This window comes from Mycobacterium sp. NPDC049093, assembly GCF_040704635.1.
GTDB lineage: Bacteria > Actinomycetota > Actinomycetes > Mycobacteriales > Mycobacteriaceae > Mycobacterium.
On the sequence record NZ_JBEZJS010000010.1, the window covers coordinates 113,080 to 169,790 of the forward strand.

Consider the following 56,711-nt stretch of genomic DNA (forward strand, 5'->3'; position numbering starts at 1 on the left):
TGTGGTATGCGTGGATGGCCCGGCCATTGATGGCCGCCAAAGTGTCCTCCACGAAACCCATTTCGTTGAGGGTGTCCGAGTGCAGAGCCACCTGCACGTCCGCCTCCTCGGCCACCCGCAAACACGCGTCGATGGCGGCCGGGGTGGTGCCCCAGTCCTCATGCAACTTGAATCCAGCTGCACCACCGCGCAATTGCTCCCACATGGAGGCCGGGTTGATGGTGTTTCCCTTGCCCAGCAACAGGATGTTCATCGGCCAGCCGTCGAGTGCCTGCAGCATGCGCCCCAGGTGCCAGGCGCCGGGCGTCACGGTGGTGGCTTTACTACCCTCCGCCGGCCCGGTGCCACCGCCGATCAGGGTGGTGATACCGCCGCCGATCGCCTCCTCCATCAGCTGTGGACAGATGAAGTGGACGTGACAGTCGATGCCACCGGCCGTCACGATCCGGCCGTTGCCAGCGATGATCTCGGTGGAAGGCCCGACCACCAGATCGGGATGTACACCGGACATGATGTCGGGGTTGCCGGCCTTACCGATCCCCACGATGCGTCCGTCGCGGATGCCGATGTCGGCCTTGATGATTCCCCAGTGGTCGATGATCACCGCACCGGTGATGACGGTGTCGGGTGCGCCGTCGGCGCGGGTCGCCCTCGACTGTCCCATCGACTCGCGCAGCACCTTGCCGCCGCCAAACACCGCCTCGTCGCCGGCGCGTTCGGGTCCGCCACTGCGGTCCTCGGTGATCTCGACGAACAGGTCGGTGTCGGCCAGCCGGATCCGGTCACCGGCGGTGGGGCCGAACAGAGCGGCGTACCGCGTCCGGGACAACGACGTCACGATGCATCCAACTTTCCGGGTGGGGTCAGTGACAGTCCGTACACCTCGCGGGTGCCGCCCAGCGGCACCAATGAAACCCGCTGGGCCACACCGGGTTCGAAGCGAACCGCAGTCCCGGCCGGGATGTCGAGACGGTGCCCGCGGGCGGCGGACCGGTCGAAGTCCAACGCGCCGTTGGCCTGCGGCAGGTGGACATGGCTGCCGACCTGCACCGGACGGTCACCGGTGTTGACCACGTCGAGGATCAGCCGCGGCGCACCGGCATTGAGCGCGATGTCGCCGTCGCCGAACACGATCTCCCCTGGCACGATCGATGCACGATCCGCCTTCGGCTTCTCGCTGGCCATCGATCAGGCGATCGGATGATGGACGGTGACCAGCTTGGTGCCGTCGGGGAAAGTGGCCTCCACCTGGACGTCGTCCAGCATCTCGGGCACACCCTCCATGACCTCCCCGCGGGTGAGTACTTCGCGTCCGCTCACCATCAACTCGGCGACCGTGCGGCCGTCACGCGCGCCTTCCAGCAGATGATCGGTGATCACCGCGACGGCCTCGGGATGGTTGAGCAGCAGGCCGCGAGCCTGTCTGCGCCGCGCCAGATCTGCGGCATACGAGATGAGCAGGCGGTCCTGCTCATGCGGGGTCAAACGCATAGTGCGCGATATTGCCATGGCGAGCGGGTTTCGGCAGCGCTCGCTCGGCCTGCACGACCGGCGCCGGAAGCGCTACTCCGCGATGTTCTGCAGTCGCACCTGCCCGCGCGCCACGAGCTTGTCGTTGTCGTCGGTGATCGTGATCAGCCAGAGCTGCTGTCGGCGGCCTCGGTGGATCGGGGTGGAAACCGCTGTGACGGTGCCGGATCCGATGGCGCGCAGGAAATCGGTGTTGTTGTTGACCCCGACCACGGTGCCGCCGCCGTTCTCCGACAGCCAGATGTGGCCCGAGACGCTGGCCAGACTTTCGACGATCGAGCAGTACACGCCGCCGTGGACGATGCCCCAGGGCTGCAGCAGCTTGTCGTGAATCGTGAGCTGCGCGCGGCCGCCGTCGGGGGTGAGCTCGAGGTAGGTCAGGCCCAGTTCGGTGTCGAAGCCTTTGCCCAGACCTTCGGGGATTTCAGTGGTCACAGTCCTCGTGTCTACACGGGGTATTGAGATAAAGATGCGGGCGGGTCCCGCGTGTAAAACGCGGGACCCGCCCTCGAGCGGACCGGGGGTCTCTGCAGCCCTCAGGACTCCGGCGCGGTCCGTTAGTCTCGTATCTACATACTAGGCAAGGCTATCCTAATTAAGCAAGACCTTCCCCGCCCGGCCACTACCGCGGACCGGCAGACCGAAGCCGACCAGGGCATCGAGGACCGCCTGCCCGCGCCGCATGCTGACAACCTCACTCGTGCCGGCGAGCAGCGGGACCTGCGTGGCCGCGCCCACCACCGCCGCGCCCACCATGTGCCACATGGCCGCGACGGACATCGCGCCGTCACTGATGTCCACCAGTCGGATGAACAAGGGTTCGAGCGCGCGATGACTGCGATGAGCCACCCAGGTGGTCAGCGCCGCCTCACTGGGCAGCGCGACGATCCCGTCACGGCAGGCACTGGCGAACCGGGCCCGGCCGCAGCAATGGGGATCCTCCGGCAGACCGCGCAGGATCGGATCGACGACGCCGACCCAGTCGATCGCCCCTTCAGAGTCGACATGGACCCACAGGTTCTCCAAGCCGGTGTCCCAGGCGCGTCCCTCCAGAACCAGCAGCGGCACGACCCGGCCGATCACCACATGAATGAACGTGGCGGCCAACTGCTGGGCGACCGCGGCCCGGTTACCGGTCTCGGCCATCGCGGCATCGAACATGCCCTGCAACCGGTCGGCGGACAACGCCTCGGTCAGTGGCCACCACCGCCGCCGCGAGAGGTCACCCACCACGGCCACGCCGTAGACCCGCGGACACTCCGGATACAGCTCACGTAAACGCCGACTCGACTCGTGCAGCGGCAGCGTCCGCTCGATGGCCATACCCGCGATCAGCGGATCTTCGATCAAGACCGTCATGTCACCTCCGAAGGCTCCAGTTTGACTTAGGTTAGCCTTACTATAGTCACGTGAAGGATGAGAGCTACCCCCTGTGACTCGATTCACAACAGACCCCGGATATGGCGCTGACCTTGCGCTAACCCGACGTAGAACGCAGTCCGGGGTCCGACCTCGGATGCATACGACGCGCGGTAGTAAATGCGTAGTACGCTGGCTTTACTGCTCAGGAGAGTGAACGGAACATGGCCAAATTGACGCGTCTCGGGGAGCTTGAGCGCGAGGTGATGGATCACTTGTGGTCCGCACCCGAACCCCAAACAGTGCGCCAAGTCCATGAGGCGCTGGCCGCCCGCCGCGACTTGGCCTACACCACGATCATGACCGTGCTGCAACGACTGGCGAAGAAGAACCTCGTCGTGCAGCACCGTGATGACCGGGCGCACCGCTATGCGCCCACGCACGGCCGCGACGAGCTGGTCGCCGGCCTGATGGTCGACGCCCTCGACCAGGCCGCGGACTCCGGCAGCCGGCAGGCCGCGCTGGTTCATTTCGTGGAGCGAGTCGGCGTCGACGAGGCCCGGGCATTGCGTCGGGCACTCGCTGAACTGGAGAGCAAGCACCAGCTGCCCCCACCGGCTGGCAATTCGGGCCCCGCCTGAGAGAGACTTACGGCGTGTCCGCGCTGGCCTTCACTCTCGTCGCGCTGGCCCTCGTCGGGCCGGTACCGGCGGTGCTGGCGCGTGCGGCCTGGCCACTGCGCGCCCCGCGCGCGGCCATCGTGCTGTGGCAGTCGGTCGCACTGGCCGCTGTGCTGTCCGCTTTCTCGGCCGGTATCGCCATCGCGAGCCGGCTTTTCGTTCCGGGGCCGGACGGTCGGCCGACCGCCACGATCACCAGTGAGATCAAAGCCCTCGGCCTGCCGTTGTGGCTGCTCTACGTCGTGGTGTTCACCCTGACCCTGCTGATCGGTGGCCGGTTGTGTCTGGCCGTGATCCAGGTGGCGGTGGCTACCCGGCGCAGGCGCGCGCATCACCGCATGATGGTCGACCTGCTCAGCAAGTCCCGCGACGCGGTGCCGGCCCACCTGTGTACGGCGCACCGCCCGCTCGCCGGTGACGGTCTGCGCATCCTCGACGTCGCACAGCCACTCGCCTACTGCCTGCCCGGCGTCCGCAGCCGTGTCGTGGTGAGCGAGGGAACGCTCACCACGTTGTCCGACAACGAGGTTGCCGCGATCCTCACCCATGAACGGGCCCACCTGCGCGCCCGCCATGATCTGGTCCTGGAGATGTTCACCGCCGTGCACGCCGCATTCCCGCGGTTCGTCCGCAGTGCCAACGCGCTGGACGCGGTCCGGTTGCTGATCGAGCTGCTGGCCGACGACGCCGCGGTCCGGACGGCAGGCCCTACTCCCCTGGCCCGGGCGCTGGTCGCCTGCGCGAGTGGCCGCACCCCCTCGGGCGCACTGGCCGCCGGCGGACCGACCACCGTGATCCGGGTGCGACGCCTCGGCGGCAAGCCCAACAGCGTGGCCATGGCGGCCACGGCCTATCTGGCCGCGGCCGCCGTTCTGGTGGTGCCTACCGTCGCCGTCGCCGTTCCCTGGCTCACCGAGCTTCACCGCCTGTTCGCCGGGCTGGGATAAACCCCTGTCCAACAGGCGTTCTGACACAACAAAACAACGAAAGGCTGCGGCATGACGTCGTCGAGCACACCGTCCAGCACCACCGCTACCGCGCAGATCGGAGTCACCGGCCTGGCCGTGATGGGCTCCAATCTCGCCCGCAACTTCGCCCACCACGGCTATACCGTCGCGCTGCACAACCGGTCGATCGCCAAAACTGATGCACTGCTGGCCGAGCACGGCTCCGAGGGCAAGTTCGTGCGCAGCGAGACGATCGCGGAATTCCTTGACGCCCTGGAGAAGCCGCGCCGGGTGATCATCATGGTCAAGGCGGGCGACCCGACCGATGCGGTGATCAACGAGCTGGCCGACGCCATGGAGCCCGGCGACATCATCATCGACGGCGGCAACGCCCTCTACACCGACACCATCCGCCGGGAGAAGGCGATCCGCGAGCGCGGCCTGCACTTCGTCGGCGCGGGCATCTCGGGCGGCGAGGAAGGCGCGCTCAACGGCCCGTCGATCATGCCCGGCGGACCCGCCGAGTCCTACAAGTCGCTCGGCCCCCTGCTGGAGGAGATCTCCGCGCACGTCGACGGTGTGCCGTGCTGCACCCACATCGGCCCGGACGGTGCCGGACACTTCGTCAAGATGGTGCACAACGGCATCGAGTACTCCGACATGCAGCTGATCGGCGAGGCCTACCAACTGTTGCGCGACGGGCTCGGCCTGGAGGCGGCACAGATCGCCGACGTGTTCACCGAGTGGAACAAGGGCGACCTGGACAGCTACCTGGTGGAGATCACCGCCGAGGTGCTGCGTCAGGTGGATGCCAAGACCGGCAAGCCGCTGGTCGATGTGATCGTCGACGAGGCCGAACAGAAGGGCACCGGGCGCTGGACCGTGAAGTCCGCCCTCGATCTCGGCGTTCCCGTCACCGGCATCGCCGAGGCCGTGTTCGCCCGGGCACTGTCGGGTTCGGTGCCCCAGCGCAAGGCCACCACCGGTCTGGCCTCCGGCGACCTCGGCGCGAAGCCAAGCGACGCAGCGCAATTCATCGAGGATGTCCGAAAGGCGCTGTACGCCTCGAAGATCATCGCCTACGCCCAGGGCTTCAATCAGATCCAGGCCGGTTCGGCCGAGTACGGGTGGGGCATCACCCTGGGCGATATGGCCACCATCTGGCGCGGCGGCTGCATCATCCGGGCGAAGTTCCTCAACCGGATCAAGGAGGCGTACGACGACGATGCCGACCTGGCCACTCTGATCGCGGCGCCGTACTTCCGTGACGCGGTCGAGGCGGGCATCGACAGTTGGCGCCGGGTCGTGATCAAGGCCACCGAGTTGGGAATTCCCGTCCCGGGCTTCGCCTCGTCGCTGTCCTACTACGACGCGCTGCGCACCGAACGGTTGCCCGCGGCACTGACCCAGGGGCTGCGCGATTTCTTCGGCGCGCACACCTACGGGCGTACCGACGCCGAGCCCGGCCAGAAGTTCCACACGTTGTGGAGCGGCGACCGCAGCGAGGTTCAGGCCTAGATTCAGCGGCCCTGGCGGGAAAGCCCGCGCCACTAGACTCAAGGGCGTGAGGTTTCTGAACGGACACATCCCGCCGTACGACCTGACCTACAACGACGTCTTCGTCATCCCCGGCCGGTCCGAGGTGGCATCGCGGTTCGACGTCGACCTGTCCACCAACGACGGATCCGGCACCACCATCCCGGTGGTGGTGGCGAACATGACGGCGGTGGCGGGTCGGCGCATGGCCGAGACCATCGCGCGGCGCGGCGGCATCGTGGTGCTGCCGCAGGACCTGCCGAGCACCGTGGTGGCCGACACCGTGCAGTTCGTCAAGAGCCGCGATCTCGTGGTGGACACCCCCGTGACGCTGGGCCCCGACGACTCGGTGTCCGACGCCGCGGCGCTGCTGCACAAGCGTGCCCACGGGGCGGCGGTGGTGGTGTTCGAGGGGCGTCCGATCGGGCTGGTCACCGAGGCCGGCTGTGCCGGTGTGGACCGCTTCGCCCGCATCCGTGATGTCGCGGTGCCGGACTTCGTCAGCGCTCCGGTGGGCACCGATCCGCGAAAGGTGTTCGACCTCCTCGAGCACGCACCCATCGACCTGGCGGTGCTGACCGAGGCGGACGGCTCCCTGGCCGGCGTGCTGACCCGGACCGCCGCGGTGCGGGCCGGTATCTACACACCCGCCGTCGACACGGCCGGAAAGCTGCGCATCGCGGCAGCCGTCGGCATCAACGGCGACGTCGGGGCGAAAGCGCGCGCGCTGGCCGAGGCCGGCGCCGACCTGCTCGTCATCGACACGGCACACGGGCATCAACTCAAGATGCTCGACGCCATCAAGTCGGTGGCGTCGTTGAACCTCGGCCTACCGCTGGCGGCGGGCAACGTGGTGTCCGCAGAGGGCACCCGCGACCTCATCGAGGCCGGCGCCTCGATCGTCAAGGTAGGGGTGGGCCCGGGCGCCATGTGCACCACCCGGATGATGACCGGCGTGGGACGCCCGCAGTTCTCTGCGGTCGTCGAATGTGCAGCCGCAGCAAAGGAACTCGGCGCCCACGTGTGGGCTGACGGCGGGGTCCGGCATCCGCGCGACGTGGCGCTGGCACTGGCCGCGGGCGCCGCCAACGTGATGATCGGCTCCTGGTTCGCCGGCACCTATGAATCCCCCGGCGACCTGCTGCACGATCGGGAGGAACGGCCGTACAAGGAGAGTTACGGCATGGCCTCCAAACGTGCGGTGGCCGCCCGCACCGCCGGGGACAGCCCGTTCGACCGCGCCCGCAAGGCCCTGTTCGAAGAGGGCATCTCGTCCTCGCGGATGAGCCTCGACCCGGGGCGCGGCGGAGTCGAGGACCTGCTCGACCACATCACCTCAGGGGTGCGCAGCACCTGCACCTATGTCGGCGCAGGCAATCTCACCGAACTGCACGAGAAAGTCGTGCTGGGCGTCCAGTCGGCCGCCGGTTTCGCCGAGGGACATCCGCTGCCGACCGGATGGTGACCGCGATACTATTGAGGTTCGGAGTATGGCGTCGACGGCCGCGTATCGCCCGGTCGTCCGCCGTATCAGATCGAACGAAAGGGTTCACGTGCCGCAGGCACCCACCGAGGCCTCCGGTTCTGAACCGGCCTTCGGGGTGGAACACCAGTCACTTCTGAGCGCCGAAGCCGACGACCCCTCTCCTAGTCGGCCGGGCCCCCGGCCCGGCGTTCCTCTGGAGAGCTGATGGGCAGCTCAACGGACATAGTTTTCTCGTTGCTGTCGATCCTGGCGATCGTCCTCCTCACTCTCGGCACCGCGGTGTTCGTGGCCGCCGAGTTCTCCCTGACCGCACTGGAGCGCAGCACGGTCGAGGCCAACGCCCGCACCGGCGACCGCCGCGACCAACTGGTCCGCCGGGCGCACCGCACCCTGTCGTTCCAGCTCTCCGGAGCCCAGGTGGGCATCTCGATCACGACGCTGGCGACCGGTTACCTCGCCGAACCCGTGGTCGGCGAGCTCATCCGCCCCGGCCTGGACGCCCTCGGCGTACCACCCAACGTGGCGTCCGGTCTGGCCCTGTTCCTGGCCATCCTCATCGCGACGTCGCTGTCGATGGTGTTCGGCGAGCTCGTGCCCAAGAACCTGGCCGTGGCCCGCCCGGTCCCGACGGCACGCGCGGCTGCGCCGTTCCAGCTGCTGTTCTCGATGCTGTTCACGCCGGTCATCCGGCTGACCAACGGCACCGCCAACTGGATCGTGCGCCGCCTCGGCGTCGAGCCGGCCGAGGAACTGCGCTCGGCACGTTCGGCCCAGGAGCTGGCGTCGCTGGTCCGGAACTCGGCCCGCAGCGGATCTCTCGATCCCACCACCGCGCTGCTGGTGCACCGCTCGCTGCAGTTCGGTGAGCGCACCGCCGAGGAACTGATGACCCCACGCTCCAAGATCGAGGTGCTCGACGCAGGCGATTCGGTGTCCGACCTGATGGCCGTCGCGATCCGCACCGGCTATTCACGGTTCCCGATCGTCGAGGGTGATCTCGACGAGACGATCGGCGTCGTCCACGTCAAGCAGGTGTTCTCGGTTCCGCGCGAAGACCGGGACCGGACCCGGCTGGCCGCGCTGGCGCTGCCCGTGGCCACGGTGCCGTCCACCCTCGACGGCGATGCCGTGATGACCCAGATCCGGGCCAACGGTTTGCAGACCGCACTGGTGGTCGACGAATACGGCGGCACCGCGGGCATGGTGACGGTCGAGGACCTGATCGAGGAGATCGTCGGCGACGTGCGTGACGAGCACGACGACGCCACGCCCGACGTGGTGCCGGCCGGCGCCGGGTGGCAGGTGTCCGGGCTGCTGCGGATCGACGAGGTGGCGGCCGCCACCGGGTTCCGCGCCGCCGAGGGCGAATACGAAACCATCGGCGGTCTGGTGCTGCAGGAACTCGGTCACATACCGGAGACCGGCGAAGCCGTGGAGCTCACCGCGTTCGACCCGGACGGCGACCCGGACAAGCCGACTCGATGGCTGGCCACGGTGGTGCGGATGGACGGCCGCCGGATCGACCTGCTCGAACTGACCAGTCTCGGAGCCCGGGAGAACGAGCATGGGTGACATCCTCGGTGTGCTGCTGACGGTGCTGCTGCTGGCCGCCAACGCGTTCTTCGTGGCCGCGGAGTTCGCGCTGATCTCGGCCCGCCGCGACCGGCTGCAGGCGCTCGCCGAGCAGGGCAAGCGCAGTGCGGTGACCGTCATCAGGGCGGGCGAGCACCTGTCGCTGATGCTGGCCGGCTCCCAACTGGGCATCACGATCTGCTCGATCCTGCTGGGGCGGGTCGGCGAACCCGCCGTCGCTCATCTGCTGGAGAAACCCTTCGCGCTGATCGGCGTGCCCGACGCGGTTCTGCACACGGTCTCGTTCTTCATCGCGCTGGCTGTCGTGGTGACCCTGCACGTACTGCTCGGCGAGATGGTGCCGAAGAACATCGCCATCGCGGGGCCCGAGACTGCCGCGATGCTGCTGGTCCCGCCGTACCTGGTGTACATCCGGGCGGCCCGGCCGTTCATCGCCTTCTACAACTGGTGCGCCAACGCCACGCTGCGCGCGTTCCGGGTCGAACCGGTCGACGAGCTGGAATCGGCCGTCTCGACCGTCGAACTGTCGGAGATGATCGCCGAATCGGTGTCCGAAGGCCTGCTCGACACCGAGGAGCACGGTCGCCTGACGCGGGCCCTGCAAACGCGCACCCGTACGGTCAGCGATGTCGCGATGCCGCTGAACGAGATTCACGCCATCCGGGTCGCGGCCCCTGGGTCCGGGCCCACCGTGGGGGATGTGGAGCGGGCGCTGACCGACACCGGTTACTCGCGCTTCCCCGTCGCCGATTCGTTCGGGGAATTCATCGGGTACCTGCACATCAAGGATGTGTTGCCCCACATCAACGACCCCGATGCGGTGCTGGATCTGTCCATGGTGCGTCCGCTGCCGCGTGTTCCGGCCTCGTTGCCGTTGCCCGAAGCGCTGTCCCGGATGCGACGCAGCAACAGTCACCTCGGGCTGGTCGTCAACGAGGAGCACGGCGAGGACCAGGACGGCCCTGACGGTGCGAGCGACGCGCCTGCCCGCCCGGACGGGACCGTCACCGCGATGGTCGCGCTCGAGGACCTCGTCGAGGATCTGGTCGGCACGGTGCGCGACGGCACCCACCGCATCTGACCCGTCGGATCCTCCCTCGGGTGCATCGGTAGGCTCGAGCCGCATGGCGGCAGCGGGCCACCCAGTGGAGGAGACATGGAAGGACGCGTTGGATCTGACGCGGCCGGACTGACCCTGCCGGATGCCGCCGCGGTCGACGAGGTCCTGGCGGGCCCGGATTGGGCGGCCCGCGCAGAATCACACCGGCGCCGCGCCGACGACTTCCTCACACCACACGTGCGCCGCCGACACGCCGGTGAGCCGCACCCGGTATGGGATTTCCTGTTCACCTACTACAGCCTGCGACCCCGTCAGCTACGCCTGTGGCATCCCGGTTTCGGGGTGGTCCTCGCCGGCGGAGGGTCGGAGTCGTATCTGCGGCGCACGGGTTACGGCCCACATCCGCACGGTGTCACGGTGCGGGCCGACTACCTGCATTCCCGCATCGAGACGGTCCGCTTCGTCGCCCGGTTGATGCGTGCCACCGCGACGCGGGCGCCCCGGATGAACTGCTTCGGACTGCACGAGTGGGCCATGGTCTACCGGACTCCCCAGCTACGTCATGACCGGGTTCCGTTGCGCCTCGGCACCGCCGGAACCGATGCGGTCGTCGAGTCGATGCCCTTGCGGTGCAGCCACTTCGACGCCTTCCGTTTCTTCACCGAGGCTGCCGTCCCCCGCAACGACCGGCAACTGAGCCGGGAGCAACAGCTCGACACCGAGCAGCCCGGCTGCATCCACGCCGCCATGGACACCTACAAATGGGCGTACAAGCTGGGCCCTCTGGTGCCGTCGGAACTCGTGATGGACGCACTCGAACTGGCCGCCGACGCGCGGGCAGTCGATATGTGTGCCAGCCCATACGACTTGAGACGCTATGGTTTCGAGCCGATCGCCATCGAAACACCGGCCGGGCGTGCCGAATACGTCAGGGCCCAACAGCGCATCGCCGAACGGGCGGCGCCGTTGCGGATCACTCTGGCAAACCGGTGTGAGCTGTTGCTCACCAGGCTGGACGGCTGAAAGGCCGACGTTACCAATGGGTAAGCTGGATAAACGGCAGGCACCGCACGGTGCCTGGAGCCGAGGGAGGAAACGCGCATGACCAATCGCGTGACTGTCGGAAACCTGCGCGTGGCACAGGTGCTGCACGACTTCATCACCAACGAGGCACTGCCGGGCACCGGCGTCGACCCGGACAGCTTCTGGTCCGGTGTGGACAAGGTCGTCGCTGACCTCACCCCGAAGAATCAGGACCTGCTGGCCCGTCGCGACGATCTGCAGGCGCAGATCGACAAGTGGCACCGCGCTCATGTGCTCGAGCCGGTCGACCCCGAGGCCTACAAGCAGTTCCTCACCGATATCGGCTACCTGCTGCCGGAGCCCGCCGACTTCAGCATCACCACCTCAGGCGTCGACGACGAGATCACCTCGACCGCCGGCCCGCAGCTCGTGGTGCCGATCCTCAACGCCCGCTTCGCGCTCAACGCCGCCAATGCCCGGTGGGGCTCGCTGTACGACGCGCTGTACGGCACCGACGTCATCAGCGAAGACGACGGCGCGGAGAAGGGCACGGGCTATAACAAGGTTCGTGGCGACAAGGTGATCGCCTACGCCCGCAAGTTCCTCGACGAAGCGACGCCGCTGGCTGCCGGCTCCTGGTCCGAGGCCACCGGCCTGAAGATCGACGACGGCCAGCTGCTGGTCGAGTACGGCGACAACCTCTCGAGTGGCCTGGCCACCCCCGAACAGTTCGTCGGCTACACCGGCGAGCTGGGTCAGCCGCAGTGGTCGGTGCTGCTGGCCAACCACGGCCTGCACATCGAGATCCTCGTCGACCCCGACTCCCCCGTCGGCTCCACCGACGCCGCAGGCATCAAGGACGTCGTGCTGGAATCCGCGATCACCACGATCATGGACTTCGAGGACTCCGTGGCCGCCGTCGACGCCGACGACAAGGTGCTCGGCTACCGCAACTGGCTGGGCCTGAATCGCGGTGACCTGGCCGAGGAGGTCAGCAAGGGCGGCAAGAGCTTCACCCGCGTGCTCAACCCGGACCGCACCTTCACCACCCCGGACGGCGAGGGCGAGCTGACCCTGCCCGGGCGCAGCCTGCTGTTCGTGCGCAACGTCGGGCACCTGATGACCAACGACGCGATTGTGGACGCCGATGGGAACGAGATCCCCGAGGGCATCCAGGACGCGCTGTTCACGGGCCTGATCGCGATGCATGGGCTGAAGTCCACCGAAGAGAACGGCGAGCTGACCAACAGCCGCAGCGGCTCGGTCTACATCGTCAAGCCCAAGATGCACGGCCCCGACGAGGTCGCGTTCACCTGCGAGCTGTTCGGCCGTGTCGAGGACGTGCTCGGCCTGCCCGAGTCCACCCTCAAGGTCGGCATCATGGACGAGGAGCGCCGCACCACGGTCAACCTGAAGGCAGCCATCAAGGCCGCCGCGGACCGTGTCGTGTTCATCAACACCGGCTTCCTGGACCGCACCGGCGACGAGATCCACACCTCGATGGAAGCCGGCCCGATGATCCGCAAGGGCGCCATGAAGGCCCAGCCGTGGATCAAGGCCTACGAGGACAACAACGTCGATGTCGGTCTGGCCACCGGCCTGGCAGGCAAGGCCCAGATCGGCAAGGGCATGTGGGCCATGACCGAGCTGATGGCCGACATGGTCGAGCAGAAGATCGGCCAGCCCAAGGCCGGCGCCACCACCGCGTGGGTGCCCTCGCCGACGGCGGCCACCCTGCACGCGATGCACTACCACCAGGTGGATGTCGAAGCGGTGCAGAAGGAGCTGGCCGGCAAGAAGCGCGCCACCATCGAAGAGCTGCTGACCATCCCGCTGGCGGACTCCTCACTGACCTGGTCGCCCGAGGAGATCCACGAAGAGGTCGACAACAACTGCCAGTCGATCCTGGGTTACGTGGTCCGCTGGATCGACGCCGGCGTCGGCTGCTCGAAGGTGCCCGACATTCACGACGTCGCGCTGATGGAAGACCGCGCCACCCTGCGGATCTCCAGCCAGCTGCTGGCCAACTGGCTGCGTCACGGCGTCATCACCGAAGAGGACGTCAAGGCCAGCCTGCGCCGGATGGCCGCGGTCGTCGACGAGCAGAACGCCGGTGATCCCGACTACCTGCCGATGGCGCCCAACCCGGATGCCAGCATCGCGTTCGGCGCGGCACAGGAGCTGATCCTGTCCGGGGCAGCACAGCCCAACGGCTACACCGAGCCGATCCTGCACCGGCGCCGCCGCGAGTTCAAAGCGAGCACCGCCGGGAAGTGATTAGACTTCGGCGGGTCCGGATGACTAGTCGGCGCGAGACGTACAGGGGTTAGGAATGGGTAGGCACAGCATTCCCGACCCTGAGGATGCACCCGACGAGCCCGATCACGGGCATGTCGGGGACTCCGATTACCGGGACGATTACGACCGTCCCCGCGGCGAGCAGTCCCGGTACGCCGAAGATGACTTCGACACGCCCGGGCGTCAGCCCGATCGCGGGTATCGGGATGCACCTGCCTACCGGGACGAGCCGGGCTACCGGGACGACCGCGGTTATCGGGCCGAGCCCGAACCCGGGTACCGCGCACCGCAGTACGCCGACGGGGACGACGACTACGAATCGGACTACCACGACTCGGAGTACGCCGATTACGACGAAGCCGAGTTCGTAGACGAAGCAGAGTACGTAGAGGAAGACGGGTACGACGACGAGTACGTCGACGGCTACCGCGACCACTATGCCGCCGACGACTACGACGCGGAGTATGCCGACGATCAGCCGACCGCCCAGTTCGGTGCGGTGGGCGGCGTCGATGATCCGCCGCCGCCGACCGGCCCGACGGGCCGCCAGCGTGGCGAGTGGGACGGTGAGTGGACCGGCAGCCACCGCGCCGTCGAGTCCGGGCGCCGGGGTGTCAGCGTCGGTGTGATCGTCGCACTGGTCACCGTCGTGGCCGTGGTCGGCGCGATGATCCTGTGGAAGTTCTTCGGTGACGTGCTCGCCGGCCGCAGCGACGCCGCAGCCGCACGCTGTGTCGACGGCGAACTCGGGGTCGCGGTGATCGCCGACCCGACCATCTCCTCCCGCATCGAGGGACTGGCCAACACGTACAACGAGTCGGTCAGCCCCGTGGGCGACCGCTGCGTGAAGGTGCGCGTGCAGTCCGCCGATTCTGACCGCGTGGTCAGTGGCTTCGCCAACGCGTGGCCCAGCGAGCTCGGTGACCGTCCGGCGCTGTGGATTCCGGCCAGCAGTATCGCCGAGGCTCGGCTGGAGGCGACCGCGGGCGCCAAGACTGTCAGCGACAGCCGGTCCCTGGTCACCTCGCCGGTGCTACTGGCGGTCCGGCCGCAACTCAAAGACGCCCTGGCACAACAGACCTGGGCCACCCTGCCCCAGCTGCAAAGCAGCCCGGCGGCGATGAACGCGCTCAAGCTGCCCGGTTGGGGCACGCTCAAACTTGCCCTGCCGACCCACAGCAACGGCGATGCCGCGTTGCTTGCCGCCGAGGCCGTCGCGGCGGCAACGGCTCCTTCGGGCGCGCCGGCGACGTCCGGTATGAGCGGCGTGAACAGCCTGTTCCACGGGCAGCCCAAACTCGACGACTCCGAGCTGGGCACCGCTCTGGACGCGTTGCTCAACGCCCCCGATGCGGCCACTGCACCGGTGCATGCGGTGGCGACCACCGAGCAGCAACTGTTCCAGCGGGCCACCTCGGTCGACAACGTCAAGTCCTCGTTGGCCGGCTGGCTGCCGCCCGGTCCCACGGCCACCGCCGACTATCCGACGGTGCTGCTGGCCGGCGACTGGCTGGAGAAGGAACAGGTCACCGCGGCCAGCGAATTCGCCCGCTATCTGCGCAAGCCTGAACAGCTCGCCGAATTGGCCAAGGCCGGTTTCCGCGCCGAGGGCACGTCGCCGCCGTCCAGCGATGTCACCAGTTTCAGCCAGCTCGCGGCACCGTTGTCGGTCGGCGACAACTCGATGCGGGTGACGCTGGCCAACGCCACGGCCACACCGTCGGGAAACCCCGCGGTCACGATCATGCTCGACCAGTCGATGCCGACCGAAGAGGGCGGCAAGTCGCGCCTGGCCAACGTCGTGGCCGCGCTAGACAGCCGGCTCAAGGCACTGCCCGATACCGCCGCGGTCGGCCTCTGGACCTTTGACGGCACCGAGGGTCGGTCGGAGATTTCGACCGGCCCCCTGGCCGAGCCGGTCAGCGGGCAGCGACGCTCCGATGCGCTGACCTCGACGCTCGACGGGCAGTCCGCCTCGGGTGGCGGCGCGGTGTCGTTCACCACGCTCCGCATGCTCTATACCGAAGCATTGTCGAAATACCGTGAGGGCCAGAGCAACTCGATCCTGTTGATCACCACCGGACCACACACCGATCAGAGTCTGGACGGGGCCGGGCTGCAGGACTACATCCGCGGCGCATTCGACCCGGCCCGTCCGATCGCGGTCAACGTGATCGACTTCGGCACCGGCTCGGACCGTGCCACGTGGGAGGCCGTCGCGCAGGCGACCAGCGGCACCTACCAGCATCTGTCCAGCTCGACCTCACCCGAACTGGCCAGCGCGGTCAACACCATGCTGGGTTGATCCGCACTACCGCACCCGCACTACCTCACCCGTGACGCCGCGACGCGCCACTTTCTACCTCAGGGTTGTCCGGAGCAACCGGGCACAACCCTGAGGTGGAAATCGATGTATCAGGCGAACGCCTCGACCGGCGGGCAGGAGCACACGAGATTCCGGTCGCCGTAGGCACCGTCGATCCGACGCACCGGCGGCCACACCTTGGGACGGAACCCCTTGCCCAACGGGTAGGCGGCCTGCTCGCGGGTGTAGGGGTGATCCCACTCCGTCACCAGCAGGCACTCGGCGGTGTGCGGGGCGCCGCGCAACGGGTTGTCTTCCGCTGACCACTCCCCCGAGCCGACCCGGTCGATCTCGGCGCGGATGGCGATCATCGCGTCGCAGAACGCGTCGACCTCGGTCAGGCTCTCGCTCTCGGTCGGCTCGACCATCAACGTGCCTGCCACCGGGAAACTCATCGTCGGTGCGTGGAAACCGTAGTCCGCCAGACGCTTTGCCACATCATCCACGGTCACACCGGTGTCCTTGGTGATCCCGCGCAGGTCCAGGATGCACTCGTGGGCGACCATGCCGTTCTCCCCGGTGTAGAGCACCGGGTAGTACTCGTCGAGGCGGCGGGCCACATAGTTGGCCGACGCGATCGCGGTCAGGGTCGCTGCGCGCAGACCCGTGGCCCCCATCATCCGGATGTAGGCCCAGGTGATCGGCAGAATCGACGCGGACCCGTAGGGTGCCGCCGAGACGGTGTGCTCATCGGGCAGTTCGTCGGCCAGCGGATGGCCCGGCAGGAACGGCGCCAGATGCGAACGCACCGCGACCGGCCCGACCCCGGGGCCACCACCGCCGTGCGGGATGCAGAACGTCTTGTGCAGGTTCAGGTGACTGACGTCGCCGCCGAAGCGGCCCGGCCGGGCCAACCCGACCAGCGCGTTGAGGTTTGCGCCGTCCACGTAGACCTGGCCACCCACGTCGTGCACGGCCGCGCAGATGTCGGCGACATCGTGCTCGTACACCCCGTGCGTCGACGGATAGGTGATCATCAGCGCGGCAACACGATCCGCATGCTCGGCGATCTTCGCGCGGAGGTCGTCGAGGTCGACGTCACCGTTCTCCCGGCAGGCCACCACCACGACGCGCATGCCGGCCAGCGCCGCCGAGGCGGCGTTGGTGCCGTGCGCGCTCGACGGGATCAGGCAGAGGTCACGCTCGGTATCGCCGCGCGAGTCGTGATAGGCCTTGATCGCCAGCAGACCGGCGTACTCCCCCTGGGAACCGGCGTTGGGCTGCAACGAAATCTGGTCGTAGCCGGTGATCCCGGTGAGCCAGTCCTGCAGATCGGCGATCACCTTGCGCAGGCCCGGGTTGTCCGATGCCGGCGCGAACGGGTGCTGACGGCCGAACTCTGGCCAGGTGATCGGCTCCATCTCGGCCGCCGCATTGAGTTTCATCGTGCAGGAACCCAACGGAATCATGCTGCGGTCCAAGGCAATATCCTTGTCCGCCAGCATCCGCAGGTACCGCATCATCTCGGTCTCGGTGCGGTAGGAGTTGAACGCCGGATGCGTGAGGAACTTGGAAGTTCTGGCGGTTCGCTCGACCTGATCGGCAGCGGCAGCGGCCGGCGCCAGCTCGAATGCCTCCAGGACCGCGGCCACATGCTCGTCGGTGGTCGCCTCGTCGCAGGACACCGACACGTGGTCGGCGTCGACGCGCCACAGGTTGATGCCCTTGGCCTTGGCCGCCGCGACCACCGCGTCGGCTCGTCCGGGAACCCGGGCCAGCACAGTGTCGAAGTACTTGTCGTGCACCAGCGCATCGCCGAGTGCGGCCGCGATAGCGGCGGCATGGCCCTGCACGCGGCGGGCGATCGCCGTCAACCCTTCGGCACCGTGGTAGCTGGCGTACATCGCGGCCATCACGGCCAACAGCACCTGCGCGGTACAGATGTTGCTGGTGGCCTTGTCCCGGCGGATGTGCTGCTCACGGGTCTGCAGCGCCAGCCGGTAGGCCGGCGACCCGTCCGCGTCGACAGAGACACCGACCAGCCGGCCCGGCAACTGCCGAGCATGCTTGGCGTGCACCGCCAGATAGCCGGCGTGCGGGCCGCCGAATCCCATTGGCACACCGAACCGTTGGCTGGTCCCGAAAGCGACGTCGGCCCCGATCTCGCCCGGCGGGGTAATCACCGTCATCGCGAGCAGGTCTGCGCCCACCGCCACCAGTCCGCCACGCTCATGCGCCTCGGCGATCAGCCCCGTCCAGTCGTCCACGCGGCCACTCGCACCCGGCAGCTGCACGATGACGCCGAAGAACTCACCCTCGGGCAACCCCTGACGCAGGTCCGTGGTGACGATCTCGATGCCGAGCGGCTGCGCGCGCGTGGCCAGCACCGCCGCGGTCTGCGCGTAGACATCGGTGTCGACCAGCAGACGGTTCGTCTTGGATTTGGTCGCGCGGTGCATCAGGGTCATGGCCTCGGCCGCGGCGGTGCCTTCGTCGAGCATCGAGGCGTTGGCCACCTCAAGTCCGGTCAGGTCCGACACCATGGTTTGGAAGTTCAGCAGCACCTCGAGCCGGCCCTGGCTGATCTCGGGCTGATACGGGGTGTAGGCGGTGTACCACGCGGGGTTCTCAAGGATGTTGCGCCGCAGCACGGCGGGCGTGAACGTGTCGAAGTAGCCCTGCCCGATCATCGAGACCGCGGTCGTGTTGGAGTCGGCCAACGCGCGCAACTCGGCCAGGGACTGCTCCTCGGTGGCCGGCGCGGGCAGAGCTTCGAGACCCGGGGCCACCCCATCGGCCGCCAGCGCGTCGAGAATGCCTGCGGGCAGCGCCTTGGCGGCGAGCTCGTCGAGGGATGCCACGCCGATCACGTCGAGCATGGCGGCAACGGCGGAGGCGTCTGGGCCGATGTGACGATCGGAGAAACGCGATTGATGCTGGTCGGACACGACACTCTCCTGAGGCGCAGACGTACTCGGACGTCGTAGCAGTCCCTCTCCCTCTGTCGTCGACCCGGTCCGGGTGCCTGAGAGATTCAGCCCCGGTACAGGACTTTTCCCCATGGGCGGGTACCCAGCGGGTACCACTTTCCAGAGGCATCGGGGCCTGGCGCGGTCCTGGGTGCCTGAGAGGTTGACGGAGAGGTATTGCTCCTTCGGCGTCCGTGGCTGGCTGTCACGAAACTCTCCCGCACGAGGGCGATGCGTCGGCAATTCTACCGGCAGCGCACCGGTGTCGGCGACCAGACGCGAACGTACCCCTCGACGCCGGTCGAGGGGTACCTAAGTGACGGTTCGCGGGGGTGGCTCAGCCGATCTTGCGGTCGCGGCTTTTGCGCCGCGACGCCAGCTCATCCTCGGGTGACGCGATGGACTCACCGCCGTCGGCACGCTCACCCGGGAAATCGGCGATGGTGCCGGTCAGCTCACGCATGGCGCCGGACACCGCGATGCCGAACACGCCCTGGCCGCCCTGCAGCAGATCCACGACCTCTTCGGCCGACGTGCATTCGTAGACCGTGGTGCCGTCGGAGAACAGGGTGATGTTGGCCAGATCCTGCACGCCACGCTGGCGCAGGTGATCGACCGCAACCCGAATGTTGTGCAACGAGATGCCGGTGTCCAGCAACCGCTTGACGATCTTGAGGACCAGGACGTCCTTGAACGAGTACAGACGCTGGCTGCCCGAGCCCGCGGCGCCCCGGATGGATGGGACCACCAGGGAGGTACGTGCCCAGTAGTCCAGCTGCCGGTAGGTGATACCGGCGATCTGGCAGGCGCTGGGCCCGCGGTAACCGACCAGTTCGTCAGGCACCGAATCATCGGGGAACAACCCGCCCTGCACGGGTTCGCCAGCTGGCCTGACAGGCGGCTCCGCGCCGCTCCCGGTGGTCAGATCCAGTTCTTCCTGCCGTGGCGTGTCACCCACTGTGAATCCTCTCGCCGTTCGAACTCGCCCGCGTTATCCCGCAGCGACTTGTGCCTCGACGGTTTGCTGTGAGCTCGAATGTGTCGAGCATACGCTTCCCGTCGGGCCCTGATTGCCCGCTGTGAAGAAAGTATGGCGTCCGAATTCCCGCCCGATTGTCTCCCGCGCCGCGTGTCGACACCGGTATACCCACTTGAGATGTACCCGTGACCTGCAAGGCGCGGGCGACGCTCATGTCGCCTTGAAGTCGTCCGGCGAAACGCTGTCGAGGAACTCCTTGAACTTCTCGACCTCGTCCTCACGGACGGTGCCGGCAGCCTCTTCGTCGTTCTCGTCGGGAATCAGCAGGCCGGCCTCGGCCAGCACCGCCTCCTCCACGTAGATCGGCACGCCGACACGTAGTGCGATCGCCACCGAATCCGAAGGCCGAGCCGACACCGTGATGTCGCGGTCGAAGATCAGGTCGGCGTAGAACGTGCCTTCCTGCAGGTCGACGATCCGCACCTCTTTGAGTGAATGCCCAAGGGCGGCAATGACATCTCGGATGAGGTCGTGAGTGAGCGGCCGGGCGGGCTCGACGCCCTGCTGTTCCAGCGCGATCGCGGCGGCCTCCGACTGTCCGATCCAGATCGGGAGATAGCGGTCACCGTTGGATTCCCGCAACAGCAACACGGGCTGGTTCTGCGGCTGTTCCACCCGAATGCCGACCACGCGAACCTCAGCCATCTGTGCCTGCCCTCCGCACCGCCGTGCCGTTTCGTCGAATCTTCGTCCTTCGCCAGTTCGCCTCAGGGATCCCGACTTAGACGAACTGGCCGTCGAAACGAGTCTAGTCCTCAGCGATCCAGAACGTCGCGTACGGCGGACTTGATCAGTGACGTGTGCAGAGTGATCGCCAGAGCCGCCACTTCACGGGCCAGGTCATCGGCCCGGTCCCGCGCGCCGGCCTTGCCCGCCTTGCCCACCGGGCCGGCGATCTGGGCGATCAGGTCGGATTGCCGGTCAGCCGCGGAGCGAAATGCCCGCAGGTGCCTGGGCTCGACGCCGTAGTCACCCAGGGCGCGTGCGCACTGCGCGATCACCACGGAATGCTCGTCGAAAAACCCAGCGGGCCCGGCGGTGATGATGCCGTTGCGAACCAACGCCCCCAGCATCTCCTCGTCGATGCCCGACCGGGTCAACAGGTCTTCACGGGAGAGCCGGACCTGGGTCGGCGCCACCGCCGACAAGCCGGCGGCGCCGTCCACTCCGTCGCCCCCACTCTCAGACACCCCGACGAGACGGGGCACCCCGTAGGCCGATCCGGCCTCCGGCAGTTCACCGTCGGGCTGGGCGTCCAGCTGAGCCTTGATCACCTTCAACGGCAGGTACTGGTCACGCTGAGCGGTCAGGATGAACCGCAACCGCGCACAGTCGTATGCAGTGAACCGCCGGTACCCCGACGCGGTGCGCTGCGGCGTGACCAGTCCCTCGGCCTCGAGGAACCGGATCTTGGAGATGCTGACATCCGGAAAGTCGCCCCGCAGCAGGTCCAGCACTGCGCCGATCGACATCCCGGCCAGCGCAGGTCTGTCGGGGGCAGTCATCGGCTAGCTGGTGGGGCCGCTGTCGTCGTCAGACCGGGGGCCGGTGAGGAACACCAGGCGGAACTTCCCGATCTGCACTTCGTCGCCGTTGGCGAGGACGGCCGAATCGACCGGCTCGCGGTTGACGTACGTGCCGTTGAGGCTGCCGACATCGACAACCTGGAACTCACCGCTCTCCAACCGGAACTCGGCGTGTCGACGACTCACCGTGACGTCATCGAGAAAAATGTCGCTGTCCGGGTGCCGCCCGGCCGACGTGGTCGGCTGATCGAGCAGGAAACGCGATCCGGCGTTCGGTCCACGCTTGACGACCAGCAATGCCGAACCCGCGGGCAGGCCCTCGACGCCGGAGACGGCGCCTTCGGTACCGGCCGTTGCGGGCGCATCCAGTTCGTTCAAAAAGTCCGCGCGGAAAACCGATGTGGTTTCCACCGTCACGTCTTCCGACTGGTCGGCCCCCAAATTGCTGTCCTTGTCCGTCACCCGCTGCTCCTCACTGGCTGCTGTGGCGTTGGCCGGCGCGGCCCCAGCCCATCGTCGGTCTCACGTCGACCGTACCGCGCATCAGGCATCGTTGTGTCCACCACCGCCGGATCCGATGGGGAAGATATCTGCGCGCCGGGTACGGCCGAACCGGTCTCGGCGACCGGCCTTCGAAACCCTAACAATTACTCACTCGGTCACGGCGGCGCGGTAGCCGTCCGCGTCGAGCAAACCGGCCAGGGCGTCCTCGAGCGTGCCTTCCTCGAGCCGCAGATCGACCAGCCAGCCTTCGCCGTAGGGGTCGGAGTTGACCAGCTGAGGACTGCCGTCCAGATCACCGTTGACCGCAACGACTTTCGCCGCGACGGGAGCGTAGAGATCCGACACCGACTTGGTGGATTCGACCTCACCGAAGGCATCGCCTGCAGCCAGCTGGGCACCGACGTCGGGCAGTTGGACGAACACCACATCGCCGAGGGCGGACTGTGCGTAGTCGGTGATGCCGACGCGCACCGTGTCGTCACCGGTGCGCTGTACCCACTCGTGCTCCGAGGTGTAGTAGAGGTCGGCTGGGATGTCGCTCACGGCGCTCCTTATGGTCGGGCGGTTGGTGTTGCTGTGCTCACTTGACGGGCTGAGCGTATTGGCGTGGTTTCGGTTGTCGCAAGGCGGTGACGTCGACACGCTCGGCTTGTTGTATCACCATCGTGCCGCCGACACGCTTGACACTGTCCATTGCCCCGCCGGGAATGTTCATCGCGGCGGCCAGGGTCGGCGGGTCCCCTATGGCCAGAACCGAATACGGCGGCCGCAGGGTCACCTCGTCGACGGTGAGCGCCCCGGGCGTGCCGACGATCCAGGTGTCGATGCCGACCCGAACGGCGGCCTGCTGATCGCCACCGCGGATCTCGAGGGCCTCGGCGCCCGCGGCGCGCAACTCGTTGATCACATCGAGCATGGTCTCGGCGGGAACGCCGGGCGCATTGTCTTCTATGGTGAGCGTCACGCCGGGTCCCGTGGCGCCCACCGTGCCGATCTGGATGGACAGGGCCTCCAGCCGGGACTGGGCGTTCTCGATCGCGGCCTGGTCACTGCTGCCCGAGGCCTGCAGCTGCTGCAGTGTCCGCTGCAGGTCGGCCACCTCGGTGTTGAGCGAGCCCTCACGTTGCTGCAGGGAGTCGAGCAGCACCAGCAGATCCGCCGGGCGCGCGGTCTCCAGCGAATCCCCTGACTCGTTCTGGCGGACCTGCGTGACGATCGCCATGCCCAGCAGGATGCACAGCAACACGCCGAGCGCGCCGAACACCAGCTGCGAACGGCTGCGGCGCACGATCCGCAGATTCCGGAACCGGCGCGGCGAGACATCGGCGGGCATCTCGTGGCGGCCGTGGTGCTCGGCCTCGGGCTGCGGCTCGGGCCGGTCCGGCTCAGCGGGCTCAGTCGGCTCAGCGGGCTCAGTCGGCTCGGTCGGCTCAGCCGGGTGGTCCTCGGTCGGCTCGGCCGGGTCTTTCTTGGGTGGGGGCTCGGCGTCGCTCATGTCACGCACCGAACAACCTGCGCCGCAATGCGGCGGCATTGCCGAAGATCCGGATGCCGAGGACCACGATGATCGCCGTCGACAGCTGGGTACCGACGCCGAGCTGATCACCGACATACACGATCAACGCCGCCACCAACACGTTGAACACGAACGAGACCACGAACACCTTGGCGTCGAATATGCGCTCCAGGTAGGCGCGCAACCCACCGAACACCGCATCCAACGCCGCCACGACGGCGATGGGCAGGTACGGCTCGACGAAGTCGGGAACGCTGGGGTGGAACACCAACCCGAGCACGATCCCGACGACCAGTGCGACGATCCCGATCATCTAGCGGTCCATCCTGTGCACCTCAGGCCTATCCAATCTGTTTGGCGAAGTTGACATCTCGCACCGACACCGCGGGCACGGTCAGGCCGTCACCCGCACTCACGTTCACCCCTACCCCGTAGGAAGTCTCCAACAACCGGAGCCGCTGCAGACCCGGGGTGCGGTCGAAAGCGTCGGCCATCCCCTTCGGCGGTCCGATGGCCACAATGGCATACGGACTGGTGATCGGCTGGTTGTCGACCAGAATCCCGCCTCCCGCCTGACGGATCGTCACCCCGGCGCCGACCCGCACGCCGCCGACCGAAACCGCCTCTGCGCCACTGGCCCACAGCGAATTCACCACCAGCTGCAGGTCCCGGTCCAGGATGATCTGCTGCCCACCGGCAACCCGCTGTTTCGACACGTCGCTGAGGTCCTTGGACAGCCCGGGATCGGTGACCGTGACGGTCAACCCGGGACCGATCATCGGGATGGCGGCCGCTTCGATGTTGGCGGTGTCCAGACTGCCGAGCAGATGCTGGCCGTTCTCGTCCATGCCGAGTCTGCTGCGTCGCTCGGCGTCCACCTGATCGACGAGTGCATCGCGTTCGGAACTGGCCTTGTCGGCACCGAGCTGCGCCGCCCGCACCCGCCCGGCCAGGGTGTGCTGGGCTTCGCGGGCCGCGGGCGCCGCGGTCTGGGCCTGGCCGGCCGCCACCGCGAACACTGTCGCGATCGCCCCCACACCTACCACCAACCACGCGAAATCCCGGATTCGCCGGTGCGGCCTCCCGCCGGTCTCACGGGCCGCCGCGGCGGCGGCGTAGCCCGGGTCGAGGTGCTCCGAGAGCAACGACCGCAGCAGTGAGGGCAGCGGGATCCGCTTGGGCGCGTGGGCCTCGTGGTCGTTGAGTCCTGCCCCCGACTCGTAGCCGCCCAGCGTGCTCATGATCTGACGGGGAGTTGTCGCACCACCATGCCCACCTGAACCAGGTACAGCACGGCCGACCACAGGTAGAGCGCCACACCCCACAGCAGGAAGGCCCATCCGCAGGCCAGTGCCACCCGGCTCCACGTCGCATCCCACTGACCGAGCAGCACCCACGGGAATCCGGACATCAGCGCAAAGGTGGCGGCCTTACCCAGATACGTCACCGGCAGCGCGGTCAGCCCACGCCTACGCAGGAGCGGCAACGTCGCGGCGAGCACCACGTCGCGTCCGAGCAGGGTCAGCACCACCCACCACGGCACCACGCCGTACAGCGCGAGGGCGACCGGCACGGTGATCATGTAGATCCGGTCGACGAAGGGGTCGAGTAGTTCGCCGAGCCGCGACGACTGATTGTCGACGAGGCGCGCGATCTTGCCGTCGGCCCAGTCGGAGAAGCCGCTGAACATCAGGATCGCCACGGCCCAGCCGTTGGCGTGAGCACCGAACAGCAGCCACAGGAATACCGGCACCAACACGAGGCGCAGCGCACTGAGCGCGTTGGGCACCGTGAGCACCCGGTCGCGTCCGGCATCCGGCGCCGGAGCGCTCCTGCCCTCAGGAGCAGGCGCGTGGTCCATGTCTAAAACCTAGCGGAACACACCCGGCAGGCTCAGCGCCGACATGGTGTCGTCGTTGAGCGGGTTGTCGTGGACCATGTACGTCCACGTCGACGTCGGCCGCGCCAGCTTCGACAGATCGATGCCCGGCTCGTCCTCGATGTCCTCCGCGGTGTCGAAGGTCTGCTGGGCGGCCTCGATGGCGTCGGCGGCCAGCGAGGCGAACGCGTCGACGGCCATCCGGTGGAACTCGTCGAGCGGGTTCTGCCGGCCCAGTGCCCGCAGATGGATGCTCTCGCGGATGTCGGCCAGGAAGGCCAGGTGATCGCACCAACCGCGGTCGAGGTGGTAGAGCATGATCAACCGGCAGATCTTGGTGAGCTTCTCCTCGGCGTCCTCACCCAGGCCCTCGGCCAGCTTGGCGTAGCGCTCGGGCGAGCGCGCCTCGAGCTCCTGGCGTGCGGTATCGGTGCGCAGCAGGGTTTCGCGGCGCTCCACGATGATGGCGCGCTGCTGGGCGATGAGCTGGTTGTAGCGCCAGGTGTTGGCGTGTACGTCGAGCAGTCGGCCCTCGGCGACCCGCTGCGCATGATCGAGCAGACCGGCCGCCTTGGGTGCGCTGACCCGGCCGTCCTCGTCGGTTTCGGTCGGCAACTTGGCTTCGTCGAGGTGAGCCGCGACCACCTCGTCCTCCCAGCTGGAGAAGAACACCGTCGACCCGGGATCGCCCTGACGTCCGGCGCGGCCACGCAACTGGTTGTCCAGGCGTTCGGTGTGGTGCCGGCCCGTGCCGACCACGTGCAGCCCGCCGAGGTCGGCCACCTTCTCCTTGTCGGCCGAGTCGTCGGCGGCATCGGATCCGCCCAGGCGGATGTCGGTGCCGCGGCCGGCCATCTGGGTGGACACCGTGACCGAGCCGAGCTTGCCTGCCTCGGCGATCACGGAGGCTTCTTCGGCGTCGTTCTTGGCGTTGAGCACGACGGCGGGAACGCCCGCCTTGACCAGCCTGCGGTGCAGGTCTTCGGACTCGGCCACGTCGTGGGTGCCGACGAGGATCGGTTGACCGGTCTCGTGCACCTCGGCGATGTGCTCGACGATGGCGTGGTTCTTCGCGGCCTCGGTGAGGTACACCCGGTCCGTCTCGTCCTCGCGGACGTTGGGCTTGTTCGGCGGGATCGGCGACACCCCGAGCTTGTAGAACTGGCGCAACTGCTCGCCTGCGGCCAGCGCGGTACCGGTCATGCCGCACACCGTGGGATACCGATTGACCAGCGCCTGCACCGTGATGGTGTCGAGCACTTCACCGGTCTCGGTGGTCTCGATGCCTTCCTTGGCCTCGACCGCCGCCTGCAGACCGTCCGGCCAGCGCTGCAACGAGGCGATCCGGCCGCGGGACGCGTTGATCAGGTGCACCGCGCCGTCCCGGACGATGTAGTGCACGTCGCGCTGGAGCAGCACGTGCGCGTGCAGCGCGACGTTGACCTCGGTGAGCGTGGTGGCGACGTGCTCCTCCGAGTACAGGTCGATGTTGCCGAGGCGGGCCTCCAGCTTGCGGGCACCGGCCTCGGTGAGGTGCACGTTGCGGTTGTCGTCGTCGGTGTCGTAATCCGTTCCGGCGGTGAGGTCGCCGACCATCCGGATGACCTCGACGCGAGGCTGCTCCCGGTGGCTGGTGCCGGCCAGCACCAGCGGCACCAGCGCCTCGTCGACCAGCACCGAGTCGGCCTCGTCGATCAGCGCGACGTCGGGGTTGGGTGACACCAGATCTTCGACATCGGTGACCAGCTGGTCACGCAGGACGTCGAACCCGATCTCGTTGACCGACGCATAGGTGACGTTGCACGCGTAGGCCGCACGCCGCTCTTCGGCGGTCGAATCCTCGGTGATCCAGCCGACCGTCAAACCAAGACTCTCCAGCAGCGGACCCATCCATTCCGCGTCACGCTTGGCCAGGTAGTCGTTGATGGTGATGACATGCACGTGCCGGCCGCCGATGGCGTAGCCGGCCGCGGCGATCGCCCCGGACAGGGTCTTGCCCTCACCGGTGGCCATCTCGACGATGTCGCCGGCGAGCATGCGCAGGGCCCCGAGCAGCTGTACGTCAAAGGGCCGCAGGCCGGTCGTCCGCTCGGCGGCCTCGCGCGCCAGCGCCAGGAACTGCGGCATGTCCGCGGAGGCGGCCAGGTCCTCCAGCTCGAGCAATTTGGCAGCCTTGGTGAGCTGCTCGTCGTCGAGCTTGGCAGCCTTGTCTTCGAACGCGGCTGCTCCCTTGACCTCTGAGAGCGACCGGGCCTCGTTCCGCTCGGTACTGGCCCCCAGTAGCTTCCAGAACTTGCTGCTCAAGCGGCCCGGTTTGGCGCTGGACGTCTTCGGCACATGTTCACGGTACGCGGACGCGCCGAGTGCCCCCGAGCGTGACCCCAGGCGTTACGCCGAACCGGATCGGCCGAGCCTGCCCAGCATGGTCGGGGTACTTTGCCCGAATGGAGATGTTCACCCCGACATTGGACTGGGGCGGTGAGCTGGTCGCCTCGTTGAAGTGGATCGCCATCGCCTGGGTCATCGCCGCGATCTGCACGCTGGCCGTGCTGATAACCGTCGGCATGCTGACCCATTGGGGACGACAGTTCTGGCGTATCACCGGCGCCTATTTCGTGGGCCCCGGCTCGGGGAAAGTCTGGCTGTGGTTGGGCACGATCCTGCTGTCGGTCGTCACCGGTGTGCGGCTGACGGTGCTGTTCAGCTATCAGGGCAACGACATGATGAGCGGCGCGCAGGTCGCCGTGCAGGGCCTGGCCGCCAACGACGAGACCGTCAAACAGTCCGGTATTCACGGTTTCTGGGTGGCGCTGGGCATCTTCTGCATCCTGGCCGTCATCTATGTGGCCCGGGTCATGCTCGACCTGTTCATCATGCAGCGGTTCATGCTGGCCTGGCGGGCCTGGCTGACCGATGAGCTCACCGGCGACTGGCTGAAAGAAAAGGCCTACTACCGCACCCGGTTCATCGACGACACCATCGACAACCCTGACCAACGTATCCAGTCAGACATCGACATCTTCACCGCCGGCGTCGGTCCGATGCCGAACAACCCCAACTACTTCAGCAAGAGCACGCTGCTGTTCGGCGCGATCGACGCGGTGGTGTCGGTCATTTCGTTCGCCGTGATTCTGTGGAACCTGTCCGGGAACCTCACCTTGTTCGGCTTCACCATTCCGCGCGCGATGTTCGTGATCGGACTGTTCTACGTAATCCTCGCCAGCATCGTGGCGTTCTGGATCGGCCACCCGCTGATCAAACTGACGTTCAACAACGAGAAGTACAACGCCGCGTTCCGGTACGCGCTGGTGCGGTTGCGCGACGCCGCCGAGGCCGTGGCGTTCTACCGCGGCGAGGTCGCCGAACGACTCCAGCTGCGTGAGCGTTTCGAGCCGGTCGTGAACAACTACCGCCGGTTCATCAACCGCTCGGTCAAGTTCTACGGCTGGAACCTGTCGATCAGCCAGATCATCGTGCCGCTGCCCTGGGTGTTGCAGGCTCCTCGGCTGTTCACCGGCGAGATCAAGCTCGGTGCGGTGAATCAGACGATCTCGGCGTTCAACAACATCCAGGATTCGCTGTCGTTCTTCCGTAATTCCTATGACGCCTTCGCCGGATGGCGGGCGTCGATCATGCGTCTGCACGGCTTGGTGATGGCCAACGAACAGGCCCGCGACCTGCCCGAGCTGACGGTCGAACCGAGCAAGGACTGCCTGGTCGAACTGGACGCCGTCGAGGTGCGCACCCCGGCCGGCGAGCCACTGGTCGACAACCTGGACCTGCGGCTGGACTCGGGTGACACGCTGATCGTGACCGGCGAGTCCGGCGCCGGCAAGACCACACTGCTCCGGAGCCTGGCACAGCTGTGGCCCTACGCGACCGGCACCTTCCGCTATCCGTGCGATGCCCACGAGACCATGTTCCTGTCGCAGATGCCGTATGTGCCGCTCGGCGATCTCCGGGCGGTGGTCTCGTATCCCGCCAAGCCCGGAAGCATCCCAGACGAGGACCTGCACGCGGCGCTGCAGAAGGTGTCGCTGCCGCAGTGCTCGAAGCGTCTGTCCGAGGTGGCCGACTGGGCCAAGGTGCTCTCCCCCGGCGAGCAACAACGCATCGCGTTCGCCCGGATCCTGTTGACCCGGCCGCGGGCGGTGTTCCTCGACGAGGCCACGTCCGCACTCGACGAGGGCCTGGAGTACACCATGTACGCACTGGTGCGCGCCGAGTTGCCGGACACCATCCTGGTCAGCGTCACCCATCGCAGCACCGTGGGCCAGCACCACGAAAAGCATCTGAAGCTGCACGGCGGCGGCCGTTGGACTTTGGGCGAGGTCGACGACGACGCGGCCGACCTGGTCAAGCAACCCTGATCGGGCGATAGTTCCCGGTAACTTCCCGGGGTATGGAGATGTTCACCCAGTCCCTGGACTGGGGCAACGAGATCCTGGCATCACTGTTGTGGGTCGCCAAGGCGTGGGCGATCGGGGCGGTGGCGCTGGTGGCCGTCCTGGCCGTCCTGGCACGCATCACCACCTGGGGCCGGCAATTCTGGCGCGTCACCGGCGGCTATTTCCTTGGGCGCGAGAGCATTCCGGTGTGGGTGCTGCTGGGGGTGCTGCTCCTGTCGGTGATGGTCTCGGTCCGGATGGACGTGTTGTTCAGCTACTACGTCAACGACCAGACCACCGCGCTGCAGGTGGCGTTCTCCGGCACCGGTTCCGGCAACGAAGCCGTGCGCCGCTCGGGCATCGACGGCTTCTGGCATTCGATCCTCATCTTCGGACTCCTGGTCACCGCCGACATCACCCGCACCTTGCTCGACCTGTACCTGATGCAGTACTTCATCGTTCGCTGGCGGGTCTGGCTCACCCACCGACTCACCGGGGACTGGCTCGATCAACGGGCCTACTATCGCGGCCGATTCATCGGTGGCTTCGGCGGGACTCCGATCGACAACCCGGATCAGCGCATCCAGCAGGACATCGACGTCTTCACCACCGGCACCGGACCTGAAACCAACACACCGACCGTCGCCACCGCACAGACACTGCTGTTCGGATCGGTCTACTCGATCGTCTCGGTCGTGGCGTTCACGCCGATTCTGTGGAATCTCGCCGGCCCCTTGACATTTCTGGGTGTCACGGTCCCGAAGGCGTTGTTCTGGATCGCGCTGTTGTGGGTGGCGGTCACGACCGTCGTCGCGATCTGGATCGGCCGGCCGATGATCCGCCTGACCTTCCGTAACTCGTTGACCAACGCAGCGTTCCGGTACGCGCTCGTCCGCGTCCGCGACGGCGCCGAAGCGGTCGGCTTCTATCACGGGGAACGCACCGAACGTGGCACGCTGTCGGACCGGTTCACCAAGGTGATCACCAACTACCGCCGACTTGTGCTGCGGGGCGTCGCGTTTCTCGGCTGGAACCGGTCCATCAACCAGATCATCGACCCGCTTCCGTTGATCGTTCAGGCGCCACGGTTGTTCGCGGGTCAGATCACCTACGGCGACGCCCTGCAGTCGGCGAGCGCATTCAACCGGGTGCAGAGTTCGTTGAGCTTCTTCCGTTCGGTATACGACGCTTTCGCCGGGTACCGAGCCGCCATCATCCGCCTTGACGGACTGGTCGCCGCAAACGAACAGGCAAGGGCGCTACCGCGATTGGATATCGGGGTGAGCGCAGGCGGCGGCGTCGAACTCGAGGACGTCGAGGTACGCTCCCCCGCAGGTGATCTGCTGCTGCACGACCTCGACATGCAACTCGCACCCGGCGATTCGCTGGTCATCACCGGGCCGTCCGGCACCGGGAAGACGACACTGCTGCGGAGCCTGGCACGACTGTGGCCCTACGGATCGGGGACGGTGCGCTATCCCGAGCAGGGTGAGGTGATGTTCCTGTCCCAGCTCCCCTACGCCCCGCTGGGCGATCTCCGTACGGTGGTCTGCTATCCCGCGCCGGCGGGTACCTACAGCGACGACGACATCCGGGCCGCACTCGACAAGGTCGCTCTGGGGAATCTGACCTCCCGCCTGGACGAGGACGCCGATTGGGGAAAGGTGCTGTCCCCGGGCGAACAGCAGCGGATCGCGTTCGCCCGGATTCTGCTGGCGAGGCCGTCTGCGGTGTTCCTGGACGAGGCGACCTCGGCGCTCGATGCCGGTCAGCAGTACGCGCTGTACTCGACCCTGCGCACCGAGCTGCCCGACTGCATCGTGGTCAGCATCAGTCACCGGGACAGCGTGAACCGGCTCCACGACCGTCGCCTGGAACTGCTCGGCGACGGTCGATGGCAGCTCAGTCTGCTCGGCGACCCTGCCTAGCGTGCCGCTGCGTGCGTGCCGGCTCGGCGCCCGAAGAACGACCCTTCGCCGAGTTGGACGCCGCTGGCGTAACCCTCGCCGTCCTGGGCGATGTTGGACGCGCAGGCCCCCGCCGCGTACAGGCCGGTGATGACGCTGCCGTCCTCACGCAGCACCTCACCGTCGATGGACACCGTCAACCCGCCCATCGTGAATCCCGAATACATGGCAATGCCGAGCGACAGGTCGAACGCCGCCCACGGGCCCTTCTGCTGCACCGCGATGTAGTCGGGCTGCTTGTGGAAATCGGGATCCTCGCCATTGGCCGCGTGCTCGTTGTAGCGGTCCAGGGTCGCCGCCAGGTTGCCGGCCGGGATGCCCAGCGCCTCTTCGACTTCGGCGATCGTCTCGTAACCGTCGATGAACTTGATGAGCGGCATGGCCGGCATCTCCATGTGTTCCTCATCCACGATGAGGTATGCCTGCTGATCGGGCTGTCGCAGGACGAATGCCGAGGTACGCGAATGGTAGGAATCCTCGGTGACGAAGCGCCGGCCCTGGTTGTTGACGATCACGCCGGTCAACAGGATCTCAGGCGGGTAGGCCGCCGCGGTGATGAACAACTGGTCCATGCCGTTGGCCACGCCGCCTGCCGCGACACCCATCCGGATGCCCAGGCCGTCGTCGTTGGGGTTGCCCAGGATGTAGGGCTCCACCTCACCGTGGTGCTTGGTGCGACGCTTCTTGCCCAGCGCCGGGGTGTATTCGGCGACCATCTCGGGGTTCATCGCGAATCCCCCGGCCGTGATGATGACCGATTTCGCTTTGACGCAACCGGTTTCGCCGAAGTGCTTCCACTTCACCCCGACCACGGGGCGGTCATCCGCATCGCCGTCGACGATCAGGTTGGTGGCTCCCACCTCGTAGCGGATCGTGACGCCCAGCGTCTCGGCGCGCTTCAGCAGGAGGTCGATGACCATCGCCGCGCCGCCCAACTCGCCGGGCACGGGAACCGAGTGCCCGCGAGGCGCCGGCGCGGCCTGCTCGGTGAACGGCCAGACCTTCTCGTTGCCGGTGTAGGACAGCCCCTCGGTGCCCGGCGGGACCACCACCTTGCCCGGGTAGAAGCTGCGCTCGAACTGAAAGCCCAGCGCCTCAAGCCAATTGAAGTGTTCGACACTACCGTCGCTGTAGGCGCGGATCTTGGCCAGATCAGGTTCGCGCGAGACGGCGACCAGGTACTTGTACATCTCCTCGGCGGTGTCGGGGTGCCCGGTGGCCTCCTGCACCGCGGTACCGCCGCCGAGATAGAAGTGCCCGCCGGCCATCGCGGTGGTGCCTCCGGCCGCCGCGGCCTTCTCCAACACCAGGACCCGGGCACCCTCGGCGGCAGCACTGACCGCTGCACAACCTCCGGCGATGCCGAATCCGATCACCACGACATCGAACTCGTCGGACCAGGATTCGCCGGCGACGACCTCGGAGGCCTCCAGGACCTCGGGGATTTCCTTCACTGCTGCTCCTGTTTCACATACTCGAAGAACGCCCGGATCTCGGGCGGGATGTAAGCGATCTCCAGATACGGCACCCCCGCCCCGGCGGCCGACAGGTAGGCGAATCTCATTCCCCCGGGCATCTCGCCGTCACACACCACGGGCGTCCCCTCGCCTTCGGCGTCGCGCAGTCTTGCGTCGAATGCCTCGGGGTCGGCTGCCTCGACACAGATGTGGTGCAGGCCGGACCCGTGTCGTTCGAGGAACTCGGCGTAGACGCTCTCGCCGCTGACCGGTGCGATCAGTTCCAGTTGGGTGTCGCCGGCGTAGCTCAGCGAGATGTCGGCGACGAAATCGGCAGGCTTGCCCCGGTATCGGCACGTCTGCGGGCTGAAATGCACCGCAGGCATGCGCACCCACCGGCGCGCCCCCAGCAGGGTGGACAAGACCTGTTCGGTGGCGTCCAGATCAGCGGTGACCCAGGCGATCTGGACAGGTGTCTGATTAAGCATCGCCATGACAATATCGCCCACCCGCCAGGATGGCTAGAACGTGTTCTAGTTAGCGGAACGGCGAGTCAGGGTTGTCCGACGAGATTCGAGACCTCGCCGGCGAGCGGCGCGCCGTCACCGCGGGCCTGGCCACTGGCGTTCTGCCAGGAGACCGCGGCCGGATAGTTACCCCACGTGCTGTTGAACATCCCGACGATGGCAGCACGGCCATCGGGGGTGACGATGTATACCGGTCCACCGGAATCGCCTTTTTGGCTGACCACACCGTTGGCCATCGTGAACCAGCCGTTGTTCACGGCCTCGACGGTGCCGCAGGTTTCTCCGGTAACCACGCCGAAGTGACAGACCGGGGCCCCGACCGTCGGCACCACGGCGGGATCCTCCACCAGCATCCGCCCACCCGGCAGGATGTTGTTCACCACGACGTCCCCGGCCAACTGGATGGTCTCCCAATCGGAGATCATGTGATTGGTATCGACTGTGGCGCCGTCGGGCGTGTTGTCCCGGAACGAACCCATGTGCCCGATGAAATTGCCGTCCCGGTCGTTCACCGGCCCGCCGCCGCGGCAATGCCCGGCGGTGAATCCGACGCGGCTCCCCTGGTCCACGAATCCGAGGGTGCACAAATTGGTGCCTTGGCGAATCTCCATCCCCGGGTACACCAGCGAACCCGCCGCAGCCGCCGTCGGTACCGGACATGCCAGCAGCCCCGCCACCGGCACCACCGCCATCGCCCGTATCGCCCCACCAAGCCAACTGTTCACGGCCGGCCTCCCTCGTTTTCGGACGTGGTGAAAGTCACCCTACCGATTTCAATATCGGTCAGGCGGCAACTTCGTTACCGGGGGTACCCACAACCCGCGAGATCCAATGCCAGAAACAACGACGGCCCGGACCAGCTGGTCCGGGCCGTGCGTCTTGGTCAGGTCAAGGAATCGTCAGGACCTGGCCGGGGTGAATCAGATCGGGATTGGCGATGCCGCTGGCATCGGCGATCTGCTGGTAGCGGTTGCCATCGCCGTAGAAGCGCTCGGCGATTGCCCACAGGGTGTCGCCGGACACCACGGTGTAGGTGCGCGGCTCGGGTGCCGGCGGGGGTGGCGGCGGCGCAGCCGGCTCGGGTGCGGCCACAGGCTCCTCGACAGCGGCCGGGGCAACCTCAACCTCGGGCGCGGCGGCCTCGGGCGCCGGTGGCGGCGGCTCGGAGGTCTCGGTCTTGGACGACCACGCGGGCCCGTCCGCGGCGTACAGCACCAGGTTGCGGTCGTCCTGGAGAACCAGCTTGACGTCCTTCTTGCCCTTGGTGTCGGTGTGCCACACCGGCTTCTCCGAGGTGTACAGCACGAAGTTGCCGTCGGTCTGCACCTCGGCGCGCACGACGTCCTGGCCGTTGGTGGAAGTCGACCAGACCGCTTGGCCACGTGCCTCCAACACGAGGTTGCCGTCATCCTGCAACGTCAGCGTGTACGCGCCGTTGTTGGAGGTGAGCGAACCACCCTTCTCCAGCTTCTGTCCTTCGGTCAGTGTGTCTCCCACGCATTGCCCCTTTCGTGACCGTGATCCGGGTTGTCGCACCCGGGTTCTGTCGACCTTACTGACTTCGAGTTTGCTTTGGTGCCATTCGGCTCGGCTCGAATTCAAACCTCGCACCAACACTGGGAAACGCCGGGTATCTCTACGGCAGACGGCGCGAATCGGCGGCGCCCGGCGTGTCGCACAACGAGCCGCGGCCACGTGATCGGCCCGAGGCAGCCGGAATAGTAGGTCGCGTCAATTCCCATGCCGGCCAATGATTCTGGCCGCCCGTTCGAGAACGGGGCCGACCCTTGTCAGCCGACAGGCTGGGTTTCGGAGGTTTCGGCGGGCTGCCAGCCGGGTGGGCCGAACACGAAGCCCAACCGGTCACGCAGACGGCGCGCCCGCCGCACGTCGCGGGCGATCGCCACGTACTCGTGGGTCTGCAGTTTCCAGATGTTGAAGGTGTTGACCGGCTTGGTCAGCCCATAGTGCGGACGGAACACCTCCGGCTGGAACGTGCCGAACATCCGGTCCCAGATGATGAGGATGCCGCCGTAGTTGCGGTCCAGATACAACTGGTCGCGGCCGTGGTGAACCCGATGGTGCGACGGCGTGTTGAAGATGAATTCGATTGGCCGCCACAACTTTCCGACCCGCTCCGTGTGCACCCAGAACTGGTAGACCAGGTTCAGCGAAAAGCTGGCGAACACCAGCCACGGCGGAATCCCGAGCAGGGGCAACGGAATCCAGGCCAGGATCTCACCGCTGTTGTTCCATTTCTGACGCAGCGCGGTGGCGAAGTTGTAGTACTCACTGGAGTGGTGGGCCTGATGCGTCGCCCAGATCAACCGCACCCGGTGCGCAACGCGGTGGTAGGTGTAGAACAGCAGATCCACTCCGACGATCGCGATCACCCAGGTGTACCACCGGTCCCCCGGCAGGTGCCACGGCGCCAGGTAGGCGTAGATGGCGGCATAGCCCAGCAGCGCCAGCAGTTTCCATCCGCCAGTGGTGAGGATCGACACCAGCCCCATCGAGATGCTGGCCCAGGCGTCACGGGTGTCGAACGCACCCGCGGGTTGCCGTTGGGATTCGATGTGCTCCAGGCGACGGGCGGCGAGCCATTCCACGGTCAGCAACACCAGGAAGAACGGGATCGCGAAGAACACCGGATCCCGCATCGGCGGGGGCAGGAAGTCCAGGACGGACCCGATCATGTGGACTCCTCGATGAGCTGGGCGTACTCTCCCACGGTACTCACCCGCCGAAGCGGGCTCGGATAGGTTTGTCCGGTGCAGAAGTGGGCGTTGTTGATCGCGGCCGTCATCACCGAAGTCACCGCCACGCTGTCGCTGCGCGCGTCCCAGGACCATTCGGGGTGGCTGGTGCTGGTGGTGTTCGGCTACCTGGCCGCATTCGTGTTGCTGACGCTGGTGCTGCGGGCGGGTATGCCTGTCGGCGTCGCCTACGGCATCTGGGGTGCGCTGGGTACCGCGGCGACGGCCGTGCTTGCCGCGGCGTTGTTCGGCGACCCGTTCACCTGGCCGATCGTGGCGGGTATCGGTCTGATCATCGCCGGCGTGCTGCTGGTCGAGCTCGGGTCGCACCCGCGTCAGGCCGAATCATGATGTGGGTGGCCCTGACCGGGGCGATCCTGGTCGAGGTGTTCGCCACACTGGGACTGCGTGCCTCCGACGGGTTCCGGCGCAAGGCGTGGATCGCGCCGGTGATCACCGGCTACGTGCTGTCGTTCTACCTGCTGTGGCTGGCCCTGTCGTTGGGGGTGCCCGTGGGCATCGCCTACGGCATCTGGACCGCGTGCGGCGTCGCACTGGTCGCCATCATCGCCCGGTTCCTGTTCCGGGAACCGCTGACCCCGGTGATGATGCTCGGTATCGCGCTAATCGTGTCGGGTGTGTTCACGATCGAACTGGCCGGCATCGGCCCCGGGACGGTGCCCTGACGACGGCCGCCCCGGCAGCACCCCGGCGAGCAGCGCGGCCACCAACCCGGCCAGCGGCACGGCCAGGAGACCGACCCGCAACCCGGCCGCATCGGCGACGAGCCCGACCAGCAGTGGCGCACCGAAGAAACCCACCCGCATGAGCCAGGTGACCACGGTCAGGCCGGTCCCCGGTCGCAGCCCCGGCAGTTGGTCGGCGGCGTGCATCGCGGCCGGCACCAGGGTGGCCACCCCCAGACCCGCCAGCGCAAAGCCGGCGATCGTCGTGGCGATGCTCGGGAAGGCCAGGGCTGTTCCCATCCCGGCGGCGGCGATCACGCCGCCCGACCGCGCCACCGTGGCCTCGCCGAACCGGTCGACCAGCCGGTCGCCGATCACCCGTCCCACGAACATGAAGCCGACCAGCGCGATGTATCCGAAGACGGCCACGGCCGGCGGCGTGTGCAGGTAATCCCGCAGATACAGGGTGGCCCAGGAACTCCCGGAATCCTCGACCGTGGCGCCCGCGATCGCGATCAGCACCAGGGCCAGCAGGATCAGGTATACCCGCGGCCCCGCCCTCGTTCCCGCCGGGGCGTGCGCTGCCGGGTGATCATCATGGTCTGGTCCGGGCAACAGGTAGCGGTACGCGACCACCGCGACCGCGCTCAACACGACGGCGGCCACCGAGAGATGGATGGCCCGTGGGATCCCGAGGGCGATTGCTCCGGCACCGGTGAGCCCACCGAGGATCGCGCCTGCAGCCCACACCGCATGCAGCGAGTTGATGATCGACCGGCCGTGTTCGCGCTGCAGCCGCAGTCCGTGCGCGTTCTGTGCGACATCCACCACCGAATCGCAGGCGCCGGCCAGGAACAACGCGGCGGCCAGCAGCAGGGGTGAGTTCGCCATACCGGCTGCGACGACGAAGGCGGCCAGCGCCACCGTGCCGATGACCGCCACCCGGGCACTGCGGAACCGTCGGATCAGTGTCGCCGCAGTCAATCCCGCAACCAGCGCGCCGCCGGAGAACGAAGCGACGGCCGCGCCGTACACCGCATTGCTCAGGTGAAGGTCACTCTTGATCTCCGGATAGCGCGGCAGGAGATTGGCGAAGATCGCGCCGTTGGTCAGGAACAGCGCCCCGACCGCGATCCGGGCCGGGCGCAACGCGGATGCCACTGAGTCGACACTACTGCGCGTCCCCGAAGTCAGTGGACCGCAGGCACCAACCGTTCGCTGACCCGCCACAGGTCTGCCGCCTTGGCCTCGTCGTAGGAATCTCGTGAGGACCGGATCCGGCGGGTTCCTTCGAAGTACGCCCCGGTGACGCCTTCGAGGCCCGGGTCGGTCACCAGCGCGGCGAGATTGGCGCCGGAACGTCGGGTGCTGTTGACGTTGGGCAGTACCCGTAACGCCGGCATGAGCAGGCGCCAGGCCAGCCGCTGGATACCCGAGTAGTCCCTGGCGAGCCCCGAACCCGGCATCAGGCCGGGATCGAACGCGTTGACCGTGATCCCGCGGGACCCGTGCCCCAGGCGCCGGTCCAGCTCATAGCTGAACAGCATGTTGCACAGTTTGGAGGTGGTGTAGCGACGCCGGCCTTCTTCGCCGGTCAGCCCGCCGGGCGGCGGATGAAGCAGGTCCTCGGCCGAGTCATATTGCGGCGCAGGCATACCCGTGAACCTGTCCGGATCGTGGGTACCGCTGCTGACCACCACGATTCGCGCCGGGGCGGTGAGCGCGGCGAGCACCTGCTGCACCAGGGCGAAATGACCGAGGTGGTTGACGCCGAAGGTCATCTCATAGCCGTCCGACGTCGTCTGGGCGCCCGCTACCAACTGGAGTCCGGCGTTGCATACCAGCGCGTTCAGCGGCGGTAGGTCCCGATGCGGCAACCCGGCGGCGAAGTTCCGTACCGACTGCAGCGATGCCAGGTCGAGTTCACCCACCGTGGTACGTCCGGGGCAGCCGAGACGAGCCGCCGCGTCGGCGCCACGTTCGGTGTCGCGCACCGCGAGCACCACATGCCAACCCGGATCGGATTCCAGGAGGGTCCGCGCACATTCGAAGCCCAGCCCGGTGTTCGCGCCGGTGATGATCGCGGTCTTGTCGGTCACTTTTCCTCCAGGAGTATCGGGATGAGCGCCGTGACCGCCTGCCACAGCCGCCGGTACATGCGGGCCACGTCGGTGGTGCCCGGTTCGAGGTGCGCGGCGAAGAACACCCCGTCGGACTGTGCGACGGCGAATGCGGTGAGTTCGGCCACCACCTGCTCGACACGACGTGGCGGCACGCCTGCGGGCAACTGGCTGCGCACGGCGGCAGAGAATCGCGCGATCGCGGTGTCACGCACGCGGCGCACCACCGCCGTCACCGTCGGATCATCGCCGCGTTCCAGCGACAGCAGGTACAGGATGCGGAGGAATTCCGGGCGCTGCGCCTGCAGATCCGCCAGAACCGCCAACTGCTCATCGATGCCGCCGCTACCGGGTATCGCCGCGAAGAAGCGGTCGGCGCCGCGTTCCATCACCGCCGCGAGGACACCGTCCTTGGATCCGAAATGCCAGTAGATGGAGCTGGCCGGCAAGCCGCAGGCCTTGCGGATGTCGCTGATCGAGGTGGCGGCGTAACCGCGAGTGGCCATGAGTTGTTCGGTGGCGTCGAGAATCTGCCCCCGGGAATCCGCACCCTGCTGTTGTCGTCGCGTGGTTGGAGTGGCCACCTGAAATCCCGTCTGTAAGGATCGTTACAGACAGCGTAGAGCGTGGGTAGGCACCACGCCAGTGGCACGCACGATCGGCTTCTGGGCGCCAAGATTGTCACCATGACTTCTTCGTCACCGGCCCTGCTCGAACTGGCCCGCCGCTACGGCGTCGCCGCGGAGTTCGACGACTGGACCGGCCGCCGCACCGCCGTCGCAGAGTCCACCCTGGTCGCGGTGCTGGAAGCACTGGGCGTGCCGGCCGGCACCGAACAGGAGCGGCTGGACGGCCTGGCGGCGCACGACCGGCAGTACTGGCAGCGCAGCCTGCCACCGATCGTGTTGGGCCGGGCAGGAATGCCGACGAGCTTCTGGGTCCACGTCACACATGGGGATCCGGCGCACCTCACGCTGTTGCTCGAAGACGGCACCGAGCGCGGCAGCCTCCGGCAACTCGAGAACAACCGGCCTCCACACGATCTCGGGGACCGGTTGATCGGTGAGGCCACGTTCGAACTTCCGGCGGACCTGCCGTTGGGTTATCACCGGCTGCGATTGGACGGGACCGATACCGAGACGCCGGTGGTGGTCTCCCCCGCCACCGTGGGCCTGCCCATCCGACTGGGCGGGCGACGCGCCTGGGGAATGGCCGTCCAGCTCTACAGTGTTCGCTCGAAAAACTCTTGGGGCACAGGTGATCTCACCGACCTTGCCGATCTGGCGGTGTGGTCGGCGGCCGAGCACGGCGCCGGGTTCATCCTCGTCAATCCGCTGCACGCGGCCGCTCCCACCGCCCCGATGGAGCCCTCGCCGTATCTGCCCACCTCGCGGCGGTTCGGCAATCCGCTCTACCTGCGGGTGGAGGCCGTCGCAGAATTCGCCGACGTCCGTCACCGCGGACGCCTCCGGGCACTGCGCACCACCGCCAACAAACGCGCCGACCGCGACCCCACCATCGACCGTGACGCGGCCTGGCAGACCAAACGCACCGCACTGCAGCAGGTGTACCGGGTTGAGCGCACGGCGGGCCGGGAACTGGCGTACACCGCCTACCGGGCCCGGCAGGGCCGACGCCTGGAGGAATTCGCGACCTGGTGCGCGCTGGCCGAACAATACGGAGCGGATTGGCACGCCTGGCCGCACGCACTGCAGCATCCGGCGAATCCGGAAGTCGCCGCGTTCGCGGCGGCCCATCCCGATGCCGTGGACTTCCACCGCTGGCTGCAGTGGGTTCTCGACGACCAACTCACCGCCGCGCAGGCCACGGCGATGCAGGCCGGGATGGAGTTGGGCGTCATGAGCGACCTCGCGGTCGGCGTGGATCCCGACGGCGCCGACGCCTGGGCCCTGCAGGATGTGCTGGCTCCGGGCGTGACGGCCGGCGCTCCCCCGGACGAGTTCAACCAACTGGGCCAGGATTGGTCGCAGCCCCCGTGGCGGCCGGACCGGCTGGCCGAGCAGGCCTACGAACCGTTCCGGGCGCTGGTCGAGATGGCGCTCCGGCATGCCGGTGGGGTGCGCATCGACCACATCATCGGAATGTTCCGGCTGTGGTGGATCCCGAAGGGCGCCGCACCGACCGAAGGCACCTATGTGCGTTATGACCACGACGCGATGATCGGCATCATCGCGCTCGAAGCGCACCGGGCCGGCGCGCTCGTGGTCGGCGAGGACCTGGGCACGGTCGAACCGTGGGTGCGCGACTACCTGCACGAGCGGGGCCTGTTCGGCACCTCGATCCTGTGGTTCGAGTCCGACGGGTCCGGGCGGCCCCTCCCGGCCGAACGCTGGCGCGCGTACTGCCTGTCCTCGGTGACCACCCACGATCTGCCGCCGACGGCGGGGTATCTCGCGGGCGAGCATGTGCGGTTGCGGGAAGAACTCGGGTTGCTCACGCGGCCTGCCGATGAGGAGTTGGCCTCGGACCGCGCCGCGCAGGCCGCCTGGCTCGACGAGTTGCGCCGGGTCGGCCTGCTCGGACCCGATCCGGACACCGACCAGATCGTGACGGCGCTGTACCGGTATCTGGCCCGCACCCCGTCGAAGCTGCTGACCCTGGCGCTGGCCGACGCAGTCGGTGAGTTGCGCACCCAGAATCAGCCGGGAACCACCGACGAGTACCCGAACTGGCGGATCCCACTGGCCGGTCCGGACGGCCGTCGGCTGCTGCTCGAAGACGTGTTCGCCGATCCGCGGGCAGCCGCGTTGAGCGAGGTGATGGCCGGGATCACCGGGCACGCCGGCCGGACCCGGATGTAACGCCCGGGGCGTCTTCTCCGGTTTCACAAACGTCTCAGCTGCGATATGTTCGCAACCGCACCCGACTGACGGAGTTCACGTGAAGAAGCTTGTTGCGCTCGGCGGCGGTCTGCTCGCCGCCGGTTCGATCGCCCTGATGGCGGCAGGCGCCGCCACCTCGCAGCCGAGCTCCGCTTCGGTCAACGTCGTCGGTGAGCCCTATATGAAGGCACTCGCGATCCTGAAGAGCCAGGGCGTCAAGGCGACCTTCGGCGGCTCGTTCGGCAGCGCCCTTCCGCAGGCCGAGTGCCTGGTCGATTCCCAGAAGGTCAACTCCAGCGGCAAGATGATCCTGATGCTGGACTGCAGCGAGGCCGCGGCCGAGCAGGGTGCCGAATCGGCCGTCCCGGGCGGCCCGAGGGTCGGCAGTAACGGCGTGACCACGGTGACGCCGACGCCGGTGGTCCCGATCGCCGGCGCCCCCGGCGCGGGCACGCCGCCACCGGCCTGACATACACCCGGTACCGCTGTTCCCACCTAAATCCGTACACTGCTGAGAGTCCACTCATCCCAGGGAGGCTCTCGATGTTGCGTCCGTTGCGGTTCGACAATGAGATCGACCCGGGCCCGGTACAGATCCAGGCCCGTAAAGTCCACTTCGATCTCGACGGCATACCGTTGCATTGGATCCCCGGCCACCCCGTGGCCTCGTCGATGGTCAACCTGTTCAACGTGGTGCTGCCGATGGCAGAACACTGGTTCGTCGCGACGTTCAACGAAGCACTGCCCTATGTGCGCGATCCCAAGCTCGCTGATGACATGCGCGGCTTCATCGGCCAGGAGGCGACCCACGCCGAGACGCATGATCGGGTGCTCGACGAGTTCCTGACCGCCCACGGTGTGGACTACCAGCCGCTGATGGCCATGGTCGAGCACGTGTTCACCAAGATGCTGGGCCCGACCGAGTCGACCGACCCGCGCCGCCGGCTGTCCAACCTGTGCGATCGGCTGTGGCTCATCGCCGCCATCGAGCACTACACGGCGGTTCTGGGCGATTTCGTGCTGAACTGCACGTGGGAGGACTTCGACGCCGACCCGACGATGACGGATCTGTTCCGCTGGCACGGCAGTGAAGAGGTCGAGCACCGCAGCGTGGCACACGATGTGGCGGTGTACTTCCAGGACAGCTATTTCAGCCGGGTGCGGGCGATGTCGATCGCCGCGACGGCGGTGTACATGTTCTTCCAGCGCGGTTGTTGGGCGATGGTGAAGAGCGATCCGACCCTCGACATCGGCTGGTGGCAGATGAACAAGATGCGTATGCGTGATTCCAAGCTGGGACTGCTGCCGAAGTTCTCCCGGATGTTCGGTTCCAACACCCTGGCCTACTGCCGGCCCGCTTTCTCCCCGGAGGAGATGGGCTCGACCGCTCAGGCAGTGGCTTACCTGGCGAGTTCCCCCGCGGCGCGGGCCGCCCACCTGTGACGGGCACAGCCATGCTGACGCTGTCACTGATATCCCGGTACCGCGCTCTGCCACCGAGTGCGTCGGGGCGGTTCCGGCACGATCCCATGCTCGGTCTGGCCGAGGTGTCTATCGCGACGATGTGGGGTGTGAACCGCTTGCTGCGGCGGCCCTCGCCTCCTCCTGCCCTGGACCGCACGATCACGTTGACCGTGACCGGCCGGGAAGTGGTGGCCCACGACCAGGACGTCATCGCGCTGACCCTGGCCGCGGCCGACGGCGGCGTGCTGCCGCAGTGGTACCCGGGTGCACACATCGACCTGCACCTGGCCAGCGGCCGGGTGCGGCAGTACTCACTGTGCGGCGATCCGACAGTGACCGACCGTTATCGAATCGCGGTGCGGCGCATACCCGATGGTGGCGGCGGTTCGGTCGAGGTGCACGACAGCCTGCAGGTCGGCAGCCGGGTGAGCACCCACGGTCCCCGCAATGCGTTCGCGCTGACGGTGCCCGGTTACGGGTCGCCCACTCAGCGGTTCCGCTTCATCGCGGGCGGCATCGGCATCACCCCGATCCTGCCGATGCTCGGGTTGGCCGAGCGGCTGGGTGTCGACTGGTCGATGGTGTACGCCGGACGCAGCCGCGACAGCCTGCCGTTCCTCGACGAGCTCGACCGGTTCGGGGACCGCATCGCGATCCGTACCGACGACGTCGACGGACTGCCCGGCGCCGGTGACCTTCTCGGCGAGTGTCCCGACGGCACCACGGTGTACGCGTGTGGCCCGGCCCCGATGCTGACCGGGATCCGGGCGGCGCTCATCGGCCGGGACGACGTCGAGCTGCATTTCGAAAGGTTCGCGGCGCCACCGGTTGTCGACGGCGCGGAGTTCTCGGTGACGATTGCCTCGACCGGCGCCGGGGTGACGGTCGGAGCCGACGAGACCATGCTCGCCGCACTGGGCCGGGCCGGGGTGAACGCCCCGTACTCGTGCCAGCAGGGTTTCTGCGGCACCTGCCGCATTCGGACCGTGCCGGGTACCGACGGGACTGTGCAGCACCGGGATACGTTGTTGACCGATCCCGAGCGCGACGCCGGCTATCTGCTGACCTGTGTATCGCGGGCGGAGGCCGGCCACCGGCTGACGCTCGACCTCTGAGTCGCTACCCGCCCTGCGGGTCGCCCTCTCCGTAGCCGGCCAGTTCGGGTGCGGCCATCAGCTGGTCCAGCAGCGGACGCTGCCCCGCGAGGAGTTTGGTGCGCGCCAGTGCTACCGAAACCCAAGCAACACGGTCGATTTCGGGGAACTCGACGAGCCGCCCCGACCCCTTCGGCAACTCGATGCTGAAGGTGTTGCTCACGGCCGTGGCAGGATCGAAGTCCCCGCGCACCGCGAATGCGGTGACCACCTTGCCTCCCGCCTGCCGCACCGGGACAAGATCGATGCGCGGGCCGGAGGGAGGTGGCGAGCCGAGTTCCTCGGCGAATTCGCGCTGCGCCGCCGGCCACGGGTCCTCACCGTCGACGTACTCGCCCTTGGGTATCGACCACGCCCCGGCATCCTTGCGGGCCCAGAACGGCCCGCCCGGGTGGGCGATCAGCACCTCCACCACCGTGTCGGCGAGACGGTACAACAGGACACCCGCGCTCAGTTTCGCCACTCGCTGCACGCTACGCGGTGATGTGCGCCACTTTGCCGGCAGGACATGGTTCGCCTCACGCCGGTAACGGTTCCACAGTGTGACGCAGCCCTCGTCAATGGGTTTCGGTCAGCCGGAATTTAAATTGTGAACTGCCGGTTAACTGTTGGGTAACACCTAAACCGAGGTGACGGCGGCGCGCGGGTGGGCGGCTGGCGTCGGCGTCACGCGCGAAACAACAGAAGAGTGAAAGAAGGCACCAAAGATGATGAGGATCGGATTTGCCACTGCGCTTGCAGGAGCGGCTGCCGCAGCGGTGATCGGCCTGGCCGCACCGGCCCAGGCGGCACCGACCGGACCGGGTAACGCCCAGCAGACCATCAGTCAGTTGCAGGCCCAGGGATACAAGGTGATCGTCAACCACGTCGGCTCCACCCCGCTGGACAAGGCCACCGTGGTCGCGGTCCGACCCGGGCAGACCTACAGCCGGACGGATTCGAGCAGCCCGGGCGGCGATCTGCAGACAACGCTACTCAGCAAGACAGTTTACGTGGATGTGAAGTAAGCCCAAACATCGCGAAACATCAAGGAGGGGCGCCTTTTTCGGGCGCCCCTCCTTGGTGTCCGCGCGAAGCGGCCGGGCCGGTCCGCGCTAGAGTCGCCAGCGTGCGACGTTTTACCCGATATGTCGCCCTCGGCGACAGCCAGACCGAAGGGTTGTGGGACGGCGACGACGCCGTCGGCCTGATGGGTTTTGCCGACCGTCTCGCGGTCCGGCTCGACGGGCTCTACCCGGGGTTGGGTTATGCCAATCTCGCAGTTCGCGGTCACCGCATCGGCGATGTCCTGCATACCCAGCTCCCCACCGCGTTGTCGATGCGACCCGACCTGGTCACCGTCTGCATCGGTATGAACGACGTGACCCGCCCCGGACGGTCCTTCACCCGCGCGCTGGGCGACCTCGACTCCGTCTACCGCACGCTCGCGGCCACCGGTACCACCGTCGTCACCACCACGTTCCCTGACATCACCCAGATCCTGCCGGTGGGCCGACTGCTCGGGAAGCGGGTGGTTCGGATCAACGACGCGATCAACGATGCCGCCGATCGGTACGGGTTCCACCTCGTCGATCTGTACTCGGCGCCCTCGATGCGCGAACCGGAAACGTGGAGCCCGGACCGGGTCCACGGCTCGGCGAAGGGGCACGGTCTGTTCGCCGCCGCGGCCGCAGAAGCACTCGGATTGCCTGACAGCAACCATGATTGGGCCCTGGCCACCGGCCCGGACCAGATTCAGTCGTTTCGGTCCCGGGCCTACTCACAACTGCTGTGGACGCAGAACATGCTCATGCCGTGGTTGTGGCGTCATCTTCGCGGCCGGTCGGGGGGTGCGGGCCGCTCAGCTCGGCGGCCGGCCTTGATGTGCCTGAGCGCCTGACCGAAGCCCCGGCCCGCCGGTCAGATCCCGCCCCAGGTGGAGTCGAGCTCCTTGGCGACATCGATCACCTTGGCCTGCTCCGATGCCGGGCTGTCGATCTCACCGGCCACGTGCGCGGCGATGAACCGTTTGATCTCCGCGTCGACACCGGCCAGGATCCGCAGCACCTCGGCACGCAGTGACGTGGAGGTGACGTGGATCGAGATGTCGGACGGCCGCGGCTTCTTGACATCGAGGATCAGCAAGAGCGGCTCGGCGGCCAACGCCGTGGCCCGCAGGGCGATCTCACCGAACACCATGAACTTGGGCCGGTCGATGCGCAGGTCGATCACCATGTCGATCTCCAGCGGGATCCGGATGGAGAACGTGATGGTTTCGCCGACAATGCGGCTCACGCGGGGTTTTTGGATCTTGACCCGGGCGGTGACCTTGGCGATCTTGCCGGGCCCCTGGGCGATCGGACCCATCTCGAACGCGTCGCCGGCGATCGAGCCGATGGCGTCGCCGACCCGTTCCTCGGATACCGCCACCTCGAAGAACCGACGCCCGAATTCCTCGTAGGTGATGTAAGCGTGATCAGCCATGATCCTTCTACGGTCTCACGACGGTGTGCGACGACGGTGAAGCCGGGCCGAAATACCGCAACCGGGCGATGCCCAGCGGTCCGTTGCTGAGATCGGCGATCAGTACGGCCCGGCTCCCGTCGAGGTCCAGCCCGGCCACCAGATGACGGCCGGACGCGATCAGCTTGCGCCAGGAGGCACCCGAGGTACGTTCCACCAACCCGGACGTGCTCAGTGGGGTGTCGTCCCCCAGGTAGATGTCGGTGTCGGCGGTCAACCGCCGCTGCACCGCCACCGTGTCGCCGGCGCACAGGTCGTCGAGCAGCCCGGAGACCAGCCGCCTGCCCGCCCGCCCGGCACCGGCCATCCCCTTGGCGAAGCCCACCGCACCCGCGGGACCCTGATTACGCAGCAACGCCACGGCCAGGCGCAGCCCGACTGGCACGGCGCCCAGTCCGGCGCGGGCGAATTGTCCGATCATCGCGGGCAGCTGCCAGTACGCCTGCAGTTGGTCGATCCTCGGGCCGCCCGGGCCGGGCGCGACGACATAGCGAAGATAGGCGGGGATCCGCATCGAGACCGATGGGCTCATGACGACCTCGAGCTCGAGATCGCGAATCACCGTGGAGCCGGCGACGAGGTCGACGTCGCGGTGGAAGGTGATGTCGCGCGGGGCGATGAAGGTGTCGTAGAACCGCTCGATCTCGGCAGCCCCGCGGTGCGGCCGGGAGCCCACCGGGTCGTCGACCTGTCCGCCCGCAGCGAACAGTCCCACCCATCCTCGGCGGTCGTGTGCACCCGCTGCCTGCGGTGACAATTCGACGGTGGCTAGCAGGTCGTCCCGTGTGAAGGCCATATGGTTCGTTTACCATCCCGCCCACCGCCGCGTGCGCGCACACTGGTGTTTGACACCTTGAGATTGCCCACAACCACCGAGGAGAGCGCCATGAGTGGCAGTGGACCGTTCGGATTCGACCCCGAGGACTTCGACCGCGTCGCCCGTGAGGCCGGCGAAGGGCTGCGCGACGCCCTCGACGGATTGAGCAAGTTCATCGCGAGGCCCGGCCAGGCGGGCGGTTGGGCGGGCCTGCTCGATGAGTTCGCCCGGTTCTCCCAGCCCAGAACGGAGCCGGAGACCACCGGCGAGAAGGGCGACGGAGTATGGGCCATCTACACCGTCGACGACGCCGGCGGCGCCCACATCGAGCAGGTGTACCCCAGTGAGCTCGAAGCCCTGCGGGCCAATGCCGGCAACACCGATCCTGGCCGCCGAGTCCGGTTCCTGCCCTACGGCATCGCCGTCAGCGTGCTCGACACGGATACCGGCGAGTAACAACGGCCCGAAATGTCGACTGCCGACCTTCGCGACCGGCTAGGATTCTGGCCCAAAGTCAACGAACTGCCCGGCCCGATTCGACCGGCGGCCGGCAATGCTGAGGGTGGGACATGATTCGCGAACTCTTCGCCACGACGGCGGTCGCCGCGGCGGCACTGGCAACAGCCATTTCGGTGGCGCCGGGTGCTCTTGCCGACGACAACAGCAACATGTACCCGGACAATCCGGGCCGCTATCCCACCGATGTCCCCGGCATGAGCTACGAGGCTTCCAACGGTGCGCCGTGCTTCAGCTGGGAACGCAACGTCTTCGGCCGCGGCCCTGGCGGCACCGCCATGCAGTGCAAGTGGATTCCGAACCAGTGGCCGCCGGTGTACACCGGCTTCTGGACCTACGCCTACCCGTTGAACGGCGTGCAGGAGATCGGGGCGCCGTGCCCGGGGCCGCAGGAAGCCGCTCAGTCGCCTGACGGCCGGCCGATGCTCTGCCTGGGCGAGCAGGGGTGGCAGCCGGGCATATTGACCGGAGATGGTTTCTTCCCGGTCTGAGGCGCGGGTCACATCCCACCGGCCATACAGCCGAGCGGTGCATGTATGGTCGTGGGGCCCGAATCCGTGACCAGGAGTGCCATGAGCGACGTCAAGTTCGACCTGTCCACAGTGTTCTCCACGGTGGCCAAAGCCGTCCCCGATCAGACCTTCCTGGTGTGGCGGGATCGCCGGTTGAGTTACGCCGAGTTCGACGCGCGCGTCGACGGCTTCGCCCATTACCTGGTGTCGGCCGGGCTCGGCACGCACACCGAGCGCGACGGGTTGGCCGGGCACGAATCGGGCCAGGACCACCTGGGCATCTACCTGCGCAACGGCAACGAGTACCTCGAGTCGATGATCGGCAGCTACCGCGCCCGGGTGGCACCGTTCAATGTCAGCTACCGGTACGTGGAGGAGGAACTCCTCTACCTGCTGAAGGATTCGAACGCCCGCGCGGTGATCTACAACGCCGAGTTCGCGCCCCGGGTCGCTGCGATCCGCGACCAGCTGCCGAATCTGCAGGTGCTCATCCAGGTCGCCGACGAATCGGGCAACGAGCTGCTGCCGGGTGCCGTCGATTACGAGACGATCCTCAAAACGCCTGCGCCGCAAGCCGGGATGCCGACTCCGTCCGGCGACGACCTGTACATCCTCTACACCGGCGGCACCACCGGCATGCCCAAGGGCGTGTTGTGGCGTCAGCACGACATCTTCCTGTCGTCGATGGGCGGCCGGCCGTTCGGCAGCGACACCTTCATCGCGTCGTACGAGGAGCTCGCCGAGCGGGCCGCCACCGCGGGTGGCGGGCTGTCGCTGCTGATGATCCCGCCGTTCATGCACGGTGCCGCGCAGTGGGCCGCCTACAACGCCATCACCATGGGCGGAAAGCTGGTCATCCCTGACGATGTGGTGAAGATGCGTCCGGGCAACGTGCTGGAGCTGGCCGCCCGCGAACGGGTGCTGAGCATCCCGGTGGTCGGCGATGCGATCGCCCGGCCGCTGGTCGACGAGATCGAGAAGGGCGACTACGACCTGTCGGGCCTGTTCACGATCAGCAACGGCGGCGCGCCGCTGTCCCCCACCGTGCGTGAGCGCATCCTGGCCGCACTGCCGCACCTGATGTTGCTCGATGCCGTGGGTTCCTCGGAGTCGGGCACCCAGATGAGCACCGCTTCCACCGCGGGCACCGATTCCGAGGCGGCCACCTTCAACGCCCAGTCCGACACCGCGGTGGTCGCCGAGGATCTGTCCCGGGTGCTCGGCCCCGGCGAGAGCGGCGGCTGGCTGGCCCGGCGCGATCTCATCCCGCTGGGCTACCTCGGCGACGAGGCCAAGACGGCACGCACGTTCCCCACCATCGACGGGGTCCGTTGGGCGGTTCCGGGCGACCGGGCAAATGTCTTGGAAGACGGGCGCATTCAACTGCTGGGCCGGGATTCGGTCACCATCAACTCGGGCGGCGAGAAGATCTTCGTCGAGGAGGTCGAGCGGGCCGTCGCTGCGCACCCCGCCGTCTACGACGTGGTGGTTGTCGGTCGCCCGTCGGAGCGTTGGGGTAACGAGGTCGTGGCGGTCGTGCAGTTCGCCGAGGGCGCCTCGGCCACCGACGAGGAGCTCGCGACGGTGTGTGAGCGGGCGATCGCGCGCTACAAGATCCCGAAGGCGTTCGTCCGCTCCCCTCAGATCGTGCGCTCCCCCGCGGGCAAGGCCGATTACCGGTGGGCCAAGTCGGTGGCCACCGAGCACGCCGAGGCCGTCAGCACCTCGTAGTCCGAAGGCTCAGGCCGCGAACATTTTCCCGATGGCCGCGAGCATCGTGGCATGGGCGGCGACGGCCTGTTCCACGGTGATCGCCAGCAGCGGCCTGGGCGCGGCGATGGTCAGCTCTTCGGTGATCCGGGTTCCGGCCTCGGTCGGCGCGAAATCCACCTGGCTGTCCAGCTTTATCTGAGGGAACTGCCGGGCCTGCGCGGTCACCGCGCCCTCGGTGGGGACGACGAGCCGGGCCCGGTAGGTGATCGGAAGCGCGAACGGTCCCATCGGGATTCGATCGCGCACCTGGTAGTCCTGCCGGTATCCGTCGGGCAGGTCCACTCGGGAGGTGCTGCGCACCCACTGCACCAGCGGGTGCACCTGCGAGATGTGGTCCAGGTCGACGTAGAACGCCCGCACCTGTTCGGGGGGCGCCGGAACGTCACCGCTGACGCTGCGCCGGGCCTGGCCGATCCAGATGCTCACCGGCTCAGTTCACCACAGTCGGTCACACCACGAGACGCAGTTGCTCCCAACCGCGCACGGTGGAGGTCGGTGCCAGTTGCGCGCTGTCGTAGTCGATCTCCCATTCGGGGAATCGGTTGAGCAGTTCATCGAGTGCGACGCGGCCCTCCAGTCGGGCCAGGTTGGCGCCCAGGCAGTAGTGCAGTCCCTTGCCGAAGGTCAGGTGGCTGATGTTGTCGCGATGGATGTCGAAGGTGTCGGGGTTGCGGTAGCGACGCGGGTCGCGGTTGGCCGCCCCGAACAACAGCAGCATCGCGCTGCCCGCCGGCACCGCGGTGCCGCCGTACTCGAAATCCCGTGCCACCCAACGCGCCACATGTGGACCGGTCGGTTCGAAGCGCAGCGTCTCGTCGACCGCGCGGGTCAGCAGTGACCGGTCCCGCTCCACTTCCCGACGCTGGTCGGGGTGTTCGGCCAGCACTTTCGCCAGCCAGCCGATGAGCCGGCCGGTGGTCTCGTTTCCCGCACCCGCCACCACCTGGGTGTAGTGCAGCACTTCCTTGCGCTCAAGCTTGCGGGTGACGCCGAACTCGTCGGTGAACTCGACGTTCAGCAGGGCCGTCATCAGGTCGTCGGACGGGTTGTTCGCCCGCCACTCCACATAGTCGGCGTAGATCCGGCCGTCGGCGATGCGGTCGGCCTGCACCACCTTCATCGGCGCACCCGGCTTGGTCCGCAGATTGGCATCGTTGGCGTCACGCACCCCGATCTGCTCGGATTCCGGTATGCCGAGCAGCATTCCGATCACCCGCATCGGCATCATCGAGGCCAGTTCGGCGATGATGTCGAATCCGCCCGAGCCGACCAGCGGATCCAGGCACCGCACACAGAACTCCCGGATCTGATCCTCGATCTCGGCCATTCGCCGCGGTGTGAACACCCGCGACATCAGCCCGCGCAGCAGGGAGTGCATGGGCGGGTCCTCGAACATCATCACGCCCGGCGGCATGTCGAAGTCGGACTGGATCAGCTCGAGGATGTCACTTCGGCTGTTGGAGAACGTTTCCCAATCCGACAGGGATTTTTCGACATCGGCGTGGCGCGACAGGGCCCAGAAGTCGTAGCGCTCGTTGTAGTACAGCGGCGCTTCGTCGCGTAGCCGGGCGTACACCGGATACGGGTCGGCGACGATCCCGACGTCATAGGGGTCGTAGTACACCGTCATTTCAGGCCGCTGCCGGCGTCGACGGGCAGGGTGACCCCGGTGATGTAGCGGGCTTCGTCCGAGGCCAGGAACAGGACCGCGTTGCTGATGTCCTCGGGTGTGACCCACGGGATCGGCAGCATGTGGAACGTCTGGCAGATCGGGGCCAGATCGTCCGGACCCGGGTTCTCCAGGTCCGGCCGGAACATCCGGTAAGTCTTGTCGTTCATCAACATCGGGCTGTTGACGTGGGTGGGGTGCACAGAGTTGACCCGGATCGAATGCTGGCCCAGTTCGACAGCAAAGCTGCGCATCAGGCCGACCACACCGTGTTTGGCGGCGACGTAGTGCCCGGTGAACGGGTAAGCCTTCGTCCCGGCCACCGAGCTGGTCAGGACGATCGACCCGCCCCGCCCGCCGGCAAGGATATGGGGCACACCGGCTTTCACCGTCTTCCAGACCCCGCTGAGATTGACGTCGATCATCTCCTGCCAGAGGTCTTCGTCCATCCGGTCCAGCTTCACCCCGGTAGTTCCGATGCCCGCGTTGGCCGCGATGATGTCGAGCCGCCCCAGCTGCTCGACGCCGCTGTCGACGGCGGCCTTGAGGGCGCCGAAATCTCGCACGTCGACCTCGGCGGTGACGATGCGCCGGCCCAGGTTCTTCACCAGATCGGCGGTCTCGGCCAGGTCCTCGGCCGTCGCCCCCGATGCCGGCGACCGGTCGAAGGTGGCGCAGATGTCCACCGCGATGATGTCGGCGCCCTCGGCCGCCAACCGCACCGCATGGCTGCGGCCCTGACCCCGGGCCGCTCCGGTGATCAGCGCGACCTTGCCGTCGACCCGTCCTGTCATCGCCCACCTTCCGACTTTGGGCGATCGCCCAATAATTACACTCAGGCCATGTCTAGCAGCCGTCGCCGCGCGTGGTCAAGGGTGCGATGAGCCCGCCCAGCACCACCCGCCGAGCGCTGATCCGGGCCACCGCCCAGGTCATGCTCGAGGAGGGCTATGCCGCGGCGACCTCGCGGCGGGTGGCCGCGCAGGCCGGGGTCAAACCCGCACTCGTGCACTACTACTTCCCCACCATGGACGACCTGTTCATCGCGGTCCTGGCGGCCGGCGCCGAGACGAACCTCAGCGCGCAGCAGGAAGCCTTCGCCCAGGACGCTCCGCTGCATGCGCTGTGGGAACTCAACAACACCCAAGGTGCGGCGCTGTGGATGGAGTTCATGGCCCTGGCCAACCACCGCAAGGCCATCCGCAGCGAGATCGCGGGCTATGCCGATCGGTTCCGGGATCTCGAGGAGGCCGCGATGGCCTCGGCCCTGCGGGCCCACGGTGTCGACACCGACGAGTTTCCGCCCGTGGTGATGTCGATGATCGTGGCGAGCCTGGCCCGCATCCTGGTGCTCGAGCAGGGTCTGGGCATCAGCCGTGGGCATGCCGCAGCGCAGGATTTCGTGCAGCGCTACCTGGACCGGTTCGATCAGCCTGAGGAGGATCCGGCATGAGCCTGCTGCACGAATTGGTTTCGGCCGCGGCTGCCGGCGCGCCCGGGCGCCCGGCCGTGGTGACCGATGACGGCGTCACCGCGACATTCGCCGAGTTCGATCGCCAGATCCGTGGCGTCGCGGGCTGGGTGGCGGACCGGACCGCTCCTGGTGACCGGGTGGCCGTGGTTGCCGACAACAGTGCCACCTACGCCCAGTTGTACTACGGCGTGCCGCGCAGCGGACGGGTGCTGACCCTGATCAATCAACGTCTCAGCCCGGCCGAACAGGCCGCCCAGTTGGCCACCGCCGGACCCGCCCTGCTGCTCGGCGACGAGCGGTACCTTTCGGCTCTCGCACCCACCGTCACGCCTGCAGTCGCATTCGAATCCGACGAATGGCGGGCCGCCCCCGAGTCCGATCTCCCCCTGACCGGTAGCACCGGGCCCGACGACCCGGCCTGGCTGCTGTTCACCAGCGGATCCACTGGGGTTCCGAAAGCTGTTGTGCACAGCCACCGTTCGGTTCTCACCGCGGTGCGGGGCTCGGTGGCGGGCCGCTCGGTGCGGCCGGGCGGGGTCTACCTGTTGCCGTTTCCGATGTGCCACATCGCCGGTTACAACATGCTGGTCCAGCACGCGGTGGCCGCGACCGTCGTCCTGTGCGCCCAGTACCGCCCGGAGAGTTTCGCGCAGCTGGTACGCAGGCACGGTGTTACCTCATGTTCGTTGGCGCCGACGATGCTGCACTCGCTGCTCGGCCACCTCGAACACACCGGGACCGATCTGCCCACCCTCGACGCGATCGCCTACGGGTCGGCGGCGATGCCGCTGGATCTGCTGCGCCGGGCGATCGACACCCTCGGTGTCGACTTCCACCAGGGCTACGGGATGACCGAAACCGGCGGGAACATCACGTTTCTCGGCCCCGAGGACCATCGGGCCGGAGCTGCGGGCCGTCCCGAGTTGCTCACCAGCGCGGGCTATCCGCACGGCGACGTCCAGATCGGTATCGCCGACCCGGACGCCGGACTGCTGCCGCCCGGGCAGGTGGGCGAGATCGTGGTGCGCGGCGCCCAGGTGACGCCCGGCTACTGGCCCGACGGGGCGAGTACCGAGGACGGTTGGCTGCGCACCGGCGACATGGGTCGTACCGACCCCGACGGACGGTTGTTCGTAGTCGACCGGCTCAAGGACATCATCGTCACCGGTGGTGAGAATGTGTCCTCCCGCGAGGTCGAGGACGCCCTGTCCGGACATCCCGGGGTGGACCAGGTGGCGGTGGTCTCCGTCCCCGATGACTACTGGGGCGAAGCCGTGTGCGCAGTGGTTGTCCCGAAACCGGCGCAGCGACCGACCGCCGACGAGTTGATCAGCCACGTGCGGAGCGCGATCGCGGGTTTCAAGCGGCCGCGGGTGGTGCTGTTCACCGACGCGCTACCGCTGACCGGTAACGGCAAGGTCGCCAAGGACCGGGTTCGTGCCCTCGCTCGCAGTGCTGTTCTGGACGGCGCCGAGCACACGTAGCAGGTCGGGCTTCATCCGGCTCAGTTCCTGGCCCCAGTAGCCCCAGCTGTGGATGCCGTCCGGGAAGTTGAACACCGCATTCGTGCCTCCGGCGGCCCGATAGGCGTCGGCAAAGGCGCGGTTGGAGTCGATCGCGAAGCCTTCCAGAAAACCCAGTCCGCCGATCGGTGCGTTCGGGCTGGCCAGGGACGGATCCCGGGCCGTGCCGTTGCCGCAGTAGATCCAGAGCCGGGTGCCGTTGGCGATCAACCGTCCCACGTTCACCGTCGGGTCGTTGCGGGCCCAGGCCGGGTCCCCGGGCGGGCCCCACATCGCATCCGGATTGAAGCCGCCGTTCCAGCTCATCGCGACCCGGACCAGGCCGGGCCACTGCGCGTCCGACAGATTCAGGAAGCCGGACAGCGCGCCCGCGTAGCTGAACTGCTGTGGGTGATAGGCGGCCAGCACCAGGGCCGACGACCCGCCCATCGATAGCCCCACCACGGCGTTACCGGTCTGGGCGACGTGCCGGTTGATTGCCAGCCAGGCCGGTAGCTCCCGCGTCAGGAAGGTCTCCCATTTGTAGGTCCAGGTACCGCCGTTGCCGACCGCCGGCGCATACCAGTCGCTGTAGAAGCTGGACTTTCCGCCCACCGGCATGACCACCGAGATTCCGCTCCCGTCGAACCAGTCGAAGGCCGCGGTGTTGATGTCCCATCCGTTCCGGTCATCACCGGCTTCCATGCTGTCGAGCAGATACACGGCGTGGGAATCTGTTCCGCCGCTGAGAAATTCGACCCGCACATCGCGAGCCATCGCGTCCGACGGTACGGTGAGGATCTCGACCGGCACATTGGAATACGCTTGGGACACCGGCGCTGTCAGGCCACCGGTCAATGCCGAGGCAGCTACCGCCACGGCAACAACCCTGCTCCACTTCGCGACGATCATCATCATTGCCACGTGGCCAACCCCTCAACGGCCCCGACACAGCGGACAATACGCCGAGAACGGGTGTTTTCCGGGTTTTCCTCGAAATGCCTCGGCAAATTTGACGGCGCGTCAATGCAATCCACGTTTCGGGCGGCACGACGGTGCTAGCGTTCGGCGTTACCTGAGCGCACCTGGGGGTTCTAGATGACTACCGATCAGCCTGACTGGACCAAGCCCGCCGCGATGGCCATCCCGCCGGAGGGCTATTTCGAACTCAAGGAGGGTCGATACGGCCCGACCTACCCGAGAACGCCCGCCTGCCACGGATTTTCCATCATCGCCAAGGTGAAGGAAGGCCGTGAGGAGGCGGTGCGCGCGTACGGCAAGCAGATCGAGGAAGCCGTCGCCGCGAGCCCTGAAGTCCTTGCGCCACTGCGGCT

General features: G+C 67.3%; 56 protein-coding genes and 1 riboswitch (2 of these 57 only partly in view). Of the genes, 25 read left to right on the plus strand and 31 right to left on the minus strand.

The window, feature by feature from the left end; genetic code table 11:
• From AB0876_RS30850 to AB0876_RS30870, 5 genes are all read right to left on the minus strand, one after another.
• On the minus strand, nucleotides 1-838 hold the 5' end (the start) of the coding sequence (locus AB0876_RS30850) for an urease subunit alpha (protein ID WP_491840881.1). The gene continues 896 nt to the left of window position 1, outside the view; the window shows 838 of its 1,734 coding nt (coding positions 1-838); the start codon lies at nucleotides 836-838; its stop codon lies beyond the left edge, outside the window.
• Complete coding sequence (locus AB0876_RS30855; protein WP_491840982.1) at nucleotides 835-1,149, minus strand: urease subunit beta; 315 nt, start codon at nucleotides 1,147-1,149, stop codon at nucleotides 835-837. Before AB0876_RS30855 ends, AB0876_RS30850 begins: the two co-directional genes overlap by 4 nt.
• A gap of 39 nt (nucleotides 1,150-1,188) precedes the next feature.
• The gene (locus AB0876_RS30860) at nucleotides 1,189-1,491 is read right to left on the minus strand and encodes an urease subunit gamma (protein WP_491840880.1); all 303 of its coding nucleotides are present in this window, start codon (nucleotides 1,489-1,491) and stop codon (nucleotides 1,189-1,191) included.
• Nucleotides 1,492-1,563: 72 nt separating this feature from the next.
• Entirely contained in the window at nucleotides 1,564-1,965 is a 402-nt protein-coding gene (locus tag AB0876_RS30865; RefSeq protein WP_491840879.1) for a PaaI family thioesterase, read from the minus strand.
• Nucleotides 1,966-2,121: 156 nt separating this feature from the next.
• A complete protein-coding gene (locus AB0876_RS30870) occupies nucleotides 2,122-2,889 on the minus strand; it encodes an iron reductase (RefSeq protein ID WP_526043803.1) in 768 nt (255 codons plus the stop codon).
• A gap of 224 nt (nucleotides 2,890-3,113) precedes the next feature.
• Between AB0876_RS30870 and AB0876_RS30875 the strand changes: the two genes are divergently transcribed.
• The 9 genes from AB0876_RS30875 to AB0876_RS30915 all read left to right on the plus strand — a co-directional run bounded on the left by AB0876_RS30875 (nucleotide 3,114) and on the right by AB0876_RS30915 (nucleotide 15,817).
• Nucleotides 3,114-3,530, plus strand: coding sequence for a BlaI/MecI/CopY family transcriptional regulator (locus AB0876_RS30875; protein WP_055114525.1), 417 nt, complete (start codon nucleotides 3,114-3,116; stop codon nucleotides 3,528-3,530).
• 14 nt (nucleotides 3,531-3,544) lie between these two features.
• Nucleotides 3,545-4,516, plus strand: a complete 972-nt coding sequence (locus tag AB0876_RS30880; RefSeq protein ID WP_491840877.1) for a M56 family metallopeptidase — start codon at nucleotides 3,545-3,547, stop codon at nucleotides 4,514-4,516.
• Between the two features lie 51 nt (nucleotides 4,517-4,567).
• Nucleotides 4,568-6,034, plus strand: a complete 1,467-nt coding sequence (gene gnd, locus AB0876_RS30885; protein WP_491840876.1) for an NADP-dependent phosphogluconate dehydrogenase — start codon at nucleotides 4,568-4,570, stop codon at nucleotides 6,032-6,034.
• 46 nt (nucleotides 6,035-6,080) lie between these two features.
• A complete protein-coding gene (locus AB0876_RS30890) occupies nucleotides 6,081-7,517 on the plus strand; it encodes a GuaB1 family IMP dehydrogenase-related protein (RefSeq protein WP_491840875.1) in 1,437 nt (478 codons plus the stop codon).
• A gap of 225 nt (nucleotides 7,518-7,742) precedes the next feature.
• Entirely contained in the window at nucleotides 7,743-9,110 is a 1,368-nt protein-coding gene (locus AB0876_RS30895) for a hemolysin family protein (protein WP_491840874.1), read from the plus strand.
• Nucleotides 9,103-10,212 (plus strand): hemolysin family protein, encoded by a 1,110-nt coding sequence (locus AB0876_RS30900; protein WP_491840873.1) that lies wholly within the window; start codon nucleotides 9,103-9,105, stop codon nucleotides 10,210-10,212. The genes AB0876_RS30895 and AB0876_RS30900 overlap by 8 nt, the downstream gene beginning before the upstream one ends.
• 75 nt (nucleotides 10,213-10,287) lie before the next feature.
• Nucleotides 10,288-11,214: a 3-methyladenine DNA glycosylase gene (locus AB0876_RS30905; RefSeq protein WP_526043804.1), complete on the plus strand. Its 927-nt coding sequence runs from the start codon at nucleotides 10,288-10,290 to the stop codon at nucleotides 11,212-11,214.
• Nucleotides 11,215-11,292: 78 nt separating this feature from the next.
• Entirely contained in the window at nucleotides 11,293-13,491 is a 2,199-nt protein-coding gene (locus tag AB0876_RS30910) for a malate synthase G (protein WP_526043805.1), read from the plus strand.
• Between the two features lie 55 nt (nucleotides 13,492-13,546).
• On the plus strand, nucleotides 13,547-15,817 hold the full coding sequence (locus AB0876_RS30915) for a substrate-binding domain-containing protein (RefSeq protein WP_526043806.1): 2,271 nt from the start codon (nucleotides 13,547-13,549) through the stop codon (nucleotides 15,815-15,817).
• 110 nt (nucleotides 15,818-15,927) lie between these two features.
• Here AB0876_RS30915 and gcvP read toward each other — a convergent pair whose 3' ends face one another.
• The 11 genes from gcvP to secA2 all read right to left on the minus strand — a co-directional run bounded on the left by gcvP (nucleotide 15,928) and on the right by secA2 (nucleotide 27,587).
• Complete coding sequence (gcvP, locus tag AB0876_RS30920) at nucleotides 15,928-18,765, minus strand: aminomethyl-transferring glycine dehydrogenase (protein ID WP_526043807.1); 2,838 nt, start codon at nucleotides 18,763-18,765, stop codon at nucleotides 15,928-15,930.
• Between the two features lie 153 nt (nucleotides 18,766-18,918).
• Nucleotides 18,919-19,017: riboswitch (glycine riboswitch) on the minus strand.
• 106 nt (nucleotides 19,018-19,123) lie between these two features.
• The gene (locus AB0876_RS30925) at nucleotides 19,124-19,744 is read right to left on the minus strand and encodes a MerR family transcriptional regulator (RefSeq protein ID WP_036387126.1); all 621 of its coding nucleotides are present in this window, start codon (nucleotides 19,742-19,744) and stop codon (nucleotides 19,124-19,126) included.
• Nucleotides 19,745-19,975: 231 nt separating this feature from the next.
• Nucleotides 19,976-20,470 carry a bifunctional nuclease family protein gene (locus AB0876_RS30930; RefSeq protein WP_055114544.1) on the minus strand — a complete coding sequence of 165 codons (495 nt, stop codon included), beginning with the start codon at nucleotides 20,468-20,470 and terminating at the stop codon, nucleotides 19,976-19,978.
• Between the two features lie 110 nt (nucleotides 20,471-20,580).
• Nucleotides 20,581-21,330 carry a transcriptional regulator FtsR gene (ftsR, locus tag AB0876_RS30935; protein ID WP_526043808.1) on the minus strand — a complete coding sequence of 250 codons (750 nt, stop codon included), beginning with the start codon at nucleotides 21,328-21,330 and terminating at the stop codon, nucleotides 20,581-20,583.
• Between the two features lie 3 nt (nucleotides 21,331-21,333).
• Nucleotides 21,334-21,813 carry a glycogen accumulation regulator GarA gene (gene garA / locus AB0876_RS30940; RefSeq protein ID WP_055114548.1) on the minus strand — a complete coding sequence of 160 codons (480 nt, stop codon included), beginning with the start codon at nucleotides 21,811-21,813 and terminating at the stop codon, nucleotides 21,334-21,336.
• A gap of 189 nt (nucleotides 21,814-22,002) precedes the next feature.
• Complete coding sequence (gcvH, locus tag AB0876_RS30945; RefSeq protein WP_055114551.1) at nucleotides 22,003-22,398, minus strand: glycine cleavage system protein GcvH; 396 nt, start codon at nucleotides 22,396-22,398, stop codon at nucleotides 22,003-22,005.
• A 37-nt stretch (nucleotides 22,399-22,435) separates the two neighbouring features.
• Nucleotides 22,436-23,188 (minus strand): DUF881 domain-containing protein, encoded by a 753-nt coding sequence (locus AB0876_RS30950; RefSeq protein ID WP_491840981.1) that lies wholly within the window; start codon nucleotides 23,186-23,188, stop codon nucleotides 22,436-22,438.
• 163 nt (nucleotides 23,189-23,351) lie between these two features.
• On the minus strand, nucleotides 23,352-23,684 hold the full coding sequence (locus AB0876_RS30955; RefSeq protein ID WP_036449743.1) for a small basic family protein: 333 nt from the start codon (nucleotides 23,682-23,684) through the stop codon (nucleotides 23,352-23,354).
• 28 nt (nucleotides 23,685-23,712) lie between these two features.
• Entirely contained in the window at nucleotides 23,713-24,612 is a 900-nt protein-coding gene (locus tag AB0876_RS30960; RefSeq protein ID WP_491840867.1) for a DUF881 domain-containing protein, read from the minus strand.
• On the minus strand, nucleotides 24,609-25,232 hold the full coding sequence (locus AB0876_RS30965) for a CDP-alcohol phosphatidyltransferase family protein (protein WP_491840866.1): 624 nt from the start codon (nucleotides 25,230-25,232) through the stop codon (nucleotides 24,609-24,611). Before AB0876_RS30965 ends, AB0876_RS30960 begins: the two co-directional genes overlap by 4 nt.
• Before the next feature lie 9 nt (nucleotides 25,233-25,241).
• On the minus strand, nucleotides 25,242-27,587 hold the full coding sequence (secA2, locus tag AB0876_RS30970; protein ID WP_526043809.1) for an accessory Sec system translocase SecA2: 2,346 nt from the start codon (nucleotides 27,585-27,587) through the stop codon (nucleotides 25,242-25,244).
• 107 nt (nucleotides 27,588-27,694) lie between these two features.
• Here secA2 and AB0876_RS30975 point away from each other — a divergent pair, with 107 nt between their 5' ends.
• Together AB0876_RS30975 and AB0876_RS30980 are read left to right on the plus strand one after the other, a co-directional pair.
• Nucleotides 27,695-29,620 carry an ABC transporter ATP-binding protein/permease gene (locus AB0876_RS30975; RefSeq protein WP_491840864.1) on the plus strand — a complete coding sequence of 642 codons (1,926 nt, stop codon included), beginning with the start codon at nucleotides 27,695-27,697 and terminating at the stop codon, nucleotides 29,618-29,620.
• Nucleotides 29,621-29,652: 32 nt separating this feature from the next.
• Complete coding sequence (locus tag AB0876_RS30980; RefSeq protein ID WP_526043810.1) at nucleotides 29,653-31,566, plus strand: ABC transporter ATP-binding protein/permease; 1,914 nt, start codon at nucleotides 29,653-29,655, stop codon at nucleotides 31,564-31,566.
• Here the strand turns inward: AB0876_RS30980 and AB0876_RS30985 are convergent.
• The 5 genes from AB0876_RS30985 to AB0876_RS31005 all read right to left on the minus strand — a co-directional run bounded on the left by AB0876_RS30985 (nucleotide 31,563) and on the right by AB0876_RS31005 (nucleotide 36,285).
• Nucleotides 31,563-33,050, minus strand: coding sequence for an FAD-binding protein (locus tag AB0876_RS30985; RefSeq protein ID WP_526043873.1), 1,488 nt, complete (start codon nucleotides 33,048-33,050; stop codon nucleotides 31,563-31,565). The genes AB0876_RS30980 and AB0876_RS30985 overlap by 4 nt on opposite strands.
• Nucleotides 33,051-33,055: 5 nt before the next feature.
• Nucleotides 33,056-33,550, minus strand: coding sequence for a VOC family protein (locus AB0876_RS30990; RefSeq protein WP_526043811.1), 495 nt, complete (start codon nucleotides 33,548-33,550; stop codon nucleotides 33,056-33,058).
• Nucleotides 33,551-33,615: 65 nt separating this feature from the next.
• The gene (locus AB0876_RS30995; protein ID WP_463793777.1) at nucleotides 33,616-34,281 is read right to left on the minus strand and encodes an Rv1815 family serine proteinase; all 666 of its coding nucleotides are present in this window, start codon (nucleotides 34,279-34,281) and stop codon (nucleotides 33,616-33,618) included.
• A 196-nt stretch (nucleotides 34,282-34,477) separates the two neighbouring features.
• Nucleotides 34,478-35,086, minus strand: coding sequence for a LysM peptidoglycan-binding domain-containing protein (locus AB0876_RS31000; protein WP_064887630.1), 609 nt, complete (start codon nucleotides 35,084-35,086; stop codon nucleotides 34,478-34,480).
• Nucleotides 35,087-35,379: 293 nt separating this feature from the next.
• Nucleotides 35,380-36,285 carry a sterol desaturase family protein gene (locus tag AB0876_RS31005; protein ID WP_491840860.1) on the minus strand — a complete coding sequence of 302 codons (906 nt, stop codon included), beginning with the start codon at nucleotides 36,283-36,285 and terminating at the stop codon, nucleotides 35,380-35,382.
• Nucleotides 36,286-36,360: 75 nt separating this feature from the next.
• Here AB0876_RS31005 and AB0876_RS31010 point away from each other — a divergent pair, with 75 nt between their 5' ends.
• Together AB0876_RS31010 and AB0876_RS31015 are read left to right on the plus strand one after the other, a co-directional pair.
• Nucleotides 36,361-36,696, plus strand: a complete 336-nt coding sequence (locus AB0876_RS31010) for a DMT family transporter (RefSeq protein ID WP_463793667.1) — start codon at nucleotides 36,361-36,363, stop codon at nucleotides 36,694-36,696.
• Nucleotides 36,696-37,031 carry a DMT family transporter gene (locus AB0876_RS31015; RefSeq protein ID WP_491840980.1) on the plus strand — a complete coding sequence of 112 codons (336 nt, stop codon included), beginning with the start codon at nucleotides 36,696-36,698 and terminating at the stop codon, nucleotides 37,029-37,031. Before AB0876_RS31010 ends, AB0876_RS31015 begins: the two co-directional genes overlap by 1 nt.
• Here AB0876_RS31015 and AB0876_RS31020 read toward each other — a convergent pair.
• The 3 genes from AB0876_RS31020 to AB0876_RS31030 are packed head-to-tail and all read right to left on the minus strand — an operon-like array spanning nucleotide 36,969 to nucleotide 39,735.
• Nucleotides 36,969-38,192 (minus strand): MFS transporter, encoded by a 1,224-nt coding sequence (locus tag AB0876_RS31020; protein ID WP_526043812.1) that lies wholly within the window; start codon nucleotides 38,190-38,192, stop codon nucleotides 36,969-36,971. The genes AB0876_RS31015 and AB0876_RS31020 overlap by 63 nt on opposite strands.
• Before the next feature lie 29 nt (nucleotides 38,193-38,221).
• Nucleotides 38,222-39,130 (minus strand): SDR family NAD(P)-dependent oxidoreductase, encoded by a 909-nt coding sequence (locus AB0876_RS31025; protein ID WP_526043813.1) that lies wholly within the window; start codon nucleotides 39,128-39,130, stop codon nucleotides 38,222-38,224.
• Nucleotides 39,127-39,735, minus strand: a complete 609-nt coding sequence (locus AB0876_RS31030) for a TetR/AcrR family transcriptional regulator (RefSeq protein ID WP_526043814.1) — start codon at nucleotides 39,733-39,735, stop codon at nucleotides 39,127-39,129. Before AB0876_RS31030 ends, AB0876_RS31025 begins: the two co-directional genes overlap by 4 nt.
• Nucleotides 39,736-39,837: 102 nt before the next feature.
• On the opposite strand from AB0876_RS31030, the gene malQ reads away from it, so the two are divergent.
• From malQ to AB0876_RS31050, 4 genes are all read left to right on the plus strand, one after another.
• The gene (gene malQ, locus AB0876_RS31035) at nucleotides 39,838-41,973 is read left to right on the plus strand and encodes a 4-alpha-glucanotransferase (protein WP_526043815.1); all 2,136 of its coding nucleotides are present in this window, start codon (nucleotides 39,838-39,840) and stop codon (nucleotides 41,971-41,973) included.
• 79 nt (nucleotides 41,974-42,052) lie between these two features.
• Entirely contained in the window at nucleotides 42,053-42,463 is a 411-nt protein-coding gene (locus AB0876_RS31040) for a hypothetical protein (RefSeq protein ID WP_064887645.1), read from the plus strand.
• A 74-nt stretch (nucleotides 42,464-42,537) separates the two neighbouring features.
• A complete protein-coding gene (locus AB0876_RS31045; RefSeq protein WP_526043816.1) occupies nucleotides 42,538-43,437 on the plus strand; it encodes a metal-dependent hydrolase in 900 nt (299 codons plus the stop codon).
• 11 nt (nucleotides 43,438-43,448) lie between these two features.
• Nucleotides 43,449-44,573, plus strand: coding sequence for a PDR/VanB family oxidoreductase (locus tag AB0876_RS31050; protein WP_526043817.1), 1,125 nt, complete (start codon nucleotides 43,449-43,451; stop codon nucleotides 44,571-44,573).
• Between the two features lie 4 nt (nucleotides 44,574-44,577).
• On the opposite strand, the gene AB0876_RS31055 is transcribed toward AB0876_RS31050, so the two are convergent.
• The gene (locus AB0876_RS31055; protein WP_526043818.1) at nucleotides 44,578-45,075 is read right to left on the minus strand and encodes an NUDIX hydrolase; all 498 of its coding nucleotides are present in this window, start codon (nucleotides 45,073-45,075) and stop codon (nucleotides 44,578-44,580) included.
• A 244-nt stretch (nucleotides 45,076-45,319) separates the two neighbouring features.
• Between AB0876_RS31055 and AB0876_RS31060 the strand changes: the two genes are divergently transcribed.
• The gene (locus tag AB0876_RS31060) at nucleotides 45,320-45,619 is read left to right on the plus strand and encodes a hypothetical protein (protein WP_463793652.1); all 300 of its coding nucleotides are present in this window, start codon (nucleotides 45,320-45,322) and stop codon (nucleotides 45,617-45,619) included.
• Nucleotides 45,620-45,720: 101 nt separating this feature from the next.
• The gene (locus tag AB0876_RS31065; protein ID WP_526043819.1) at nucleotides 45,721-46,491 is read left to right on the plus strand and encodes an SGNH/GDSL hydrolase family protein; all 771 of its coding nucleotides are present in this window, start codon (nucleotides 45,721-45,723) and stop codon (nucleotides 46,489-46,491) included.
• A gap of 20 nt (nucleotides 46,492-46,511) precedes the next feature.
• Here AB0876_RS31065 and AB0876_RS31070 read toward each other — a convergent pair whose 3' ends face one another.
• Together AB0876_RS31070 and AB0876_RS31075 are read right to left on the minus strand one after the other, a co-directional pair.
• Entirely contained in the window at nucleotides 46,512-47,075 is a 564-nt protein-coding gene (locus tag AB0876_RS31070; protein ID WP_064887654.1) for a hypothetical protein, read from the minus strand.
• A gap of 7 nt (nucleotides 47,076-47,082) precedes the next feature.
• Entirely contained in the window at nucleotides 47,083-47,910 is an 828-nt protein-coding gene (locus AB0876_RS31075; protein ID WP_526043820.1) for a hypothetical protein, read from the minus strand.
• A gap of 90 nt (nucleotides 47,911-48,000) precedes the next feature.
• Here AB0876_RS31075 and AB0876_RS31080 point away from each other — a divergent pair, with 90 nt between their 5' ends.
• The 3 genes from AB0876_RS31080 (at nucleotide 48,001) to AB0876_RS31090 (ending at nucleotide 50,690) form a co-directional block, all read left to right on the plus strand.
• A complete protein-coding gene (locus tag AB0876_RS31080) occupies nucleotides 48,001-48,387 on the plus strand; it encodes an Rv0313 family protein (protein ID WP_064887658.1) in 387 nt (128 codons plus the stop codon).
• Between the two features lie 113 nt (nucleotides 48,388-48,500).
• A complete protein-coding gene (locus AB0876_RS31085) occupies nucleotides 48,501-48,938 on the plus strand; it encodes a hypothetical protein (protein WP_491840851.1) in 438 nt (145 codons plus the stop codon).
• Between the two features lie 81 nt (nucleotides 48,939-49,019).
• Nucleotides 49,020-50,690 (plus strand): acyl-CoA synthetase, encoded by a 1,671-nt coding sequence (locus AB0876_RS31090; RefSeq protein ID WP_526043821.1) that lies wholly within the window; start codon nucleotides 49,020-49,022, stop codon nucleotides 50,688-50,690.
• Between the two features lie 9 nt (nucleotides 50,691-50,699).
• Here the strand turns inward: AB0876_RS31090 and AB0876_RS31095 are convergent, their stop codons facing one another.
• The 3 genes from AB0876_RS31095 to AB0876_RS31105 are packed head-to-tail and all read right to left on the minus strand — an operon-like array spanning nucleotide 50,700 to nucleotide 53,195.
• Nucleotides 50,700-51,158, minus strand: a complete 459-nt coding sequence (locus AB0876_RS31095; protein WP_526043822.1) for an SRPBCC family protein — start codon at nucleotides 51,156-51,158, stop codon at nucleotides 50,700-50,702.
• A 22-nt stretch (nucleotides 51,159-51,180) separates the two neighbouring features.
• Nucleotides 51,181-52,362, minus strand: a complete 1,182-nt coding sequence (locus AB0876_RS31100) for a cytochrome P450 (RefSeq protein ID WP_526043823.1) — start codon at nucleotides 52,360-52,362, stop codon at nucleotides 51,181-51,183.
• Entirely contained in the window at nucleotides 52,359-53,195 is an 837-nt protein-coding gene (locus AB0876_RS31105; RefSeq protein ID WP_526043824.1) for a mycofactocin-coupled SDR family oxidoreductase, read from the minus strand. Before AB0876_RS31105 ends, AB0876_RS31100 begins: the two co-directional genes overlap by 4 nt.
• Before the next feature lie 86 nt (nucleotides 53,196-53,281).
• Between AB0876_RS31105 and AB0876_RS31110 the strand changes: the two genes are divergently transcribed.
• The gene (locus tag AB0876_RS31110; protein WP_526043825.1) at nucleotides 53,282-53,854 is read left to right on the plus strand and encodes a TetR/AcrR family transcriptional regulator; all 573 of its coding nucleotides are present in this window, start codon (nucleotides 53,282-53,284) and stop codon (nucleotides 53,852-53,854) included.
• A complete protein-coding gene (locus AB0876_RS31115) occupies nucleotides 53,851-55,359 on the plus strand; it encodes an AMP-binding protein (protein WP_526043826.1) in 1,509 nt (502 codons plus the stop codon). The genes AB0876_RS31110 and AB0876_RS31115 overlap by 4 nt, the downstream gene beginning before the upstream one ends.
• On the opposite strand, the gene AB0876_RS31120 is transcribed toward AB0876_RS31115, so the two are convergent.
• A complete protein-coding gene (locus tag AB0876_RS31120; RefSeq protein ID WP_526043874.1) occupies nucleotides 55,270-56,292 on the minus strand; it encodes an alpha/beta hydrolase in 1,023 nt (340 codons plus the stop codon). The genes AB0876_RS31115 and AB0876_RS31120 overlap by 90 nt on opposite strands.
• A gap of 183 nt (nucleotides 56,293-56,475) precedes the next feature.
• Here AB0876_RS31120 and AB0876_RS31125 point away from each other — a divergent pair, with 183 nt between their 5' ends.
• Nucleotides 56,476-56,711, plus strand: the 5' portion of a protein-coding gene (locus AB0876_RS31125; protein WP_055114598.1) for a hypothetical protein. It continues 325 nt past the right edge of the window; 236 of the gene's 561 nt are visible here — the first part of the coding sequence; it begins with the start codon at nucleotides 56,476-56,478; its stop codon lies beyond the right edge, outside the window.

Excerpts from the sequence above, each read along its gene's own strand:
- AB0876_RS31075 (WP_526043820.1), bottom strand. The coding sequence starts at position 47,910 with ATGGCCTTCACACGGGACGACCTGCTAGCCACCGTCGAATTGTCACCG.
- AB0876_RS30910 (WP_526043805.1), top strand. The coding sequence starts at position 11,293 with ATGACCAATCGCGTGACTGTCGGAAACCTGCGCGTGGCACAGGTGCTG.
- AB0876_RS31005 (WP_491840860.1), bottom strand. The coding sequence starts at position 36,285 with ATGATCGGGTCCGTCCTGGACTTCCTGCCCCCGCCGATGCGGGATCCG.
- AB0876_RS31120 (WP_526043874.1), bottom strand. The coding sequence starts at position 56,292 with ATGATGATCGTCGCGAAGTGGAGCAGGGTTGTTGCCGTGGCGGTAGCT.
- AB0876_RS30860 (WP_491840880.1), bottom strand. The coding sequence starts at position 1,491 with ATGCGTTTGACCCCGCATGAGCAGGACCGCCTGCTCATCTCGTATGCC.
- AB0876_RS31090 (WP_526043821.1), top strand. The coding sequence starts at position 49,020 with ATGAGCGACGTCAAGTTCGACCTGTCCACAGTGTTCTCCACGGTGGCC.
- AB0876_RS30905 (WP_526043804.1), top strand. The coding sequence starts at position 10,288 with ATGGAAGGACGCGTTGGATCTGACGCGGCCGGACTGACCCTGCCGGAT.
- AB0876_RS30870 (WP_526043803.1), bottom strand. The coding sequence starts at position 2,889 with ATGACGGTCTTGATCGAAGATCCGCTGATCGCGGGTATGGCCATCGAG.
- AB0876_RS31105 (WP_526043824.1), bottom strand. The coding sequence starts at position 53,195 with ATGACAGGACGGGTCGACGGCAAGGTCGCGCTGATCACCGGAGCGGCC.
- AB0876_RS31015 (WP_491840980.1), top strand. The coding sequence starts at position 36,696 with ATGTGGGTGGCCCTGACCGGGGCGATCCTGGTCGAGGTGTTCGCCACA.
- AB0876_RS31050 (WP_526043817.1), top strand. The coding sequence starts at position 43,449 with ATGCTGACGCTGTCACTGATATCCCGGTACCGCGCTCTGCCACCGAGT.
- AB0876_RS30955 (WP_036449743.1), bottom strand. The coding sequence starts at position 23,684 with ATGATCGGGATCGTCGCACTGGTCGTCGGGATCGTGCTCGGGTTGGTG.
- AB0876_RS31070 (WP_064887654.1), bottom strand. The coding sequence starts at position 47,075 with ATGGCTGATCACGCTTACATCACCTACGAGGAATTCGGGCGTCGGTTC.
- AB0876_RS31045 (WP_526043816.1), top strand. The coding sequence starts at position 42,538 with ATGTTGCGTCCGTTGCGGTTCGACAATGAGATCGACCCGGGCCCGGTA.
- AB0876_RS31115 (WP_526043826.1), top strand. The coding sequence starts at position 53,851 with ATGAGCCTGCTGCACGAATTGGTTTCGGCCGCGGCTGCCGGCGCGCCC.
- malQ (WP_526043815.1), top strand. The coding sequence starts at position 39,838 with ATGACTTCTTCGTCACCGGCCCTGCTCGAACTGGCCCGCCGCTACGGC.
- AB0876_RS31110 (WP_526043825.1), top strand. The coding sequence starts at position 53,282 with ATGAGCCCGCCCAGCACCACCCGCCGAGCGCTGATCCGGGCCACCGCC.
- AB0876_RS30930 (WP_055114544.1), bottom strand. The coding sequence starts at position 20,470 with ATGGCTGAGGTTCGCGTGGTCGGCATTCGGGTGGAACAGCCGCAGAAC.
- AB0876_RS31060 (WP_463793652.1), top strand. The coding sequence starts at position 45,320 with ATGATGAGGATCGGATTTGCCACTGCGCTTGCAGGAGCGGCTGCCGCA.
- AB0876_RS30875 (WP_055114525.1), top strand. The coding sequence starts at position 3,114 with ATGGCCAAATTGACGCGTCTCGGGGAGCTTGAGCGCGAGGTGATGGAT.
- AB0876_RS31080 (WP_064887658.1), top strand. The coding sequence starts at position 48,001 with ATGAGTGGCAGTGGACCGTTCGGATTCGACCCCGAGGACTTCGACCGC.
- AB0876_RS31100 (WP_526043823.1), bottom strand. The coding sequence starts at position 52,362 with ATGACGGTGTACTACGACCCCTATGACGTCGGGATCGTCGCCGACCCG.
- AB0876_RS30965 (WP_491840866.1), bottom strand. The coding sequence starts at position 25,232 with ATGGACCACGCGCCTGCTCCTGAGGGCAGGAGCGCTCCGGCGCCGGAT.
- AB0876_RS30960 (WP_491840867.1), bottom strand. The coding sequence starts at position 24,612 with ATGAGCACGCTGGGCGGCTACGAGTCGGGGGCAGGACTCAACGACCAC.
- AB0876_RS30980 (WP_526043810.1), top strand. The coding sequence starts at position 29,653 with ATGGAGATGTTCACCCAGTCCCTGGACTGGGGCAACGAGATCCTGGCA.
- AB0876_RS30990 (WP_526043811.1), bottom strand. The coding sequence starts at position 33,550 with ATGCTTAATCAGACACCTGTCCAGATCGCCTGGGTCACCGCTGATCTG.
- gnd (WP_491840876.1), top strand. The coding sequence starts at position 4,568 with ATGACGTCGTCGAGCACACCGTCCAGCACCACCGCTACCGCGCAGATC.
- AB0876_RS30900 (WP_491840873.1), top strand. The coding sequence starts at position 9,103 with ATGGGTGACATCCTCGGTGTGCTGCTGACGGTGCTGCTGCTGGCCGCC.
- AB0876_RS30975 (WP_491840864.1), top strand. The coding sequence starts at position 27,695 with ATGGAGATGTTCACCCCGACATTGGACTGGGGCGGTGAGCTGGTCGCC.
- AB0876_RS30995 (WP_463793777.1), bottom strand. The coding sequence starts at position 34,281 with ATGGCGGTGGTGCCGGTGGCGGGGCTGCTGGCATGTCCGGTACCGACG.
- ftsR (WP_526043808.1), bottom strand. The coding sequence starts at position 21,330 with ATGACTGCCCCCGACAGACCTGCGCTGGCCGGGATGTCGATCGGCGCA.
- AB0876_RS30915 (WP_526043806.1), top strand. The coding sequence starts at position 13,547 with ATGGGTAGGCACAGCATTCCCGACCCTGAGGATGCACCCGACGAGCCC.
- AB0876_RS30950 (WP_491840981.1), bottom strand. The coding sequence starts at position 23,188 with ATGCCCGCCGATGTCTCGCCGCGCCGGTTCCGGAATCTGCGGATCGTG.
- AB0876_RS31085 (WP_491840851.1), top strand. The coding sequence starts at position 48,501 with ATGATTCGCGAACTCTTCGCCACGACGGCGGTCGCCGCGGCGGCACTG.
- AB0876_RS30895 (WP_491840874.1), top strand. The coding sequence starts at position 7,743 with ATGGGCAGCTCAACGGACATAGTTTTCTCGTTGCTGTCGATCCTGGCG.